Annotated in this window: 51 protein-coding genes, 1 tRNA gene and 2 pseudogenes (1 of these 54 running past the window's edge); 25 read left to right on the top strand and 29 right to left on the bottom strand. The window is 60.0% G+C overall.

The window, feature by feature from the left end:
* Positions 1-1,031, top strand: a 1,031-nt coding sequence (locus WM40_RS08690) for a replication-associated recombination protein A (RefSeq protein ID WP_046152692.1), incomplete at its 5' end; no start/stop codon positions are given.
* 303 nt (positions 1,032-1,334) lie between these two features.
* Here WM40_RS08690 and WM40_RS08695 read toward each other — a convergent pair.
* The 13 genes from WM40_RS08695 to WM40_RS08760 all read right to left on the bottom strand — a co-directional run bounded on the left by WM40_RS08695 (position 1,335) and on the right by WM40_RS08760 (position 15,636).
* Positions 1,335-1,649, bottom strand: a complete 315-nt coding sequence (locus WM40_RS08695) for a hypothetical protein (RefSeq protein WP_024902737.1) — start codon at positions 1,647-1,649, stop codon at positions 1,335-1,337.
* A gap of 656 nt (positions 1,650-2,305) precedes the next feature.
* A complete protein-coding gene (locus WM40_RS08705; RefSeq protein ID WP_046152693.1) occupies positions 2,306-3,907 on the bottom strand; it encodes a class I adenylate-forming enzyme family protein in 1,602 nt (533 codons plus the stop codon).
* The gene (locus tag WM40_RS08710; RefSeq protein ID WP_046152694.1) at positions 3,904-4,833 is read right to left on the bottom strand and encodes a VOC family protein; all 930 of its coding nucleotides are present in this window, start codon (positions 4,831-4,833) and stop codon (positions 3,904-3,906) included. The genes WM40_RS08705 and WM40_RS08710 overlap by 4 nt, the downstream gene beginning before the upstream one ends.
* Before the next feature lie 50 nt (positions 4,834-4,883).
* Positions 4,884-5,321: a PaaI family thioesterase gene (locus WM40_RS08715; RefSeq protein WP_024902741.1), complete on the bottom strand. Its 438-nt coding sequence runs from the start codon at positions 5,319-5,321 to the stop codon at positions 4,884-4,886.
* Between the two features lie 124 nt (positions 5,322-5,445).
* Positions 5,446-6,447 (bottom strand): quinone oxidoreductase family protein, encoded by a 1,002-nt coding sequence (locus tag WM40_RS08720; protein ID WP_176025953.1) that lies wholly within the window; start codon positions 6,445-6,447, stop codon positions 5,446-5,448.
* A gap of 20 nt (positions 6,448-6,467) precedes the next feature.
* Positions 6,468-7,529: an ABC transporter substrate-binding protein gene (locus WM40_RS08725; protein WP_082102546.1), complete on the bottom strand. Its 1,062-nt coding sequence runs from the start codon at positions 7,527-7,529 to the stop codon at positions 6,468-6,470.
* A gap of 82 nt (positions 7,530-7,611) precedes the next feature.
* Positions 7,612-8,574, bottom strand: a complete 963-nt coding sequence (locus WM40_RS08730; RefSeq protein ID WP_236693441.1) for an ABC transporter permease — start codon at positions 8,572-8,574, stop codon at positions 7,612-7,614.
* Positions 8,575-8,576: 2 nt separating this feature from the next.
* Positions 8,577-9,416, bottom strand: coding sequence for an ABC transporter ATP-binding protein (locus WM40_RS08735; RefSeq protein WP_024902745.1), 840 nt, complete (start codon positions 9,414-9,416; stop codon positions 8,577-8,579).
* Positions 9,413-10,360 carry a GntR family transcriptional regulator gene (locus WM40_RS08740; RefSeq protein ID WP_236693442.1) on the bottom strand — a complete coding sequence of 316 codons (948 nt, stop codon included), beginning with the start codon at positions 10,358-10,360 and terminating at the stop codon, positions 9,413-9,415. Before WM40_RS08740 ends, WM40_RS08735 begins: the two co-directional genes overlap by 4 nt.
* Positions 10,361-10,654: 294 nt before the next feature.
* Positions 10,655-11,113 carry an Lrp/AsnC family transcriptional regulator gene (locus WM40_RS08745; RefSeq protein ID WP_024902747.1) on the bottom strand — a complete coding sequence of 153 codons (459 nt, stop codon included), beginning with the start codon at positions 11,111-11,113 and terminating at the stop codon, positions 10,655-10,657.
* 83 nt (positions 11,114-11,196) lie between these two features.
* Positions 11,197-12,729 carry an efflux transporter outer membrane subunit gene (locus WM40_RS08750; RefSeq protein WP_082102547.1) on the bottom strand — a complete coding sequence of 511 codons (1,533 nt, stop codon included), beginning with the start codon at positions 12,727-12,729 and terminating at the stop codon, positions 11,197-11,199.
* 32 nt (positions 12,730-12,761) lie between these two features.
* The gene (locus WM40_RS08755; RefSeq protein WP_046152696.1) at positions 12,762-14,360 is read right to left on the bottom strand and encodes a DHA2 family efflux MFS transporter permease subunit; all 1,599 of its coding nucleotides are present in this window, start codon (positions 14,358-14,360) and stop codon (positions 12,762-12,764) included.
* Positions 14,353-15,636 (bottom strand): HlyD family secretion protein, encoded by a 1,284-nt coding sequence (locus tag WM40_RS08760; RefSeq protein WP_082102528.1) that lies wholly within the window; start codon positions 15,634-15,636, stop codon positions 14,353-14,355. The genes WM40_RS08755 and WM40_RS08760 overlap by 8 nt, the downstream gene beginning before the upstream one ends.
* Before the next feature lie 138 nt (positions 15,637-15,774).
* Here WM40_RS08760 and WM40_RS08765 point away from each other — a divergent pair, with 138 nt between their 5' ends.
* The 3 genes from WM40_RS08765 to WM40_RS08775 all read left to right on the top strand — a co-directional run bounded on the left by WM40_RS08765 (position 15,775) and on the right by WM40_RS08775 (position 18,351).
* On the top strand, positions 15,775-16,602 hold the full coding sequence (locus WM40_RS08765; RefSeq protein ID WP_162199054.1) for a CerR family C-terminal domain-containing protein: 828 nt from the start codon (positions 15,775-15,777) through the stop codon (positions 16,600-16,602).
* A 205-nt stretch (positions 16,603-16,807) separates the two neighbouring features.
* Positions 16,808-18,100, top strand: a complete 1,293-nt coding sequence (gene serS, locus WM40_RS08770; protein ID WP_024902752.1) for a serine--tRNA ligase — start codon at positions 16,808-16,810, stop codon at positions 18,098-18,100.
* A gap of 161 nt (positions 18,101-18,261) precedes the next feature.
* Positions 18,262-18,351: transfer RNA gene (locus WM40_RS08775), tRNA-Ser, on the top strand.
* A 389-nt stretch (positions 18,352-18,740) separates the two neighbouring features.
* On the opposite strand, the gene WM40_RS28695 is transcribed toward WM40_RS08775, so the two are convergent.
* The gene (locus WM40_RS28695) at positions 18,741-19,421 is read right to left on the bottom strand and encodes a DUF2290 domain-containing protein (protein ID WP_082102530.1); all 681 of its coding nucleotides are present in this window, start codon (positions 19,419-19,421) and stop codon (positions 18,741-18,743) included.
* Positions 19,421-21,586 carry a DEAD/DEAH box helicase gene (locus tag WM40_RS08780; protein WP_046152697.1) on the bottom strand — a complete coding sequence of 722 codons (2,166 nt, stop codon included), beginning with the start codon at positions 21,584-21,586 and terminating at the stop codon, positions 19,421-19,423. Before WM40_RS08780 ends, WM40_RS28695 begins: the two co-directional genes overlap by 1 nt.
* Positions 21,587-21,757: 171 nt before the next feature.
* On the opposite strand from WM40_RS08780, the pseudogene WM40_RS28700 reads away from it, so the two are divergent.
* Positions 21,758-22,024: pseudogene (locus tag WM40_RS28700) on the top strand (helix-turn-helix domain-containing protein); the annotation flags it as partial.
* A 69-nt stretch (positions 22,025-22,093) separates the two neighbouring features.
* On the opposite strand, the gene WM40_RS08790 reads toward WM40_RS28700, so the two are convergent.
* From WM40_RS08790 to WM40_RS08805, 3 genes are all read right to left on the bottom strand, one after another.
* On the bottom strand, positions 22,094-23,128 hold the full coding sequence (locus WM40_RS08790) for an endo alpha-1,4 polygalactosaminidase (RefSeq protein ID WP_236693443.1): 1,035 nt from the start codon (positions 23,126-23,128) through the stop codon (positions 22,094-22,096).
* 370 nt (positions 23,129-23,498) lie between these two features.
* Positions 23,499-24,707 carry a GAF domain-containing sensor histidine kinase gene (locus WM40_RS08800; RefSeq protein WP_024902755.1) on the bottom strand — a complete coding sequence of 403 codons (1,209 nt, stop codon included), beginning with the start codon at positions 24,705-24,707 and terminating at the stop codon, positions 23,499-23,501.
* A 191-nt stretch (positions 24,708-24,898) separates the two neighbouring features.
* A complete protein-coding gene (locus WM40_RS08805) occupies positions 24,899-25,801 on the bottom strand; it encodes a LysR substrate-binding domain-containing protein (RefSeq protein WP_046152699.1) in 903 nt (300 codons plus the stop codon).
* A gap of 237 nt (positions 25,802-26,038) precedes the next feature.
* Here WM40_RS08805 and WM40_RS08810 point away from each other — a divergent pair, with 237 nt between their 5' ends.
* The 6 genes from WM40_RS08810 (at position 26,039) to WM40_RS08835 (ending at position 31,283) form a co-directional block, all read left to right on the top strand.
* Entirely contained in the window at positions 26,039-26,935 is an 897-nt protein-coding gene (locus WM40_RS08810; protein ID WP_096335538.1) for an ABC transporter permease, read from the top strand.
* 21 nt (positions 26,936-26,956) lie between these two features.
* Entirely contained in the window at positions 26,957-28,138 is a 1,182-nt protein-coding gene (locus WM40_RS08815) for an ABC transporter ATP-binding protein (protein WP_082102548.1), read from the top strand.
* Between the two features lie 200 nt (positions 28,139-28,338).
* The gene (locus tag WM40_RS08820) at positions 28,339-29,376 is read left to right on the top strand and encodes an extracellular solute-binding protein (protein WP_236693451.1); all 1,038 of its coding nucleotides are present in this window, start codon (positions 28,339-28,341) and stop codon (positions 29,374-29,376) included.
* A 14-nt stretch (positions 29,377-29,390) separates the two neighbouring features.
* Positions 29,391-30,224: an ABC transporter permease gene (locus WM40_RS08825; RefSeq protein ID WP_046152700.1), complete on the top strand. Its 834-nt coding sequence runs from the start codon at positions 29,391-29,393 to the stop codon at positions 30,222-30,224.
* A gap of 70 nt (positions 30,225-30,294) precedes the next feature.
* The gene (locus WM40_RS08830) at positions 30,295-30,858 is read left to right on the top strand and encodes an SLOG cluster 4 domain-containing protein (RefSeq protein WP_036008858.1); all 564 of its coding nucleotides are present in this window, start codon (positions 30,295-30,297) and stop codon (positions 30,856-30,858) included.
* A 218-nt stretch (positions 30,859-31,076) separates the two neighbouring features.
* Positions 31,077-31,283: a hypothetical protein gene (locus tag WM40_RS08835; protein ID WP_157684960.1), complete on the top strand. Its 207-nt coding sequence runs from the start codon at positions 31,077-31,079 to the stop codon at positions 31,281-31,283.
* 5 nt (positions 31,284-31,288) lie between these two features.
* Here the strand turns inward: WM40_RS08835 and WM40_RS08840 are convergent, their stop codons facing one another.
* The gene (locus WM40_RS08840; protein ID WP_024902763.1) at positions 31,289-32,182 is read right to left on the bottom strand and encodes a YihY/virulence factor BrkB family protein; all 894 of its coding nucleotides are present in this window, start codon (positions 32,180-32,182) and stop codon (positions 31,289-31,291) included.
* A gap of 156 nt (positions 32,183-32,338) precedes the next feature.
* Between WM40_RS08840 and WM40_RS08845 the strand changes: the two genes are divergently transcribed.
* The 7 genes from WM40_RS08845 (at position 32,339) to WM40_RS08875 (ending at position 40,548) form a co-directional block, all read left to right on the top strand.
* A complete protein-coding gene (locus WM40_RS08845) occupies positions 32,339-33,034 on the top strand; it encodes a GntR family transcriptional regulator (RefSeq protein WP_024902764.1) in 696 nt (231 codons plus the stop codon).
* Between the two features lie 241 nt (positions 33,035-33,275).
* Positions 33,276-34,574 carry an MFS transporter gene (locus tag WM40_RS08850; RefSeq protein WP_046152750.1) on the top strand — a complete coding sequence of 433 codons (1,299 nt, stop codon included), beginning with the start codon at positions 33,276-33,278 and terminating at the stop codon, positions 34,572-34,574.
* Positions 34,575-34,701: 127 nt separating this feature from the next.
* On the top strand, positions 34,702-35,097 hold the full coding sequence (locus WM40_RS08855) for an RcnB family protein (protein WP_024902766.1): 396 nt from the start codon (positions 34,702-34,704) through the stop codon (positions 35,095-35,097).
* A gap of 52 nt (positions 35,098-35,149) precedes the next feature.
* Positions 35,150-36,559 (top strand): arsenic transporter, encoded by a 1,410-nt coding sequence (locus tag WM40_RS08860; protein ID WP_046152701.1) that lies wholly within the window; start codon positions 35,150-35,152, stop codon positions 36,557-36,559.
* A 367-nt stretch (positions 36,560-36,926) separates the two neighbouring features.
* Entirely contained in the window at positions 36,927-37,790 is an 864-nt protein-coding gene (gene motA / locus WM40_RS08865; protein WP_024902767.1) for a flagellar motor stator protein MotA, read from the top strand.
* Entirely contained in the window at positions 37,787-38,872 is a 1,086-nt protein-coding gene (motB, locus tag WM40_RS08870) for a flagellar motor protein MotB (RefSeq protein WP_024902768.1), read from the top strand. Before motA ends, motB begins: the two co-directional genes overlap by 4 nt.
* A 173-nt stretch (positions 38,873-39,045) precedes the next feature.
* Positions 39,046-40,548, top strand: a complete 1,503-nt coding sequence (locus WM40_RS08875; RefSeq protein ID WP_046152702.1) for a YihY/virulence factor BrkB family protein — start codon at positions 39,046-39,048, stop codon at positions 40,546-40,548.
* 117 nt (positions 40,549-40,665) lie between these two features.
* On the opposite strand, the gene WM40_RS08880 is transcribed toward WM40_RS08875, so the two are convergent.
* Positions 40,666-40,962, bottom strand: a complete 297-nt coding sequence (locus WM40_RS08880; RefSeq protein ID WP_046152703.1) for a hypothetical protein — start codon at positions 40,960-40,962, stop codon at positions 40,666-40,668.
* 400 nt (positions 40,963-41,362) lie between these two features.
* Here WM40_RS08880 and minC point away from each other — a divergent pair, with 400 nt between their 5' ends.
* From minC to minE, 3 genes are read left to right on the top strand one after another with little or no spacing between them, the layout of a single operon-like run.
* Positions 41,363-42,199 carry a septum site-determining protein MinC gene (minC, locus tag WM40_RS08885; RefSeq protein WP_046152704.1) on the top strand — a complete coding sequence of 279 codons (837 nt, stop codon included), beginning with the start codon at positions 41,363-41,365 and terminating at the stop codon, positions 42,197-42,199.
* 43 nt (positions 42,200-42,242) lie between these two features.
* Positions 42,243-43,058, top strand: a complete 816-nt coding sequence (minD, locus tag WM40_RS08890) for a septum site-determining protein MinD (RefSeq protein WP_024902772.1) — start codon at positions 42,243-42,245, stop codon at positions 43,056-43,058.
* 9 nt (positions 43,059-43,067) lie between these two features.
* The gene (minE, locus tag WM40_RS08895) at positions 43,068-43,322 is read left to right on the top strand and encodes a cell division topological specificity factor MinE (RefSeq protein WP_024902773.1); all 255 of its coding nucleotides are present in this window, start codon (positions 43,068-43,070) and stop codon (positions 43,320-43,322) included.
* On the opposite strand, the gene WM40_RS08900 is transcribed toward minE, so the two are convergent.
* From WM40_RS08900 to WM40_RS08940, 9 genes and pseudogenes are all read right to left on the bottom strand, one after another.
* Complete coding sequence (locus tag WM40_RS08900) at positions 43,313-44,740, bottom strand: chloride channel protein (RefSeq protein WP_046152705.1); 1,428 nt, start codon at positions 44,738-44,740, stop codon at positions 43,313-43,315. The genes minE and WM40_RS08900 overlap by 10 nt on opposite strands.
* Before the next feature lie 65 nt (positions 44,741-44,805).
* Positions 44,806-46,734 (bottom strand): PglL family O-oligosaccharyltransferase, encoded by a 1,929-nt coding sequence (locus WM40_RS08905; RefSeq protein WP_046152706.1) that lies wholly within the window; start codon positions 46,732-46,734, stop codon positions 44,806-44,808.
* 182 nt (positions 46,735-46,916) lie between these two features.
* Complete coding sequence (locus WM40_RS08910) at positions 46,917-48,134, bottom strand: OpgC domain-containing protein (protein WP_157684961.1); 1,218 nt, start codon at positions 48,132-48,134, stop codon at positions 46,917-46,919.
* Positions 48,135-48,539: 405 nt separating this feature from the next.
* Positions 48,540-49,118, bottom strand: a complete 579-nt coding sequence (moaC, locus tag WM40_RS08915; protein WP_269083082.1) for a cyclic pyranopterin monophosphate synthase MoaC — start codon at positions 49,116-49,118, stop codon at positions 48,540-48,542.
* 61 nt (positions 49,119-49,179) lie between these two features.
* Positions 49,180-49,938, bottom strand: coding sequence for a DUF2946 family protein (locus tag WM40_RS08920; RefSeq protein WP_046152707.1), 759 nt, complete (start codon positions 49,936-49,938; stop codon positions 49,180-49,182).
* A gap of 1 nt (position 49,939) precedes the next feature.
* Positions 49,940-51,081 (bottom strand): annotated as a pseudogene (locus WM40_RS08925) (YheT family hydrolase).
* Positions 50,999-51,439, bottom strand: a complete 441-nt coding sequence (locus WM40_RS08930) for a nuclear transport factor 2 family protein (protein ID WP_024902779.1) — start codon at positions 51,437-51,439, stop codon at positions 50,999-51,001. The pseudogene WM40_RS08925 and the gene WM40_RS08930 overlap by 83 nt, the downstream one beginning before the upstream one ends.
* 57 nt (positions 51,440-51,496) lie before the next feature.
* Positions 51,497-52,522, bottom strand: a complete 1,026-nt coding sequence (gene waaF, locus WM40_RS08935) for a lipopolysaccharide heptosyltransferase II (protein ID WP_024902780.1) — start codon at positions 52,520-52,522, stop codon at positions 51,497-51,499.
* A 139-nt stretch (positions 52,523-52,661) separates the two neighbouring features.
* On the bottom strand, positions 52,662-52,856 hold the full coding sequence (locus tag WM40_RS08940) for a zinc-finger domain-containing protein (RefSeq protein WP_024902781.1): 195 nt from the start codon (positions 52,854-52,856) through the stop codon (positions 52,662-52,664).
* A 313-nt stretch (positions 52,857-53,169) separates the two neighbouring features.
* Between WM40_RS08940 and WM40_RS08945 the strand changes: the two genes are divergently transcribed.
* From WM40_RS08945 to WM40_RS08960, 4 genes are all read left to right on the top strand, one after another.
* Complete coding sequence (locus tag WM40_RS08945) at positions 53,170-54,399, top strand: phosphoglycerate kinase (protein WP_024902782.1); 1,230 nt, start codon at positions 53,170-53,172, stop codon at positions 54,397-54,399.
* A 126-nt stretch (positions 54,400-54,525) separates the two neighbouring features.
* The gene (gene pyk / locus WM40_RS08950; RefSeq protein WP_390173995.1) at positions 54,526-55,974 is read left to right on the top strand and encodes a pyruvate kinase; all 1,449 of its coding nucleotides are present in this window, start codon (positions 54,526-54,528) and stop codon (positions 55,972-55,974) included.
* 122 nt (positions 55,975-56,096) lie between these two features.
* Positions 56,097-57,161 (top strand): class II fructose-bisphosphate aldolase, encoded by a 1,065-nt coding sequence (gene fba, locus WM40_RS08955; RefSeq protein WP_024902784.1) that lies wholly within the window; start codon positions 56,097-56,099, stop codon positions 57,159-57,161.
* Positions 57,162-57,475: 314 nt separating this feature from the next.
* Positions 57,476-57,671, top strand: the 5' end (the start) of a protein-coding gene (locus WM40_RS08960) for a phosphoribosylaminoimidazolesuccinocarboxamide synthase (RefSeq protein ID WP_024902785.1). It continues 698 nt past the right edge of the window; only the first 196 of its 894 coding nucleotides appear in the window; it begins with the start codon at positions 57,476-57,478; its stop codon lies beyond the right edge, outside the window.

Here is a 57,671-nt window from a genome sequence, read left to right on the forward strand (position 1 = left end):
AGACGCTCGACCGTAGCAGTCGACATACGATCCTGTTCGTTGACGAAATCCATCGTTTCAATAAGGCACAGCAGGATGCGCTATTGCCGTTCGTCGAGTCGGGCCTGGTCACGTTTATCGGCGCGACGACGGAGAATCCCAGTTTCGAAGTGAATTCGGCGCTGCTGTCCCGAGCGCAGGTCTATGTGCTCAAGTCACTGGACGAAGACGAGCTGCGCGAACTATTGCGCCGTGCACAGGGTATCGCGTTGCAGGACCTGACCTTCGACGACAAGGCGATCGAGACATTGATCGGGTACGCCGATGGCGATGCGCGCCGGTTTCTGAACCTGCTGGAGCAGGCGCAGACCGCGGCGCTGTCGACGAAGCGGCAGCATATCGATGCGGCATTCGTGTCCAGCGCGATGACGCTGAACACGCGACGCTTCGACAAGGGCGGCGAGAATTTCTATGACCAGATATCGGCGCTGCATAAATCGGTGCGTGGGTCGCATCCGGACGCGGCCTTGTATTGGTTCTGCCGGATGATCGACGGTGGTGCCGATCCTAAATATCTCGCGCGCCGGATTATCCGGATGGCGTGGGAAGATATTGGCCTTGCCGACCCGCGCGCGGTGCAACTGGCCAATGATGCCGCGGAGACGTTCGAGCGACTGGGATCGCCGGAAGGCGAGCTGGCGCTGGGGCAGGCGGTGATGTATCTCGCCTGCGCCGCGAAGAGTAATGCGGGCTACAACGCGTTCAATCAAGCGATGGCATTCGTCAAGCAGGACAAGACGCGAGAGGTGCCGATCCACCTGCGCAACGCGCCAACCAAGCTGATGAAGGAACTAGGGTACGGGCACGCCTACCGTTACGCACATGATGAACCCCACGCGTACGCTGCCGGGGAAACCTACTTGCCCGAAGACATGCCCGAGCCGGGTTGGTACCAACCGGTACCGCGGGGTCTGGAGACCAAGATCATCGATAAGCTGGCCTGGTTGCGCAGCCTGGATGACGCTGCCAGGGATGACGGCGAGACGTCGTGATCTGGTGGCGGACATGTTGGAGGCTGCACGGCTTCTGTTACAGCCGATGGCGGCATGGTATTTATTCATAGCGCCTGTATGCCGTCATAGGCAATCAGTGGGAGCATGATCGGATCTGCCGTTTGGTCGCCTCGGCCATTCTGTACGAAAGTTCATCGACCAAGTGACGGTCGCCGACCGATACAGATACGGCTGGTGCGCATACCGTGGGGCGATATCGCTCAAGTAAGTCCAATGCGTGGCGGAACGCAAACGCATCGCACGGATGTGATGCGTTTGCATTCTTCGGATTGCTTCAGAAATTCAATTGACCCACGTATTATCGCGTCGCGATGTGCGCCAGGAGGCCGTGCTCACGCCTTCATGGTGACGTAGCGTCTCGGCTAACGCCTGCAATTGCGCGTCTTGGCTCGGGCGGCAGCGGATCAAGGCGGCCAGTGACGCGCATGCGTCCGCCGTACCGCGGTTGACGATGACCTGATTGGCATCCAGACCGATTTCGCGCAACGCGTTGAACAAGTGCTTGCGCACGATGTTCAGCGCGTCGATGGAACATACCAGGCTCAGTTCATGAGCATGGCGGCGAGCATGCAACGGACGTTCAATGGCGATTTGCATGTTTCAACTCCTTCCGGCACGCCGCTAGGACGTGTCGTGATGCTGCCCATACCGGCTTACACGGACCTTCCGTGAACCTGCATGACGTTGGCGTCCACGCAAAAGCAGCCTCGGTATCATCCGTCACGGCGATCGTTGGGATGGCGTGTCAGCCTGATCGGCGTTACCGCATCGCAAAATCACGCCACAACGGCCGAACCGTTTGCGCGAATACCCCGGCGCACGCAGCGTACGGGCATCGATTCAAATAAAGGGAGCGAGTCGTACAGCCGCACACCAGGACGCTGTCCGGGCATCGCTGCCTGTCATCACAAGAAAATGCGATGCGGCAAAACGAACGAAGCCGAGGAGCGAAGCGGTAACACCATGGTGACGCGGCTGTGGCGCGCTGACCCGTCTAAACGACGAATCAGCTCTGGCCGACAAGGAGAGGCGGCGGTAGCGCTGATTCGTCAGTGTTTGCCGGCCGATGCCGGCGTGTGACTATGAGAGTCACTGTCCACTGAGAATCTCCAAGAATGAAAGTACCGCTATGGTAGCGAAAAAACATCAGTCCTGTCAATGTGATAGGACCACCGATGTAAGTAAATGTACGGTTTGCGAGACAACGATCTCCCGCCCGCGACGCAGCATATCGACTGCGTCGTCGGCGCGGGTCAGGAAGCAGGTGCGAGCGCTTGTTTGCGGGCTTCATCGAGCAGCGCGCGACGATCGATTTTGTTGGTGGAGGCAAGCGGCAAGGCATCCACGAATACGACCTGACGCGGGTGCTGATAGGCGGGGGCATGGGCCAGCGCATGTTGCTTGACCGCTTCGGCGGTCAGCGCCGGGTCCGCGCGAACGATAAACGCGACCGGTTTCGTGCCCTTGATCTCGTCATCCACCGGCACCACGGCAGCTTGCTGGACGCCAGGGTGGGTTTCCAGCATGCGCTCGACTTCACTAGGGAAGATGTTTTCGCCTCCGGAGACGAACATGTCGTCAGCGCGCCCTACGAACAGATGAAAGCCGTCCCGGTCGCGCTGGAAGACATCACCGGTAATGTAGTACCCATCCGCGGTGAAGGGGGGCGCCAAGTCGGGGCGCTGGTGATATCCCTGCATGATGCCCGGGCTGGCTATTTGCAGCACGCCCTCCGTGATGGCGGGATCACTGTCGCTGGTCATGCCATCGGCCGTGGCAAGCCGGACCTTGACGGCCGGATGCGGGACGCCGACGGCGAGAGGCGGGGTGCGCAGTCCGTCTGGATGCGGGCCGAAGACGACGGGGCCGCCTTCCGTGGTGCCATAGGCGTTGATGATGCGCGCGTTCGGCAACAATTCGGCCGTGCGTGCCAGAAGGCTCGCGCTGACCGGCGCGGAACCCATCCGGATCACGCGTACCGATGACAGGTCTGCCTGCGCCAAAGCGTCATGTTCACGTAGCATCATGGCGATCATCGGTGGCACCGCCGTAAGCCAGGTGCAGCGATAGCGGGTGATCGCGGCAATGTAGCGCGTGGCCTTGAATTGTGGCATCAACACCGCCGTCGCCCCTGCCGCCACTGTCAGCATGGCCAGCGCCAGGGCGTTCATGTGATACAGCGGTGCGGCAATCAACACGCGGTCGCCCGTCAGCGGGTCCGCGGCAAGTCGCGTGCGCACCACCCACGCATGACTTGCATGCGTGAGTTTTACCCCCTTCGGTTTGCCGCTGGAACCCGATGTGTACAACAACATCGCCACGTCGTCCTCGCGCTGCGTGACGCGCGGCGGCATGGCGGCGAAGGCCTGCCCGGCGTTCGATGTATCGATCGCAGAGGGGGCCGTAGCGGTGTTTTGCTTTAACCATCCGCCGAAGGCGGCTGGATGGTCGTCGGGCGCATCCAGCACGACGACCGGGAGAGCGGCGGGCACGGATGCCACGTGGGCGCTGTCGCAGAATACGCGCACGGCCCCGGCGTCCTGCAACACATAGGCGATCAATGCGTCCGGGAATTTGAAGTTCACCGGCACCGCCACGCCACCGGCGCGCATGGTGCCCAGTAGCGTGGCCACATAGTCGATCGAGTTCGCCGCAACCACGGCAACCCGCTCGCCATGCCGCAGTCCGTCCGCCAATAATCGCTGCGCGATGCACTCGGTGAGGGTCTCGAAGTCGGCGAACGTGATCTCCCGCGCCTGCATGTGCGCATCCAGGCCGATGAACGCAATGTCGTCGGGCTTCCATGCGGCATGACCGCGCAAGAAAGCGACGTTGCCGAGATTGTCCGTGGTCATTTTTGAAACTCCAGCAACGTCGAGAAAGCCGGTAAGGCGACCACTACCCGGCATGCGGCGTCGGCGTGTGCGCTGTGTAAATCTTCTATGGACAAGCCATCGATAAAAAAAGGCAGGCCGGCCGCCTGCGCGCGCCGGGCCAGCGTGATGGGCGCCTCGGCGTGAAACGTGATGGCACCGAAGAAACCGGGACGCAAGGCGCTCGGGTCCTCGGGCAGGTGCCGCGCCGCGCCGGGCATCGGCGCCAACGTGGGCGCGTATTGCGCGACATCACCAAAGCGCATGGCGAAGCTTCCAGGATCGGTCACACGGATCAGAAAGGCGGCATCCGAGGTCATCGACCGGGATGATGCTGAATCGGCATGGACGCGCGTCTCGATATTCCCGCCAAGCTGCGTATATTGTCGACGCAGGGCGGCCGGGTCGTGACCGACCACCGTCAGTGCGATGATGCGTTGCACGCCATTTTCGTGCGTGAGCCACTGTGACCGCCAGACCAGTTCCGGGGTCAGATGCTGGCAATAATAGACCCGTCCCGCATCTACCTGTCCGGGCTGAAGACGCACCGTCACGAAGGTCGCGTCACGGTGCAGCCCATCAATCTCAACCGGCCGTGAAAACCGCTGAACAGGCCCGAGCGTGAAGCCGTGGGCGGCGACATCGCTCGCGGTACGTTCCGGCGCATCGGTCTGGAACACCAGTCCATCGATGCCGAACGGACTCGACAGCACTTCGTCCCGCAAGTTACCGCCGTCGGTCGGCAGGCCTATCAATTCGAGGTAATGATTGTCGAACATCACCAGATGATTGATCGAACCCAATGTATGGCGTCCGCGCGGGGTGAGCGTAAAGCCCAATGCTGCGCATTGGGCCGCTGCGTCATCGGTGTGGAAGCGCGTGTTGATGACAAGATGGTCGAGTTGCATCGCGATCTCGCTTCGTGCGGTGAGAGGAGGAGCAGGTTGAAGGTGGTGAATCAGGTCGCGGGCTTGGCGGCCGGAGCGGATGCGGTCGAATACACGCCCCGGCCGCTGGCGCAGAGCTTGCCGTCGGTGTCGAAGATTTGCGCCTCGGCAACGGACAGCGTGGCACCGAATTTGATCACCTTGCCGCGGGCGATCAGATCACCGGGCATCGCTGCGCGATGATAATCGACACGCAGGTCGACGGTGGGCACGCCCCGGCCGGTTTTGGAGACAAGCGCCCAGTCGGCCGTCAGGTCGACCAACGTCGCCAAAATGCCGCCATGCGTGTAGCGCTTGTCGGGGTTCACCACCCATTCCTCACGCCATTGCGCCTTGATTTCGATTTCGCCGTCGGCGACGGACAGCACTTCCAGGCCGAGCCATTGGTGAAACGGACCACGACGGAGCTTTTCCGTGATGGCTTCCTTCGACAGAATCGTGTCGCTCATGATGATGGTTTCCGGTTACGCTGACTGAAACGTCGTCCCCGCGTGACCGCGCTCGAAAAGCGCGTCAAATAGGGTTGCGGGGGCGTGAGGAGAATGAAAAGGCGGGAGGGTCCGATGCGCCAGCTTACGGGGCGATCACGACCTTGCCGAGCACTTCACGGTCGCGGATCAGCCGCAGGCCTTCCGCCGCCTCTTCCAGCGGCAGCACGCGATCAATGGCCGGCTTTAACGTGCCCGCGGCAATCATGTCCATCAGTGCCGACAGGTTGTCGTCGTAGAAGCTATTGGATCCGATCACTTTCAGCTCGAAACTCCAGATGTAGCGCAGGTCTTCCTTCGGGTCGTAGCCGGCGGTCGCGCCGCAGACCAGCAATGTGCCGCCACGCTTGATGCACTTGAGCGACGGCACCCAGGTATCGCCACCGGTAAAATTGATCACCACGTCCACGCCGCCTTCATTACTTCGGCGCTGTGGCTTGCCGAACTGGCTGATGGCCCATTTCGAGAAATCGGTGTCGCGGTAGTTGAGCACATGATCGGCACCCATCGCCTTAAGCGCCGCGGCCTTTTCGTCGCTGCCGGCACAGGCGATCACTTCGGCGCCTAGTTGCTTCGCAAGCATGACGCAGGCACTTCCCACGCCACCACTTGCACCCAGGACCAGCACTTTGTCACCCGCCTTCACGGTATTGTGTGTGATCAGCATCCGGTGCGCGGTGCCGTAGGCCACCGGCAGCGATGCCGCGTCTTCGAACGACACGCCATCCGGCATTGCGATCAACTGCGGCACCGACACCAGGCAGTATTCCGCCATGCCGCCGTCGAGCATCTCGCCCATCAGACCTTTGCCCGGATAGAGCGGATTGACGAGCACGCGTTGTCCGACTTTCCAGCCTTGCACATCGCTTCCTAGCGCGACGATCTCGCCTGCCATGTCCAGGCCGATGACAACCGGAAACGGCACCTTGATGCCAGGCATGCCTTGTACCGTGAACACGTCGTGATAGTTGAAAGACGACGCCTTCACGCGGATCACGACATGCCCGTCGGTGGCGCGAGGGGTGGCGATTGTCTGGACGGCCAGGGTGTCAAGGTCACCGTGTCCGTGCAACACCAGCGCGCGCATCGTGTCTTGTGGGGGAGCGGTCATTGTGCGATCTCCTTGATCGATTTCGATTGTTCATAAGGGCCGGTCACGAACAGGTTGTCCGGCAACGTTCCCTTGATGATGCCGCTGCTGACAAACAGCGCATTTTCGCGTTTCAGTGTTTCGATGTCCGATGGCTCGAACGCCGCGCGGTTCATATTGCGCCATTGCGCGGCGTAGACCTTGGCGTCTTCGGGTGGCAGGTTCGCGGTCTTCTGCAGGATCAGCGCGACGTCATCCGGATGCGTGGCGCCCCAGGCCAATGTGTCGCGCATTGCGGCGATGATCTTCGCGACCTGGTCCGGGCGTTGTGCGATCAAGTCGCCGCGCACCGCGCCGACGCCGATATACGGCACTGCATCGGTCTTCGTGTACTTGCGCCACTCCCCGGAGAAGGTGCCCAATTGGCGCACCTTCAATTCATGCAACTGTGCAATGGTCACCGAGCGCAGCGCGGCGCCATCGACTTGTTTCTGTACGAGGAATTGCGCGAGCCGTGATTCATTGCCGCCTACTAGCGAGAAGTCCGTCGGCCGGATACCGTAGTTGCCGGCGAGTACGGCTTGTGCGATCGAGGCAACCGAACTGCCTGCAGGTGACATACCGATCTTCTTGCCCCTGAATTCGGACAGCGACTTGATCGGAGAATCCTCGGGGACGACGAATTGCACGTCGGCAGGTTGCGTGGCCAGGAAAATCTTTACCGGCACGCCTTCGGAGGCCGTGGCGAAGACGCTCGCGGCCGCGGCGCCGAAAGCCAAGTCTATGGCGTCGGCGGCCAGCGCACGCGTTGGCGCGTTGACGTCCGAGAAGCGAACGAACGTTGCATCCACGCCATGCGCCTTCAGGTAGCCCTTGGCTTCCAATACCGCGCCAAAACCAAGGCTGACGCCACTGGTCCAATAGCCGATCCGTACCGGGGCGGCATGTGCCTGCATCGGCGCGGCGAGCATCGTCAATACCGTGGCGCATACGCCCACCAGCACTGCGGCACGACGGCCGATACGAAGACGAAGAGGAGAAGTGGGGTGGCCTTTGCGGCGCGGCAGGATCGATCGCATGACGGTGACCTTTATGTGATGGAGGGGTGAGCGCGTGGTACCGACAATACGTGCACCGTGGCGCTGCGGGGTGCCTCCGGGTTCAGGCAACTTTCTTCCAGCGGAACAGATAGCGTTCGAGTGGCTTGAGGATGCCGCTTTCCAGCAGCAGCATCAGGACGACCAGCGTGATGGTCCAGGCAAAGACCTGATCGGTCTGGACCAGGTCGGCGGCTTGCTTGAGCCGATAGCCGATGCCGTCCGACGCCCCCAGCGTTTCAGCGACGAGCGACACGCGCCAGCCGAAGCCGAATGCCAGGCGCGCGCCGGAGAAAAAGTAGGGCAGGATCGACGGCAGGTATACCTTGTACAGAATGGCGATGCGAGACATCCGGAAGCTGCGCGCCAGTTCGACGTAATCGGATTGCACCGTCTGCGCGCCTTGCCAGACGTTGGTGAGTATCAAGGGCATCGCCGTCATGAAGACGACGAAGATCGTCGTGCCGTTCGAGATGCCGAACCAGATAATGGCGAAGATGGCCCAGATCGCCGATGAAACCGTGTTCATCACGGCGAGAATCGGTTCGAAGAAACGTGCGAGCGCACGGCTGGCACCCAAGGCAATGCCGATGGGTGTCCCGAGTGCCGTTGCCAGCAGGAAGCCGCCGCACACGCGATATAGCGTGATCGCGAGGTCATGACCGAATGTGTCGGTGTGCCACAGTGTGAGCATCGCCGCCCCCACGCGCAAAGGCGACGGCAGGACGAAGGAAGGCATGCGTAGCGATGCACACCACCAGAGCGCCAGCAGTATCGCGACGAACGCCATTCGTTGCAGCACCAGCCCTTGCCAACTGCCGTGGCGACGGGCGTCCGCGCGGGCGCGCCGACGGGAGGTCGTCGACTGTGCCGAGGTGGTGGCAGGGCCTGCGTTTACCCATTGCGCTCGCTTGTCATCCGCTTCGTTGACGGTGAGATGGGGATCATCACGGCTATCGGATGTCGGGGACGATAATAGTAAGGATGCCGAATCAGAATTATCGGGGCGTAACGGAGGTAGTCCCATGCTCAAATCTCCAGACGCAATGCACGGATGACTTCGGCAACCACGGGCGAGGTGGCGTTTCGCGGGGCCGATAGTGTGTTGTGGTGGATTGCCTTGATGCGACCCGGATGCGCGGTCAGAACGACGATACGGTTTGCCAGGACAACTGCTTCCTCCACATCGTGCGTGACGAAAAGCACGGTCGTACCCTGCATCGCTTGAATACGCAGCACTTCCTGATGCATCGAGGTCCGCGTTTGCGGATCGAGTTTTGAAAACGGCTCGTCCATCAACAGGATCGAGGGGGCGACCACAAGGCTGCGCGCCAACGCTGCACGGCTACGCATGCCACCGGACATCTCGTGCGGATAGGCATCGCCGGCGTGCTGCAGACCGACGAGGGTTAACGCCGCCTCGGCGCGAGCACGTCGGGAGGCCTTGTCGAGGCGCTGTGCTTCCAAGCCGAACGCGACGTTATCGCGGGCGGTGCGCCATGGCAGCAGGCGGTCGTCCTGGAACATATAGGCGATTTCGCGCCATCGATCGACGCGTGCGGATGCGATGCCGTCATAGGCCAGCGTCCCGCCATCCGGCGCCAGCAAACCCGCGACGATGTTCAGCAACGTGCTTTTGCCGCTGCCCGACGCGCCCAGCAAGGCGACGATCTCGCCCTTGCCAACATCCAGATCGATGTCCGACAGAACCGTCATATCCCCGAACCGCTTACCCACGCGGCGCAGTGACAAAGCCGGTGTGGCATCGGATGACTTCCCGATCTCAGAAGGCACTGGCGTCGCATCGACCGGGCGCGTCGTGGCGCGCCCGGTCGATGCGATCGGCGCGATGCCGCCCGTGACGCTCATGCCCGGGCTCTGGCGAACGGCGTGACGTCGTGGGTCGGCACGGGATGCGGCGCGTGGGGCGCGGCATCGTTTGCCGCGTGCTGCGCCGGTTGCGTCAGCTCGACCTCGGCAACCTTGGCGTGTGCAGCTTGCGTGGCGCGGCGATTGCCGCCGCGTGGCGTCGGCACCGTGGCGCCTGCCTGTGACAAGCTGGCGTAGACCTTTTCCATCGTCATCGCCCGGAACGTCTCGATGTGTCGCCGTGCGATCAATTCCGCACGTTTGCCATCGCCCGCGATAAAAGCATCGATCATTGCATTGTGATCGTGCTTGATCTCAGGTTTGGTCTGTTGTACCCCAAAGCCCAGCGCCACCAGCCGCGACATTTCATCCATCAGCCCCGACAGGGTCCTCAGCAGGCGCTGGTTGCCACTTGCGGCGGCGATGGCGAGATGGAATTCCTTGTTGGCATCGAGAAATACATCTATTTGCTCGGGTAACGGCACCGGATGCTTTACGCGGCATGCCGCCTCCAGGCGGCGCAGCAGATCGATGTCCACTCGACCGACGGCCAGGCGTGCGGCCAGCGGTTCCAGCTCCTCGCGAATCGAGAAGACTTCCTCGACATCCTTCAGCGTGATAGGGGCGACGCGATAGCCCTGGCGCGGCAGCGATTTGACGAATCCCTCATGGACGAGACGCACCAGGGCGATTCGGCAACTGTTCTTGCCGATGTTATAGACCTGCATCAACTCCGGCTCCGTGATGGTGCTGGAGGGCATCAGTCGGCACGCGATGATGTCGGCGCGCAAACGCGCATAGGCATCGTCGCCACGGCTTAGCGAGGCATCCGGCACGCTGGCGCCGAACGGACGCGGCAGTGAGTGCGCTGCGGCGTCCATCGTATCCGGCGACGCAGGGGTCTGTGGCGAATGGGAGTCTATTGCGGCGTCTGCATGAGGCATGGCTGTCTCCGTGAGCGGCTTACAAGTCCGTCTTGCGAGGCGTTGGGAAACGCTATTAAGACGCACAAAATTAGCGTCGGCAACAAATAAAAAAAGATATCAATTGCCGTGATGCGTTATATACGCCAATAGTTGTAAGCTGCTCAGAAGCTCAGTTTAGAGAGATCACGACGCAAGCGTGCCCTGAAAATGCCATGGGATAAGGGGAGCAGCCGGTACCGTGACACCGGCTGCAAGCTGACAGGCGAGTAGGCAAACGCGCCCCGCGGAGAATGGGAGGGGGCGCCGTATGTCTCAGAGGCCGGGGAGCGGCAATTCGGTGGTGTACTTCAGTTGCTCCATCGCGAAACTCGCGGTGACGTCCGACAGCGGAATCTGGGCGATAAGCCTTTGGTAGACCCGGTCATAACCGGTGATGTCGGGAACGACGACGCGCAACATGTAATCGTACGCACCGCTCATCCGATAAAACTCCACCACTTCGGGGATGGCCTGTACGACCGCCTTGAAGTGATGAAACCATTCTTTGGAGTGGTTGCTGGTCTTCACTTGAACGAAGACCGTCACGCCCACCCCGAGCTTCACGGCATTCAGCAAGGCGACGCGTTTGAGGATATAGCCTTCTTTTTCCAGACGTTGCACGCGGCGCCAGCAAGGCGTGGTCGTCAGGTTCACCGCTTCGGCCAGCTCATTGACAGGTGTGGTGGCATCCTGCTGCAATCGCGCCAGCAATTTGCGATCTATTGCGTCCAGCGTGGTGGTGTCTTCCATGGCAAGTCCAAGATCGGGCCGTTGCGGCCCTATCCGCAGATGGTAGAGCGTTCGCTTGTCGCCGTCTAATGGGCGTTCCAGCCCAGGCCGAGGCTTTTCTGGATTGTGACGAAGTCCTGTACCAGTTGGGCCTTGCCGGACACGGTGTCACGCTCCGCCGACAGACGGGTGCGTTCGGCGTCAAGCAAGTCGATCATGCTTGCGGCGCCTGCGCGATAACGTTGTTCCACCAAGGTGGCGGACCGCGTGGCGGACGCCTGTACCGCCATCAACTGCACGACATTTTCGCGTTGGTGACCGTAGCGGGACAGGGCGGTATCCGCGTCGCGCAATGCCTCGAGGACGGCCTTGCGGTAATCGGCCTCGGCGGCATCACGTTGCGCTTCAGCCGAATGCACGGACGCCGCGGTCCGTCCGAAATCGAGGACGTTCCACGAGAGGTAGGGCACGCCAAGCCAAGCGGCATTGCTCTTGCGGAACAAATGCGCCGGCTGTGTCCCGCTGAAGCCGAGGTCGCCATACAGGGTCAGCTTGGGAAAGAATGCTGCCTTCTGTTGTCCAATCTGCGCGGTGGCTTCGGCCAATTTCCGCTCTGCGGCGCGGATATCGGGACGCCGCTGCAGCATCGCCGTGGGATCGCCGATCGCGACTTCCGCAGGGACAGCGGGCAGGGGGGCTGACGGTGATAATTCGGCATCCAACGCGCCGGGCTCCATCCCGCATAGCACCGCAAGGCGATCGAGGGACTCACCCAGGTCGGCGTTGATCGGTGCGATGGAGGCGCGGGTAGTGTCCACTTGCGTGCGCGTGCGTTCGACATCCACGTCGCCCGCCGTGCCCCGGTCGCGGCGCTGCTGGGTGAGATCGAGGATTTTCTGTTCCGCCGTTGCCGATTGATTCGCGAGCATGATCCGCTGTTGCTGTGCTCGCAGATCGATATATGCTTGTGCCACTTCAGCGGCCAGCGATACATGGGCGTCGGCCAGGTTGGCCTCGCTTACCTGTGCATCGGCGCCGGCCGCCTCGATGGCTCGGCGCGTTCCGCCGAACAGATCGATTTCCCAGCTGGCAAGGAAGGACGCGGAGAAATTCTGTATAGGACCGCTCCCCCCCAGCAGGTTGCCGAGGCTATCGGGGCGGCGCGCCCGGATCACGGTGCCGCTACCGCTGACTTTCGGCAGTTCGTTGGCCTGTTCTTTCGACAACGCGGCACGCGAGGCGCGCAAGCGGGCTTCCGCTGCCTGAATGTCAGGGTTGTGAGCCAGCGCCCGCTCGATGAGGCTGTTCAGTTCGGCATCGTTCAGCATGGTCCACCATTGAGAGATGCCCGGAGAGGTGGCAATACCCTTGTCTGGCGTGCGGCGGAATGCGTTCGCCTTCAGCGTATCGGGGGCGGCATTGGGTGCGCCTTTGTAGTCCGGTCCGACCGTGCAGCCGGTCAATCCCAGCGCGGTAAGCACAGCGACGGTCACCAAGGCGCCGGCAAACCGGCGGGATGGCTGTGGCCGCCGCGCGATGAACGCGGTTTGCGATATACGCAGCAGCGATGACGGGTTGGTCGGCGTCGCTGTGGCGGAAGAGGAGCGGGTGGAAGTCATGCGGCCGATATCAAATAAAGCGTTCACGGTGATCAATGCCCACCCGAGGAAGCACCGCCGAAGCCGCGCGGAGACCGAAGGAATAAGGCCAGGGGGATGCAGATCAACAGCGCGATTGCCAGCAGGAAGAAGGTTTCCGCATACGTCATCACGGTAGCCTGCACATGAATCTGCTGCGCGAATTGGCTGAGCGCCTGCATGTGCGCATGCGCGGCGTCACTGCCTTGGGCCATGAAACTGGCGGCGTTGCCGTCGATGCGCGCATTGGCCAGCACTGAATTGTTCGTCACGGCTTCGCGCAGGATGTTGTCATGCAGCACGGTGCGGCGATCCAGGAAGATGCCGATCAATGCAAGGCCCACCGAGCCGCCGAGGTTGCGCGCCATGTTGTACATGCCGGACGCTTCGCCGGCCTGTTCTCTCGTCACCGCTGCCATCGCCGCCTGATTCAAGGGCATCAGTGCCAGCATCTGCCCGAAACCGCGCATCAACTGCGAGTAGGTAAAGTCATGGCCCACGCTTTGCGCTGTCAACGACGTATCCAGCAGGCAACTGATGCCGAACAATATGACGCCCGTCATGACGAGCCAACGGGCGTCGATGGCACCGAGTATCCGGGGCAATACGGGCATGAGGAGGAAGGCCGGCAGTCCCGAGACCAACAATACGACCCCGGACTGTTCCGCGTTGTACCCTGCCACACCGGATAGAAACTGCGGCAGCAGATAGGCGACGCAATACAGACCCATGCCGACGGCGAACACGATCAGGATGACGCTGGCGTAGCGGAGATTGCGAAACAACGACAGACGCAACATCGGTTCCCGCGCGACGAATTGCGAGATGGCGATCAGGATCATGCCCACCACCGTGACGATCGTCAGCGTCGTGATCATCTGTGATTCGAACCAGCGATTACGCTGGCCCTCCTCCAGCACCACGGTCAGTGAACTTAAGCCGATGGACAGGCCGACGATGCCCAGCCAATCCGCGCTGAAGAAACGCGACCATTGTGGTTTCTCCGGCGGCAGGCCGACCCATAGCAGTACCAGCAACGCGATGCAGACGGGGATGTTGATGTAGAAGCACCATGCCCAGTTGATGTTCTCCGCCAACCAACCGCCCGCCACCGGCCCGAGCAAGGGGCCCAGCAGCACGATGAGGCCGAAGATGGACATGCCGACAGGCATCTGCTTCGGTGGCAGGCGCATCCGGATGATCATCTGCGCGGTGGGAATCAAGGCCCCGCCGGCGAAGCCCTGGCCGAGCCGTCCAACGATGATCTGCGGCAAGTTTTGCGAAAGGCCGCAGAAGATCGAGAACACGGTAAACAACGCGGCCGTGCCGAGCAGGAAATTACGCAGACCGAAGACGCGGGTGAGCCAGGCAGCCAGCGGAATCATCACGATTTCCGACATCAGATAGGCGGTCGAAATCCAGGTGCCTTCAGTGCCGGTGGCGCCAATTTCGCCTTGGATCTGCGGCAACGCCGAGTTCGTGATCGAGATATCCAGCGTGGCCATCAACGCCCCCAACGCGCCGGCGAACACGGCGACCCAGTCCGCGGTGGAGGCGCGACGGTTGTCGTCGTCGATCGACGCGGTGGGGCGCGAGGAGAGGGTTTCAGCCATGATTCGCCGCCGGGGAGGCCGCTGGTGCGGATGCGGCGTTCGCGGACGAGCTGACGCGCGATGTCGCGACGCCGGATGCAACGCCAGACGTCGCCGGCGACGAGCTGGCGACGTCGCCCACGGCGTCGCTGGAGGATTGCGCGCCTTGCGATTGCGATTGTTGTGGCGTGACGCTGGTGTCCACATCGACGGTCACGGACATGCCGGGCAACAGCAGGCTGCGCGTCTGCTTGTCGGTATCCAGGCGGATACGTACCGGCACACGTTGCACGATCTTCGTGAAGTTGCCCGTTGCATTTTCTGGCGGCAGCAGGGCGAACTCGGATCCGGTGCCCGGCGCGAAACTGTCCACCACACCGCGCAGGTCGACGCCAGGCATGGCATCCACGTGCAGTTTTGCCGGCTGTCCAACGCGCATGTCGCTCAGTTGCGTTTCCTTGTAGTTCGCCACCAGGTAGATCTGCTCGACAGGCACGACAGTCATCGTCTTCGTTCCTGGCTGCAAGTATTGTCCAACGCGCACGGTGCGGTCGCCAATCCGGCCGTCGATCGGGCTGCGAACGATCGTGTCATCCAGGTTCAAGGCCGAATCGCGTGCGCTTGCCTGACTTGCTTCCATCTGCGCCTTGGCTTGCGCGATCTGGGCGCGCATCGAGGCGATTTGCGCCTCGGCGGCTTTCACCGCCGCAAGGTTCGCGCGGTAAGTCGCCCGGGCCTGGTCGCGGGTATTGCGCAGATCGGCGACGCGCTCGCTGGTTTCGGCACCCGTCGCGGCCAGCGGTGCGTAGCGGTCATATTCGCGCGCCGCGTGGTCATAATTGATTCGCGATGCCTCGGCTTGCGCCCTGGCTTGTTCGATGCTCGCTTCCTGCTGCGTGATATCGGCTTGTGCCCTGACGATATCCGCCTGGCGCGCATCGATCGTCGCCTTGGCCTGGTCCAGCGAGGCCTGGTACTGGCGTGTGTCGAGTTTCAACAGGGCTTGCCCTGCCTTGACGGTGGCGTTGTCTGGAACATACACCTGCAGGACGTAGCCGGAAACCTTCGGCGAGATGGTGACGCTGTCCGCGCGCAGATAGGCGTCATCGGTTGATTCGATAAAACGACCCACCAGCCACCAATGCGCGCCCCACGCCACGCCGACCAGTACCGCGACGATCAGCAGTCCCAGCAGGACACGGGTCCGGCGCTTATTGTTTTTCGGCTCGGTCGTGTTGCCGGGTGCAGATTGTCCGTTCGGACCGCCGCTCGACTGCGGCGTAGTGCTTGTCGCCACGCTTGGCTCCAAATTATTCCAGTAGGCATAATTATTCCGTTTGGAAGAATTGTGTCAAGTGGTATTATTTGAATCGGTCCAACAAACGACATGCATAGAGTGGTCACCAAGGTCCCTCGCAAATCGACACCCCGCGGCTTGGCGAAGCAACCCGCGCTGTCCGCCGCGTCCTCGACGAAAGTCGCGCGTACCGCGGCGGCGGCGTCGCGCGCCATGCCGTCAAAAGCCACACGCACGGCAGAGGTGGCGGAAGATAAGCGGCTGAGGCATCCGCCTGGTGGCGGATACGCGCGGGGCGAGGAGACGCGATTGCGGATCATCGAGGCGGCCATCGGCGTATTTGGCGAGCGCGGATTCGATGCCGCCACGACACGTGAGATTGCGCAACGAGCGGGCGTCAATCCGCCTGCGTTGCAGTACTACTTCGAGAACAAGGACGGTGTTTATCGGGCTTGCGCGGAGCACATGGCCTCCACGTCGCGCGCACGTTTCGACCCTGTGCTGGCGCGCGTGGAGGCGGCGTTGAAGGCCGGTATCACGGAAGAGGAGGCGATTGATCTGTTTTGCGATCTGCTCGACGTGTTGGTCGAGCATTTACTCAACTCGACCGATTATCGCAGTCGTCACCTGTTCATGGCGCGCGTGCAAAGCGGCCATGCGCCCGACGAAGGCATCGAGGCCCTGCGCAGGAAGGTCAGCCATCCGATCAATCGCGCCGCCACCGCGTTGCTTTCCCGGCTTAGCGGCCTGTCATCGGACGATGTCGCGTTGCGGATGAAATCGTTGATGCTGTTTGGTCAGGTGTTCGTCTTTCACGTTGCCAGGCCAATGGCGTTGCATCTGATGAAATGGAACGATTTCGATGCCGACAGCATCGCCGCCGTGAAAAAGATGGTGCGCGAGCAGACCGCCACCACGTTGCGCGGCTGGTTGACCGAATTGCGCGATACGCCGGCAAAGAAATAGGTCTTTCGTGGGCGCATTCCACTACGTTGGGTGGGACTTCGCCATATTGCCGCGCTTTGTCACGCCCTCGGCAACGCCGCTGCGGTAAAATCGCGGCTTACGCGATGCCGATCAGCCCGTGCTGACACGCAGGTGGCATGGACATCGACCTCCTGGCGCTGGCGGCATCGTAACCGAATCACGTACTTGCGTCTCAGACAGCCTCATGCTCGACATCCAACAGTTTCGCAAAGACATCGATGGTGTGGCCAAACGCCTTGCCGATCGCGGATACACCCTGGACGTTGCCGCGTTCAACGCCGTGGAGGCGGAGCGCCGCACGATCCAGACCCGTACCGAAGAGCTGCAGGCGCGCCGAAATACCGCGTCGAAGCAGATTGGCATCATGAAGCGCAATGGCGAGGACACCAGTGCGCTGATGGACGAGATGGGCGGCATTGGCGAAGCGCTGAAAGCCTCTGAAGTGAAGCTGGAAGACATTCGTACGCGGATGGAAGCGCTGCTGATGGAGGTACCGAATCTGGCTGCGGCGGATGTGCCGGTGGGGACGGATGAAACGCAAAACGTGGAAGTGCGGCGCGTGGGTACGGTGCCGCGCTTTGATTTTGCGGTCAAGGATCATGTCGACGTTGGCGGGCCGTTGGGTCTGGATTTCGAGACCGGGGCGAAGCTATCCGGCGCGCGCTTCACTGTCCTGCGTGGTCAGATCGCGCGCCTGCATCGCGCGCTGGCCCAGTTCATGTTGAACACGCACACTGGCGCGCACGGTTACGAAGAGGCATACACGCCCTACATCGTCAATGACGACGTGCTGCGTGGCACTGGTCAGTTGCCCAAGTTCGCCGACGACATGTTCAAGGTACAGAAGGGGGGCGACGAAACGAAAGCGACGCAGTACCTGATCTCCACGTCGGAAATCACGCTGACGAACACGGTGCGTGAGAGCATCGTCGAGCTGGCCCGGTTGCCGATCAAGATGACGGCGCACTCGCCGTGTTTTCGTTCGGAAGCGGGTGCGTACGGCCGCGATACACGGGGCATGATCCGCCAGCACCAGTTCGACAAGGTGGAGATGGTCCAAATCGTCGAGCCGTCAACGTCTTATGCGGCGTTGGACGAAATGGTGGGACACGCCGAGACGATTCTGCAGAAGCTGGGTCTTGCGTACCGCGTGGTATTGCTGTGCACGGGCGACATGGGGTTCTCGGCGGCGAAAACGTATGACCTGGAAGTGTGGCTGCCGGCGCAGAACACGTATCGCGAAATCTCGAGTTGCTCGAACACCGAGGCCTTCCAGGCGCGCAGGATGCAGGCACGTTTCCGGAATGCGGACAAGAAAGTCGAGTTGTTGCACACGTTGAACGGCTCCGGCCTGGCCGTGGGCCGGACGCTGGTAGCGGTGTTGGAAAACTACCAGAATGCCGATGGCAGCGTGACGGTGCCGGAGGTGCTGCGTCCGTATATGGGCGGTGTGGAAGTGCTGCGCCCGGGCACGTGATCGGTGCCCGTGACGAGACGTCGACGCTGATAAAAAGCTTGGCAAGCCTGAAAACCTCACCTATAATCTTTCTTCTTCGCGATTCGACCCGCGGAGCGCTGGCGGAAAAGCAAAGCATCACCATCGATGGGGTGTGGCGCAACCGGCAGAGGTAGCAAGTAGGAGAGGTGGCAGAGTGGTCGAATGTACCTGACTCGAAATCAGGCGTACGTGCAAACGTACCGTGGGTTCGAATCCCACCCTCTCCGCCATATGTATAGCCAGTCTGAATTTCGGGCTGGTTTCAAGCAGATCGGGTTTTACCCCGAAACGCTTGAAATTAAAGGGGCTTCGGCCCCTTTTTTCGTTTACGGTGCCTCTTTTCGGCGTCGTTCAGAGCGCTATAATCCCCCCGCTCGAATCGTACAAAAATTCGTATAAGGGGACAAAGCGGTGACGATCACGTATAAGAATAGGCCGAATCTGCTTGCCGTCATGCATTTAGCATGAATACACGTTCTCGACAAATTCGGAAGTAGGCCCATCAACACCGTAGGCACCGAGCTGGTTCTTTTGGCATTGGCGTTGATTTGGATTTGAAAAAAAACGAAACGGCCACGCGAATGCACTGTTCGGGCTACCGCGCGCACGAGCTAAGCGATTAGATGAAGCGATGTTTCGGTATCGCTATATGTACAATCTTTTGCTCTGCGTCACTTGCCGTCACAGAAAAGGTTTCATGAAATTGCGGTAAAGATGACGCATAATCTAAATAAGCTGTGTGGTAAAAATGTCGAAGTACGAAGTCGACGAAATGGAATGGCGTAAGGGCGGATGTTGCCGGTATGCGGCAGTTCTTATATTGCCCAAGAGTTAGATGTGACTTTGGATGGTGAAGATTTCTATAGACTCCCTCCCGAGAATCAAAATCAAAGCGTACAGGAAATGGAACTACGCTTTTGGCCACTATATCTGCGAATATCACATCTTCCAGGTAAAGCTCAGGATTATTTTGAAATTCGGATAAGTGCGGGGAAGGAAGAAACGCAAGTCGATGTCGCTCCAAATTTTCGCCACTAAAAAGATAGCTCATTTGAAGCATCGCACCATCAGGAAGCAGAACATTGAATGCCCGTTCCGTACGAAGGGCATCATATAACTCATGGTAGTGGGTGTCTTTCAACGCCAATGCGAGATGTTCAGCGCCCGAAAAAGTTATCTCAGATCTGCCGTCGACCAGTTGGCGCCGTATAGCAAAATTTTGATCGCTTGATAGGCCAATTTCGACTAAATGGCTAACAAGCGAGTCAAGTTGCGACTTCAGAGCATCCGGTGTAACCATTATTGTTTGCGAGCCCAAAGGTTTTGTAATTGAGCTTGCACTGCGGGATCAAGGTCGTCGAAGTGCAGTCGTCCTTGGTCCATATCATTGAGTGCGTCGGCGAGTGCTCGTTGTCGAGCCTCGAAACGCTTCTGATCTGCCGGGGTGACATCTCTGTGGACGATCTTAAGCTTCTCTCGTTGATCTTTTGTTGGGTAAACAAAGCTCAATTCGAAGTTGTGTTGCTTAACGCGTTCGAATTCGTCAATAAGTTGTTGCATTCCTGGTCCGTACCCCAGGACCCGTACCCAGGCTTTGCTGCGTGTGATAGCAGTAAATAATCGGTTTCGTATGGTCGACAAATTCCACGCTGATGAGTTACAGTCTTGAGCATTTATAATGTACACCATTCCGGCTTCATTGCCTTTGGCTCTGAAAATTCCAGTGAACGTAATGGAGTCGTTGTCACTTTGGAAAAATATATCCGGGTCGGTGTCAACGCCGGCTGTATGAGTTTGTATCCCCATGTCCAAGAGGCGACGCCGAATAGGGCCGACCTCTCTCCGAGTGGACGTTGGATCGGGGTTGATAACGACAATATCGTCATGCCTTAATTCGTCTTGTTCAAGATTATTTTTTATTGCTTGCGCAAGCCACTCTGCCTGTTCACCGACATTGTCTACTTTTATAAATTGTACTAGATCGTCCGGGGGAGAATGATTTTCAAGAAATGCCGGGCTTGATTCCTCTGTTCGCGATAGTGTTACATGCGCGCCGTCGTGCAGATCACCGTCACGACGTCTATATCCAATCTCCTCCCAAAGATGCGGCTGATCAAACATCTGAACGAGTCCAGTGTCTCCATCTTTCGCTGGCGTCCGATAAATTCCAAACCCTAATGCGTGTGCCGTGACCAGGACGGGTCTCGAGTTTCGATAGCATTTATTCAGAATAATGTCGCGACGTGAAGAAGTGTCGTTTCCATTTTCAAAACGAACTCTCGGCGACCCATCTGCTGTTCTTCCAAATATTTCTTCAGGTGGGGGGAGCGATTCGGATGAAAGGCTTTGTAATTCGTCGTATGCATATACGAGGCGCTTCTCGTCTCCTAGCGCCTCGTAGCAGAGGCGAAGAAATGACGAAGGAAAGTCTTGAGCCTCATCTATTAAAATTACATCGTACAGTGGCTTTCTATCGCGAACTTGTGCAAGCGCGTGCTCACAGGCACCTGCAAATACTTTCTCCATTCCAAAGGTATTTTTTGCAGAACTGAAGTCGTAATAATCGATACTGTGAGACCGACAGAAGTCGTGATAAATACCATCCCGCTCATCTCCGCCGGGCGCCCCCCACGCATTTAATATCCTTAACTGACCCCAGTTCGGCTCTTCCCCCTGTTCAATACAGAAATTATTGATTAAGCGCCGAAATTGCCCTTTCAGTGAGCGGGTATTAAAGGTAACAGCTATACGCCAATCAGGATGTTGGGCATGCAGGTACGCAGCCTTTAGTGCAAGGACAATTGTTTTACCGGAACCGGCAAGACCTCGAATTCTCTGCACGCCCTCGACTGTTTCAAGGACAGCTTTCCCTTGACGGTTGTCTAACGTAGCGATCGAATCCTCAAGCCGTTTTAGCCGTGCTCCACGGGAGTCGTCGCGAACAATGACGCGTTTAGTACGGCTCGCGCGTATCGACGATATGCTCTGGATCGCGGAGACGGCAATTTCATATACACGTTGGTCCGCCGTAGGCCACTCGAGTCTGTCGAGTTCAGCTTGGAGGGATTCTCTGTTTACAAGTGAATATCCTGGTATTGCGAACCGTCCCACGTCATGTACGCCGGGAGCATAGCTAATCGTGTGTATCGGGATTAACATGTCACGACGGCGCATTAAATCGCGATATGTCTTAAGGCGTGCCTCCAGCCTGTTGGCCGCATCATCTTGTCGTGCATCGTAGTCTCCGGGGTCACCGCCTTCAATCAGATCGATGGCGACAATTCCCTTCTGTGGCGTCACCAAGATTGCGTCTATCGCATGCCGGCCGTCTGGCGTGCCAATGATTGGGTAGCCAATCATCAACTGCCCATCGATTCCTTGCGGATGAGAGAAGTAGTTGGCTAAGTCCAGGCTGGCAACTGGCTTGTCGTTAGTCCCGATGACTACTGAAACGGTAGGAGGCATGGCTGACTATGAAAATTGGGACGATAAAGCGTAAGTGTATTACGCGTCGGCTCAGATGATACATTTTACCGGTTTCCGGGACGAAATTTGGCGGATTGGCTGACAGCTAGGCCGGTATGCCCAGGCATGACTCGGGGATGCGTGCCTTGCTTTGCTTAACGAAAATCGCTCGCTGATTCGCGTGATTTGGAGTCCTGGGCAGCGTGGGCTGCCGTCAGTTCTCGCACGCTCAGTCGCCGTTTTGTAGCCGAGACTGGATTTAATTTCACCGCCTGGTGCCAACAAGCAAAAATGCTGCGATCTTTGGAAATGTTGGCATCTGGCATGTCGGTGACGACGATTGCACTCGATCTTGGCTATACCACGGCAAGTGCCTTCACCGGATTGTTCCGGCGGACATTTGGCACGACTCCCGCCTTATATCGGATCAGCCTTTAAGCGCCGAGGCGTAATGTGCCGGCTGGCCTATCGCCGAAGTCTTGATCTAATATTTTTTGTGTCCTGCCATCAAAAACCCCAGTAGCACACGACATTCAGCCCGGAGCTTTTATCCGATGCATACGGCACGAATCCCTTTGCGCGGCTTCGCGCGTAATCCGTCTGTGCGCTAGCGGTTTGTGAGCAACTGCCGACGTAGTCCAATGTGGCGATCCAGAAGGGATGCCCGCGTGGCGTCAATTGCATCGCCTGCCATGCGAGTAGTTGTGATTCGGCGCTTGCGTCATAGGACGGGGCATACACCGATTCGTGTGACACCCCGTCGAGCAAGCTCGCAAACGACACACCACCGGTTGTCCCCAATCGGGTCGTCGTGCTGGTGGCGTTCTGCATCACAATAACTAGCGAGGGATACTTCTCACGTAATTTTCTTACAAGGTCCAGGCCGCCTTGCGCGCATGTTGCATCGCACGGGCCGTTTTGCGTAGCCGTACCATGCTCGACAATTTCCATGTTATCCAGGAAGAAGCCATCCGCACCCTGTGCCACCAGTCTTGGAGCAACATAATTGACGATCAGGTTTTGATAATCCGTGTTGGACGGATTCATCCATGTTTCATTGGCATAGCCCGAATACGGACCGATTTGCGCCGCGGTGTTGTTGCCGCACCCGATGAAACCTGACGGGTTTGTTGACCAGTAGCTACGGAACGATTCACAGGAACCAACGTTCAAATAGCTTAAAACGAGATTCGTGCCGCCGTTCTTTAGCGTTGCCACATCTGTTGTGGAGAAGTTGGCCAAATCGGGATCAAGATCGAGATCCATGATGTGGAAGGTAGCGGCAACCGTCGCCAAGCTCCCCATCGTGCTTGCCTGTCCGTAGTATGACAACCAGGGGGATCCTGCCACCGTCGCACTCAGGGTTCCGGGTAACGCGGCGTTGCTTGATGTTGCGCTGTTGGCGGACGTGTCGTTATCCGTGTTATTACTGCCACCGCCGCACGCCGTAACCATCAGCGTGGTGCAGGCCGCGATCCACGTGACTATCGCAGCGCGCCATCGCGTGCCTGTCGGCGTAGACACGGTGTCACGGGGTTTCACTGCTGATATTGCTTGCTCTCCCGGGTGGTACCGTTTCCGCGTATTTGCCCGCGGTTTTAGCGCAACCCCGTGCGACTGCCATTTTCCTGAAAATAATTGCATGGTGCGGTTCGCGGTTTCGGTCTTGCGGTGAGATAAATGAACCCTTTAATCACGCAAGAATCATACCGTTGCTTTCAGGACGCAGGCGATAACGTGCGCACCAAATGCCAAATTATATTGACGAACGCAACATCTTGGATTGAAGCGGCTGTATGAATCGTGCGTTGGAATGTGTCGTTCCGTAAAGTACGATGACTGCCCGATATGGCGTCGGCGACAATGCCCGACGTGTCGATGCAAGACAAGATGGCAAACGAGACAACCATTATTATCGCGGCGTCGTGGGAATCCGCGCGGTAAAGCACGTTCCATCCACCACACTCGATGTCACATCGAGTATGCCGCCATGCGCTTCAACGATCTGCTTGCAAATGAACAGGCCGAGACCCAGTCCACCACCCGGCGCGCTTGATGCGGGTCGCCAATACGGTTCGAATACCCTGGCCAGCGTATCAGGTGAAATTGGCGTGCCATGATTGGTGACGCGAATAACGATATCCGTGGCAAGACGGCATACCTGTACCGTGATCGGATGTTCCGTTGCGCCGTGCGTCAACGCATTGCCAAGCAGGTTGGACAATAATTGTTGCAGGCGCCCAAGGTCGGCGCGGACTGCCGTGATGCTCTCGATATCGCATACGACGTTACGCCCCGGGTTCGCATCGCGCAATTCATCGATTGCGGACTGCAGATGGCCGCCGAGGTCGTCGACCGTCTGCAGCGACAACGATAAACCGCCACCCAAACGACCGCGCGCGAAATCCATGACGTCATCAATCAGGCGGGCCATCCGCGTGACCGTACGCTTTAATCGTTGCCCCGCGGTGACCAATTCCGGATCCGGCCGAATTAACAACATCTGCGCGGTGGCGTTCACAGCAGATAACGGGTTGCGCAGATCGTGGCCGAGCACGGCAATGAATTGCTCTCGCAGCGCCGCCGTTTCCCGTTCGCTGCTAAGCAGCGCCTCGGTCGATATCTGGCGTCGTTCATTGTCCAACTGCATGGCAAGCAAGCTTGCAAACACTTCGAACATCCGAATGACACGTGGCGAAGAAACCTGTGCCGGTCTGGCGTCGATCGCGCATAGATTGCCGAAGTATTCGCCGTTCGGCAATATGATCGGCACAGAGATATAGCTCTCTAGCCCATAGATCGCCGAGGTGTGGTGATCGCGGTAGATCAGGTCTTCGCTAAAACGGTCGACAACGATTGGCGCGCGCGCCGCGCGTGATTCGTAGCAGAGCGTGGTCTGCAGTTCGAGCTGGCCGCCCGCCTTCAAACCGAAGTTGATCTTGTCGTGGACCGCACATGCGGTCCAGCTGCTGTCACTGACACGGGCAATCGCGGCGAAACCCATGCCCGTTTCGTCGCAGATGATTTTCAGAATCGACGGTACGGCGCTGATGCGGCCTACCGCTGCCATATCTCTCGCCAGTTTATCCGGTGAGTCCGCAGTTACTGAAATATCATGCATCGCGTCCCTGTCTGGTTGCCCCTGCTTGTCCGTGCGCGATCAGGCGGGCACTGTAATCGGACCTGCCCGGCATTGGCAGCATTTGCCCTCCGACGCCGCATCGCTCCATGTAATAAACATGACGTCACCCCCCGCTGGCATAAGCATGCATCCGCGCAATGATACTGCAACGCCGGGATGGCTCATTCATTTCATGCCGCCGAGGTGGTTCGTGCCTCGGCGATCAGCCAGTCACGGAAACGCCGAAGGCCCGGACGCCAGGACAGACGGTCCGGCGGGTAACACAGATAGTGCCCGTCGTCGGCATCGATTCCCACGTCAAACGGTTCGATCAGGGACCCGCCAGCCAGATTATCCCGAATTAAAAATGCCGGGATCAATGCCAGACCCAAGCCGGCCTGCGCCGCCTGGATCAGAATCGCATACTGTTCAAATCGCGGCCCGGTCATCGCACGCATCTGATGCAAATCGTATTGTCGCGCCCATTTGCCCCAGGCGGTTTCGGCCTGGCTATGAATCAGCCGTGGGGCCGCCGCCACGTCGCCAACGTGGCGTAACCGGAATCGATCTCGAAAATCTGGCGCGCAGACGACGATAAAGCGGCGTCCATCGATATATTCGCTTGTCACCCCTTCCCATTTGCCGTTGCCGTATCGAATCGCGGCGTCCAGGTCTTGCCCAAATGGATCGCCATGCGCGAGATGCCTGGCGAAACTCAACGTCACACCGGGCGCGCAGGCGAGAAAGGCTGGCAAGCGCGGCGCCAGCCATTTGCTTGTGAATGTGGGAACGCTGGCGATCGTCAACAGTTCGCCTTCGCCTCGCGCGGCCAATAGCTCGACCGATGCGTTGCCGATGTTTCGTAACGGCTCCGATACACGGGCGAGATACAGTGCACCGGACCGTGTCAAAGTCAGTTGACGGCCGTTGCGGATAAACAGGTTCGCGCCGAAAAACGATTCCAGATTCGCAATTTGCCGGCTGATCGCACTGGGCGTATGGCCCAGTTCACGCGCCGCATGGCTGAAGTTCAAGTGCTTGGCGGATATGGTAAAAGCCAGTAATTCGGCCATGTTCGGATAGTGATGTTTCATCGTCGATCCGCGTTGTCGAAGGGTGGTGCTGTGCGAAACACGCACAGCACCGTGCCTGCTTTGTAGGTTATTTTCATGACGATGTCATGTCGATTGCCGACACTGCACGGGTTGATTCTTCAAACGACCTGCCCCCCCGCCATGGCCCCAACTCCCATCATCACCGCTGCTCGGCAACACCGGCATGCGTCTTTGCGAATGGGCAAGTCCGCAATTGGTTCAAGCGACGCGGTTTCGATGGCACCGAACTGCAAGGCTCATGCGCGACCGGGCCGGGGCGCGCCGTCGCGCATTTTCCTAGCGCTGTTTCTGCTCTATTTGCTGTTGCCGATGGTGCTGGTGCTCATCGGCGCGTTCGGCAGGAGTTGGACAAACACCTTATTGCCTTCAGGCATCACGTTGGACGGATTTCGCGCACTGCTCGATGACACAAGCTTTCGTCGTGCATTCAATGTCAGTTTGATCGTGGCGTTAAGTTGTTGTGTGGTCACCGCATTGATCGGTGTACCGCTGGCTTATGCATTGCATCATGGCGCGCAGGCGGGACATCGTCTGGTATCGCTGTTGGTGCGCATGATTAGCCTGCTGCCCATCGGTGTTCCAGCACTGACGCTAGGCTTCGGTTATGTCGCGGTGTTCAGCGATGACCCGATGCCATGGATTGGTTCATTGCCGCTGCTAGTGGCGGCACATGTGGTGTTGACGCTGCCGTACCTGACACAAACGTTGCTCGGCGACTTGCGCCATCTCGGCATCGAAACGCTTGAGACCTGCGCGGCCACCTTGGGGGCAACGCCGTGGCGCCAATTCACGTCCGTCACGTTGCCGTGCCTGCGTCATAGCATCGTTTCCGGACTGGTCATGGTGGCCGCGCTATCGATTGGCGAATTTCAAATATCAAACCTGATTGCAGGGTTTCGGTATCGCAATTATCCCGTCGTGCTGCTGCAAGCCTTCTACGGCGCGACCGGACTCGCGTGCGCGGCCACCGTCGTGCTGTTGTGTCTCGCCGTGGCGGCGACATTGCTTTCGACCGTCGCCGCCGGACGGGAGCGTGCCGCCAATCGGGTCGACCAGGTGAACGACGAGGCGCCGGGTGCATTGCACGATGCCGGCTCAGGCGCCGTACGTTGAACAGGATTTATGGAAACCATCATGTCATCTCAAGCCGTCTCGCCGTCGCTTAATAGCGCTGTCGCGGACAACGTATCGTCGGGCCTCGCGTTCGAGGCGGTCAGCTATCACTATCCCGACAGCGAGCACGGTATCGAGGAGGTGTCATTCCATGTGCCCCAGGGTGAGCTGCTAGCGGTCATTGGTCGCAGTGGTTCCGGCAAGTCGACCATCCTGCGATTGACCGCCGGTTTGCTGACGGGACAACAGGGGGTAATCACCATCGCAGGCCGGGACATCGGTCAGACGCCAGTGTGGCAGCGGGAAGTGGGGATGGTATTTCAGCAGTACGCCTTGTTTCCCCATCTGAACGTGCTGGATAACGTGGCCTATGGTTTGAAGATGCGCGGTGTCGGTGCCGCGGCACGTTGCACACAGGCCCTGGCAATGCTGGAACGCGTTGGCCTGGAAGCGTATGCGCGGCAGCGTCCGGTTGCATTGTCGGGTGGTCAGCAGCAACGCGTTGCGCTGGCACGTGCACTCGTTATCGCGCCGCGGGTCCTGCTGCTCGATGAACCGCTTGGCGCGTTGGATGCGGGCATTCGTCACCAACTACGAGATGAAATTCGAGGTTTGCAGCGCGCGGTGGGTGCTACCACGTTGCTGGTGACGCACGACCAGGAGGAAGCGCTCAGCATGGCCGATCGTATTGCCGTGGTGGATGGCGGACGTATCTTGCAGGTGGATACGCCGCACGCGCTTTACACCCGCCCGTCGAGCGCCGCGGTTGCCCGCTTCGTCGGTCAGGCAAGTGTGCTGAGCGGCCGTGTCCATGTGCATGGGCAAGTGGATGTCGGGTTCGGATTCTGGTTTGCCGATACGGGTCGGTTCCCGCCCGGTGCGCTGGTCGACGTGGTTGTCCGGCCCGAGCACGTCCTGCCGGATCCGCGTCGGCAGGGCATCAACGTGGTCGATGGGTGTTGTACCAATATGCGCTACCTCGGGGCCGCATGCCGGTACGACTTTATTCCGGAGCAGGGCATGCAAGTATTGTTGTGCGAAGCGAGTGCCGCCAGCATGCCGTTCGATCGGCTACCGAATGGTGTCAGCGATTCACGCCTGCCGCAGTCCGTGTCGATCGCGCCAGAGGCCATTCGCGTGCTGCCGCGCGCTGTTGCGGGCAGGGCCGTACCGTCCGCCTCCATGTCGACGTTTGCAACATGAGGTCAACGCGCGCGTGTCGTGTCGTCGCCGTTTCATCGATCTGCTAGTGCGCTCACTCCCCCATTTTTCCTCTTTTTTAAAATTAAGACATGAACAAGGCAACGACTTCCGATTCGTATTCCTATGTAAATCGTCGTCCATTCCTGCGTCGCGCCGCCGGTGCATTGGCGATGTCGCTTGCCGGCGTGGCGTGGTGGTCGATGGCCGCGCATGCGGCCGTTGCGGCACCCACCGCGCCGGCGACGGAACTGTATCCGGGCGAGGCCACCCTCTATTCAAAGGCCGCTGAGGAAGGCATGGTGGTGTCATTCGATACGGGGCCGGAGTGGGCAAATTGGAAGGCGCTGTTCGCGGAGTTCAAGCGCCGATATCCGAAGGTCGAGATCACGTACAACGATATCGGTTCAGCCAACACCGTGGTGGCGTTGGACAAGGCGCGCCGCCGTCCGCAGGCGGATACCGCGTATTACTTCGCCGCGTCCGCCCTGGATGCGGTAAAGGCGGATGTGGTCGCGCCATTCAAGCCAGTCAACTTCGACAAGCTGCCAGATGTGTTTCGTGATCCCCAGGGCAGGTGGTTCGCGATTCATTCGCTGAATGTTGCATTGCTTGTCAATCGTAAGCTGGTCAAGGACGTTCCGCGAGGTTGGAATGACTTATTGAAGCCGGAGTACAAGAATGCGGTCGTCTACCTGGATCCGCGCTCGACGGGGCAGGGGCAGGTTGCCGTGTTCGCTGCCGCGTACGCATATGGCGGCAGCGTCGATAATCCGAAACCGGGCACTGACTACTTCGGCAAATTGAAGCAAGCGGGGAATGTCTTGCGTGTGGAGGGCACCACACCCTATGCAAAATTCCTGAAAGGCGAGATCCCGATCCTGATCGGATACGAGAATGACGGCCTGAAAGCGAAGTACACCGATGGCATGGGTGATGCCGTGGAGGTGGTGATTCCGAAAGAGGCGTCCGTATCGGCGCCTTATGCGATCAGTTTGGTAAAGAACGCGCCGGACCCTTACGCTGCGCGGTTGTGGATGAATCTGATCATGAGCAATGTCGGACAGGCCTTGTTTGCGCAAGGCTATGTGCGACCCTCGGTTCCCAATGTCGCGCTGTCGGACGATATCCGCGCGAAAATGCCCGATGCACCGCAAGTGCATCCCCTGGATGTGTCGAAGGCGGCGGCGCAGAAGGCCAATGTCGATAAGTGGTGGGCGCAGGCCGCGCTCGCGAATTGAGCCCGGGTGCATCGATGAAGACTACGGGCCTCGGCACCACGGGTATCGTTCGACGATGGGGCGTCGTGCCTGCTGCCTTGATGTTGCTTGTATTCCTGATCCTGCCGATCGGGTCGCTGGTCTTGGCTGCCACGCAAGGGCACGGTGCCGCGTTTGTCGATGTGTTCCGCGATCCGCTTGTGCTTCTTGCGCTGGGTCAGTCTTTGCTGCTGGCTACGGCTGCAGGGACGGTATCGGTCGCGGTAGGTTTGCCATTGGCCGCCTGCCTTGCATCGATGTCCGTAAATCGTCGTCGTCTGCTGATGGCCGTTCTCGGCGTGCCCTTGGCGTTCTCCGGGTTGGTGGTCGCCTACGGTTTTATCTTGTCCTTCGGACGCGCTGGTTTTGTGACCTCCTTGCTGGCGATGGCCGGTGCCGACCCGGCCCGCGTGGGTGCCTGGATCTATAGTGCCGCCGGACTTGTCGTCGCGTACGCCTATTACCTCATACCCCGGGTGGCGTTGTTGCTTTACCCAACGGTGGCGAATCTGGATCGTCGCCCTTTGGATGCCGCGATGACGTTAGGCGCGCCGCCATGGCGCGCGTTGCTGGATGTGGTATTGCGCGAGCTGTGGCCGTCAATCCTGGGTGCATGGTGTCTGGTGACATCGATCGCGGTGGGAACGTATGGCACCGCACTCGCGTTAGCGGGTACGCAGATCACGATTCTGCCGTTGCTGATGTATATGAAACTTTCGGATGGACAGACGGATTTCTCTCAGGTCGCGGCGTTGTCCCTGGTGCTGATGGCGGTCTGCATGTGCGTCCTTGCTATTGGAGAAAGCGTTGCGAGACGACCCCACGCCTGAAAAGGTCAAGGACGCGGTGCAGTCTGGTGAAGCGCCAGGCGCATTCATCGAGGTGCCGCTACCGGCGCCGCTGCGGCATTTGAGCGAAGCGGCGCGGCATGCGCTCCATGCGTTGCGCGCCCGGCAGCAAGGTCTCGGCGTGGCGCTGCCGCACACGATGCCCTTGGCGCTGATCGGTCCGCGCGAGGCGAGCGATTCGCATAGAGCGCATGCGACATTGCTCGGTGCCGCGTGCGGGTTTGCTGGGTTGCCGGTACTGTGTGGTGGCAAGTCCGGCGTGATGGAAGCGGGCGCCGCCGGGGTGCGTTCGGCGGATGGCATTGTGGTGGGATTGCTGCCGGAGGACACTGCCGACGCCGCCAATCCGTATCTTAGTGTCGCGTTGCCCACCGGACTTGGCATCACCCGGAATGCATTGATCGCGCGGGCCGCATTGTGCCTGGTCGCGGTGGGGGGAGGCTTGGGGACGCTGTCCGAGATGGCGCTCGGTCTGCAATGGGGCAAGCGCGTATGCACGCTCGACGGGGCACCCCAGATAGAGGGAGTCGAGCGCTTTGATAAAGCGGACGCATTGATCGCGCGTTTGATGATGGATCTCGCGAACGCGCCCCGCAATGTGGCCGTACTGGATTAACCGACGATTTTTCTTCCTCGTTCGCTTCTTTTCATACGGGAGACTGAGCCGAAGTGAATGCCCCTCGCTTCCAAAGAAGCCGAGATGTTGCCTTTGACATACGCATGTCATCTGAAACAACTACTTACAGGGTTTTCACTGGCTAACTTGACACTTCAATTTTGTTACGATTGGTACGGTCAAAGATAGGGTCGCGTGTCGGCCAATAGGATCTCACCATGAACGACTCAATGTTCTCACGTCTGATGAAGCGCGTTTTCGCGGGCGAGTACGCTGCTATGCAGCGCGAACATGACATCGATATCACGGCGTTTCCGCTACAGCCTACGTCCGTGCCGATGGTCTCCACCCTGTCCGCGCCCCTGGTTCAGCGTGCCGCGGTTGGGCAGGTGCACCCGTCACAGCGCGCCACCACCGCGCATTGACACAATTAGCGCGATAACGCCGGTTCGCCGGCGAATCGTCCGTCGAGTCGTTCGAACTCGGCAATGATCTGCGCGCCGAATAGCAGCAAGGTGGCGAGCGCTTCCAGGCTAAACAAGACGACAATCGAAGTCGTCAGCGAGCCATATACGACGCTGACCTGCGACAACGTCGCGAAATACCACACCAGAAAGTGCCGGGTGATTTCCCACAAGATGGCCGCGATGATCGCGCCTAGCAGGGCGTCGTTGAAGAAAGGCCTTCGCGCGGGCAGTACAAGGTAGATCGCTGTCAGCACACATACTTCCCCGCCCAGCCCCAGCAGGTAGAGTGTGGTGCGCGTCGCCCCACCCAGCGGGATGTGATACCCCAACAGTTCCACGCCATTCGCGCCAATTGCTTCCAGGCCACTGGAAACAAACGTAATGATCAAGACACCTGCCCCCAGGCAAATACTGCAGAAATAGGGCAGCAATGCCGACATTACGGCATGACGACGCTGCACCGTGACACGGTGTGTGAAGATCACTGCCATCGCTTTTTCCAAGACGGTGAAGGCGAGTGAACTGAAGAAAATCATCGTTGCAAGCAGCAGCCAGCCTAGCACCCCCCGATGCTGTACAAAGGCGTCCAGTTCGCGGACGACCGCGCGCGCCTGGCCCGGCACCAGCCATTCCAGCAAATGCCGCAGCGTATCGAGCAGCATCGCGCGCGGGACAAAGTGCGACAGGCCGATAACGATCAGGATCATCAGCGGCACGATCGACAGCAGTGCGTAGTAGGCGACCGCGCCTGCCAGCAGCAGCCCCTGGTTATCCTTGAAATGCCTTGCGGCGTCCCAGGCGAACCGCACCGGATGCCGACCGACTCGTCGCAAATTGGTTCCCAGGCGCGTAAGCATCGCTGCCTCCGATGGGGATGGGGTGAGGCCACCAGCGCAATACGCGTGCCTGCGCACGCGCGACGAGAACGCGAGGAGAAATGGCGTTGCATAACAAGAATGCAATCACACTAATGTGGTATTCTATTCTGGTATACCAATGTGGAATGCAATGTGATGCACCAGTCGGATCTTATTTTTGAGAAATTGCGCGAGATGATCCTGACGCTTGCGTTGCGGCCCGGGGAGCAACTCTCCGAGCGCACGCTTGAGGCGCAGCTCGATGGATCGCGAACGCCCATTCGTGCCGCGTTGATGCGTCTCGAAAATGAGGATCTGGTCCAACGAGACACGCGGGGGTGGCGCGTGACGCCCATCGATACCGGTGAGCTGACGTTGCTATCCGAATATCGCGAAGCCATCGAAGTGACTGGTGTACGTGCAGCGTGCGAACGCGCGACGGATCAGGACGTCGCCGCGGTCATCGTGCGTCTCGACCGGGTCCGCGATATCTGCAATGCGATCGAACCGGCTGAACAGTGGCGTGATCAATGGCATCGCGCAGGCACGGACTTTCACATCGAACTGGCCCGTTTGAGTGGCAATCCTTTTATCGTGAAATCCATCGAGCGAGTCATGACCCGTCTGGCGCGGGTGCGATGGCTCGAAGTATCCACCCCGGCACGTCGTGAACAAAGCTGGCAGGAGCACAAGGCCATTGTTACTTTGATTCAGGCCCGACGTGCGGATGACGCGGCACAGGCCGCTTCGCGGCACATCCGTGATACGCATGACCGATTATTGCGGTCGCTGCGTGAAGATCGTCAGTATCTGCGTGCACAAGGCCTTGCTGTCGACGACACGCTACGCTGAAGCAAAAATTGCATCGCGGTTCGGCATGACCTGTCGCAACTGATCACGCCGTTCCGGATCTCTCTCACTTGCTGATTATGGCGTCCGCATCGCGGATGTCCTCGAACAGGATAAATACATCGTGTCCCGCAACACTCCCTTGTCCCAGGGATCTTCTGCTTTACCGCCAGCCGATAGCGCCGCGTCGACGAACCTTTCCGTCAATGGTCGGTGCGTATCGGTCGATGCTCCGACCGGTTCGATAGCGCATACACCGGTCGAGCCTCCGGGAGAGACTTTCAATCCGGCATGGCGCCGCAATCTGGCGGTCTGCGTGTTCGGCTCGTTCACGACGCTGATCGCAATGACGTTGCTGCTGCCGTTCCTGCCATTGTATGTCCAGGAGCTCGGCGTGCAGGAACCTGCGGCCATTGCTCGGTGGTCGGGCCTGGCGTTTGGCGCGACCTTCTTTGGTGCTGCGGTGTTGTCGCCGGTGTGGGGGCATTTGGCTGACAAATACGGCCGCAAGCTGATGATGATCCGCGCCAGCCTCGGGATGGCGATCACCATGTCCTTGCTTGGCATGGTGCACGACGTCTGGCAACTGACGGGCCTGCGGCTGCTGGCCGGCATTCTTGGAGGCTATGCCTCCGGCTCGATGATCCTGGTGGCAACCCAAACGCCGAAGGCGCGCGTGGGGTGGGCTCTCGGTACGCTTTCGTCGGGCATCATGTTTGGCAATCTGGTCGGGCCGCTGATTGGAGGGGTGCTGCCAAAATGGATTGGCATCCGTTGGACGTTTATTGCCGCGGGTGGCGTCATCTTTATCGCGTTCCTCGCCACCACTTTTCTGATCAAGGAAGATCCACAGCGACGAAAGCCGAAGGCGGGTAAGGAAACGGTGGCGTCTGGCGATCAGACACGACTGGCGCACCGCAAGGAGGGATGGGCGGCCATCCCGCAAAAGGGGCCCGTGGTGGCAATGCTTGTAACCGGGATGTTGCTGATGTTCGCGAATATGTCGATTGAACCGATCATCACGTTATTCGTCGCGCAACTGGTGGATACGTCACAGGTGACGGTCGTGTCCGGGCTGACGATGTCCGCCGCGGCGTTGGGCAGCGTCCTGTCGGCGTCGCGCCTTGGCAAGCTCGCGGACCGCGTTGGCCACTGGCGCGTGATCATCGGTTGCATGACCGCCGCTGCGATCCTGCTCGTACCGCAGGCTTTCGTGCAGACGGCGTGGCAACTGGTACTGCTGCGCTTCATGATGGGCTTGGCGCTTGGAGGCTTGCTGCCGTGCGTCGCCAGCGTGATTCGACATCGTGTGCCCGCGCATGTGGCAGGCAGCATGCTGGGCTATTCGACATCGTCGCAATACGCCGGGCAAGTCACCGGGCCGCTGGCGGGAGGCCTGATCGGCGGAGCATTGGGCATGCGTTCCGTGTTCCTGGGAACCGCCGCACTGATGGCAGTGAGCGCCGCCATGAATGTGTTCTTGTCAAAACGCTATGCATTGCCGGTGCCCGCATCGGCGCGAGAAGACGTCGCATCGCCATGACGCGGGACCGTCTTCGGTGAGGCCAGGCGCAATGCGTCGCTGTTACATCTGTGACCGCCACTGTAAGGCAAGTCATCCCGAAATAGGCGATCATGTTCACACATGAACAAGATGCAAGGAGCGGAACATGAAATCGAAAGCCATCGCGTTGTTGCTGGCATCGGCTCTCGCGGGTACGTCGGTGGGCGCCTTCGCGCAAAGTGGTCCGGGACCGGACGATCATCGCGGACCGGACCAACATGGTGGCCCGGGACACGCCGGTCCTCAAGGCGGCCCGGATGGTGGCCCGAGAATGCACGCGGATGATCACGGTGGCCGGGGTCCGGTGCCGCACAGCGATTGGCGTCGCGGCCAACGTTTGCCGGACGATTACCGGGGCGATCGCTATGTTATCAACGACTGGCATGCGCACGGTCTGCGCCAGCCACCGCGTGGCTATCAATGGCGTCAGATCAATGGTGACTATGTACTCGTCGCCGTGGCGACGGGCGTTATCTCCAGCATTATTCTCTCGACGCACTAACCCGGGAACACCGCGTGATGCGATTGGCGACATGGTTTCATAAGGGAGTTGCATGCCGACCAGTGTGATCTGGTGTGTGATCGTATTGTCGATCGTTGGTGTGATGACGAGACCGCTGCGTTTGCCCGAGGCCGTATTTGCGTTGGGCGGCGCGGCGGTTTTGTGCTTGGGCGGCGCGCTTTCCTGGCCGATGGCGGGACAGGCCGTGCTAAAAGGCATGGACGTGTACCTGTTCCTGACAGGCATGATGCTGGTTTCCGAGATAGCGCGACAGACCGGTGTGTTCGACTTCGTTGCCGAGCACGCGGCGCGACGCGCGCGCGGTAGCGCTTACCGTCTGCTATGGCTGGTGTACGCCGTGGGGGTTGTGGTCACGGCACTAATGTCGAACGATGCGACCGCCGTCGTATTGACGCCTGCCGTGCTTGCCGCCACGCGCGCGTCAAAGGTCCGCGAGCCGCTGCCCTATCTGTACGCCTGCGCCTTTGTCGCCAATGCGGCGAGTTTCGTCTTGCCCATCGCCAATCCGGCGAACCTCGTTGTCTTTCAAAATCACATGCCGCCGCTGGGAGCCTGGCTGGTACGCTTTGCCTTGCCGTCGCTGCTGTCGATTGGTCTGACCTATGGCGCATTGCGCTTCACGCAACGCGTGGCATTGCGTAATGCATTCAGCGATAACGCGGAACGACCCGGGCGAGACAGCAAGAGAAATCGGTCGCAGGGCGTAATGGCAGGCAATGACGCCAGCAAGCCGGATACCGGGGCGCGGGATGCGCCAGGACAGACCCTGTCCGTGACTGGCCGCTGGGCCGTGGCCGGCATTGCCGCCCTGGTTGTCGTCATGCTGACGGCTTCGGCGTGCGACGTCGAACTTGGCGCCCCCACGGCAGCCTGCGGTTGCCTCGTGCTGGCAATCGTGACGCTCGCGGCACGAAAGCGTCGCCCTGGCGGCGACGCCGATCCATTCCGTGTCACCGACGTACTGCGAGGTGTGTCCTGGGGCGTGTTGCCGTTAGTGGCAGGGCTTTTTGTGCTGGTGGAAGCATTGGCGCAGACCGGTGTATTGCACGTTGCGGGAACGTGGCTGAAACAGCGGGTACAAGACGGATCGCTGTCAAATCAGGCGGTGGTGGCGGCCGGTGTGGGTATCGTCACGGCATTGCTCGGCAATGTCGTCAATAATCTCCCGGCCGGTCTCGTCGCCGGAACCGTTCTGGGTCAGGCGCACGCGCCAACCCTGATCGCAAGCGCGGTGGCAATCGGTATCGATCTGGGGCCGAACCTATCGGTCACAGGCTCGCTCGCGACGTTGCTCTGGCTGACTGCGTTGCGACGCGAAGGATTGCATGTGAGCGCCTGGTCTTTTCTGCGCGTCGGGGCGGTCGTGATGATCCCCGCGTTACTGGCCGCGCTGGCCGGTCTCGTGCTGCAGGACATTCTAGTTAGCATGCTGACGGCCTGAGTTTTTCTCTCCTGACTGTGTCCGTCTTTGCATCCACAGTGCGAACCCGAGGCCCCATACCAGGCAGGTGCCCATCGGGCGGGTGTGGCGTTTGCATGTGAGGCTCTCATCGGGAGTACGCCCAGGCAATATGATTGTCTAGGCATTTCGCACCCATTGCGAAAAACCTGTGAATTATTAAAAGCAGGAGTCATTTTTGCAACCATTTAAAAATGCCGGGATTTAAAAAAATACATTAAATTCAGTGCATTAGTGATTGCTTTGGCAGCATGGCACGGCAGCGGTCGCACTCAAGTTTTGCCCTTTCTGGTCGTAATCCGAGTATCAAGGCGTTGCCTGAATCCTTTTTGCTTTGGAAGGTGCATGAATGTTTGTGATCATTGGAATGGTCCTTGTCGTCGGCTGCGTAGTTGGCAGTTTCATCGGTGCGGGTGGGCACATCGCTGCACTGATCCAGCCGCTGGAGCTGCTCTGCATCCTGGGCGCGGCGAGCGGTGCTTTCGTCATCTCCAATCCAGGCAAGACGATCAAGGCGACGCTGGGTGCGCTGCCAAAAGCATTCAAGGGCAATGCGTTTACGAAGGAACGTTATGTTCAGTTGATTTCCTTGCTGTATGAATTGCTGCAGAAGGCACGTAAGGACGGCATGATCGCGCTTGAAGCGGATGTCGAATCACCCGACACCAGCCCGATCTTTCAGAAATATTCAGACGTGGTGGCAGATCACCATTTGCTCGATTTCATCATCGACTATCTACGCATGATGTCATCGGGAAACCTGACCGTGCACGAGATCCAGGACTTGATGGACGCGGAAATGGAGACGCACCACAACGAAGCCGCCGTGCCCGGTGGCGCGTTGCAGGGCATGGCTGACGGCTTGCCGGCCTTCGGCATCGTCGCGGCGGTGATGGGCGTGGTCCACACGATGGGTTCGGTTGGTGCGCCGCCCGCCGTATTGGGAGAGTTGATCGCCGGCGCGTTGGTGGGCACGTTCCTCGGGATTTTGATGGCGTATGGTTTTATCGGACCGCTGGCGACCCTGATCAATACGAAAGCAAAGGAAGAGGGCAAGCCGTACGAGTGCGTGAAGTGCGTGCTGCTGGCTTCGCTCGGTGGCTACGCGCCCAGCATCGCGGTGGAATTTGGTCGCAAGGTGCTGTTCACGCACGACCGCCCGTCTTTCAATGAACTGGAAGAAGCGGTCAAGGCGACCAAGGGGCCGCGATGAGCGACGATAAGGATCGGGTCTCGCTCACCATTATTCGTCGCAAGTCGAAGGGACATCACGGTGGTCATCACGGCGGTGCCTGGAAAATCGCCTACGCCGACTTCGTGACGGCGATGATGGCCTTCTTCCTGCTGATGTGGCTGCTCGGCTCCACGACGAAGGGCGAAAAGGCCGGGATCGCAGACTATTTCAATACGCCGCTGCGCGTGGCGTTGACCGGAGGATCCTACTCGGGAGGCGCCACGTCGATCCTGAACGGCGGTGGTGCGGACATGACGAAGAGCAACATCGGCGACGTCAAGCATGAGGATCCCGTGAAATCGAAAGCCAAGCCCTCATCGCCGCTCGATGAGAAGAAACAGCAGACGAAGGCCGACGACTTGCGCAAGCTGAGCGCATTGAAGCAGAAGATCGAGCAGCTGATTGATCAGAACATCAAGCTCAAGCCATTCAAGAACCAGATTCGACTCGACATCACCAGTGAAGGCCTCCGCATTCAGATCACCGATGCACAGAATCGTCCGATGTTTGCGTCGGGCAGCTCGGTGCTGGCACCGTACACGAAGTCGATTCTCGATGAGATTGGTGTGGCGCTAAACGACGTGGAAAATCGCGTATCGGTTGCCGGGCATACCGATTCAGCGCCGTATAGTGGTGGCGAAAAAGGCTATTCGAACTGGGAGCTGTCCAGCGAGCGTGCCAACGCCGCCCGGCGCGAGCTGATTGCCGGCGGAATGAACGAACGCAAGGTCATCCAGGTGCGAGGGCTGGCGGATGCGTTGCCGCTGGATTTGAAGGACCCGGCCGCACCGATGAACCGGCGAATCAGTATTCTTGTGCTGAACCACGAAAGCCTGGCCGCGTTCCTGCGCGATGGCGGACGGATGGATGTCGGTAACGGCGAAGAAGCGGCCGATATGATCGGTGCATCGGGTACGCCGTCACCGAATACGAAGTCGGCCATGACACCCGGCGAGGAAGCGTCGGTAACCCCCGCGCAGGAGATGCATGCCGTGACCACGATGCCCCCGGCTGGCAGTGCGCCGGCTGCGCCGCATGCCGGGTCGTCGGTTTCTCACTAAGCACTGACGAGCGTCGGCGCGCCGCCAGCACCGATTCTTGCAACCGATCCCGCCCGGGAACGAGAAATGCTCACTGCTCCAGCGAACTTTTTTGTTTCGCAGGGCCGGATCGATTTGCGACATGGGCACGCTCCCGCGTCTGACGGCCCGGTTTGTTTCCAGGGGCCGTCGCCATGTCCGCAGTTGATACCACATCCATCACGCAAGCATTGAAAAAGGACGGTTCCAGGACCATTTCGGTCTCCATGCGTGCCGCCAAGCGCTTCGGTGCCGATAAATGTCCGACGCTGGCCGCCGGAATCGCATTCTACTCGGCCTTTTCGCTTGCACCGATGTTGCTGATGGTCATCGCCGTTGCCGGATGGTTCTATGGCGCGGATGCGGCGCGCGGGCAACTGTTTTCCAGGGTGCAGGGTTTTCTGGGGGCGGACGCCGCCGCCGCTATTCAGTCCATTGTCGAACACGCGCATCGTCAGGGCGGCGGCGGCTTCGCCGCCATCTTGTCGGTGCTCCTGTTGATCGTTGGCGCCTCGGCCACCTTCTCGTCGCTGAATACGGCTTTCGATATCGTTTTGCCAATGCCGGTCAATACTTCTCGTTCCACCGTCGTGCAGATGGTGCGCACGCGGCTGGTGTCGTTCAGCCTGGTGCTCGGCGTGGCTTTCTTGCTGATCGTGTCGCTGGTCCTGGATACCGCGATCACATATATCGGCTCGGTCCTATGGCAGAACACCCCTTTCGTGTTTTTCGGCAATCTGGTGCAGACGCTCGTCAGCTTCGTGATCCTGGTGGCGGCGTTCGGCGCGCTGATCAAGTTCCTGCCCGATGCGTCGTCCCTCGTGGCCTGGCGGGATGCGGCATGGGGTGGTGCCGTTTCCGCAGTGCTGTTTAGCATCGGCAAGAAGTTGTTCGCGCTGTATTTGGCGCATGCAGGCACGGCGAGTGCGTTTGGCGCCGCGGGATCACTGGCGGTGTTATTGATGTGGCTTTATTTTTCCGCGGCGGTTTTGCTATTGGGCGCGGAGATCGCAGCGGTGCGAGGCGGATTCGATCGGGGTGAGGCAGAGGCTGACGAGCAGGCTTCTGGCGGAGCCGTATCCCCCGTGGCACGCATCAAGGCGAAGGGCACACGCCAGAATGTGACAGCGCGTGCGCGCCAGGTCATGGGCATGGCACCGTCGCGTGACATCCTTGATCGATCCATGTCGCCGCCTGTCGACGCGCCTGCGTCAGCTCGCACGGCTTCCCGGCCACGCTCCTGCACTCGGGGCGAGGTCCGCGCGGCCGTCGATCGGGCAATCGCTCGCTCGCGCCATCCGGTCTTACTACGCGTCGCCGTGCAATCAGCACCATGGGTGTTACAAGCGATAACGCTTCTGTTGCCGACGCGCCGCCGCGTGGATGAGTTGGCGCGATCTTCTTCGGAGACGATACCGATAGGGCGCGGGTCTGCAGCGACGCCTCGCGCCAAGCGTGCGCAGCGGCTTGGCGCGCTGTTCATGCGCCGGCCAAGGCCAGTGCCAGTACCAGTGAAGCGTGGCGTCACGCGTGTGACAGGACCGGGCTCCCCGTATGGTCGGGTGGCATCTCGTACCCGCCATCCGATTGCCGCGGCCTTATTTGCTGCAGTGACAGGCTTGGCAATCGCGGCGTTGGCGAATCGCGAAAAAAAATAATAGGAAACGACTGCGCGATCGGCAGGCACCGATCGCGATCCCAACGTCGACAAAGCGAAGTGGGCGTCGTTCGACGATGATCGCCGGTCACGCCGCAGCGCATCTCGAACGGCTCGTTCAGTAAGCGATTAGGTTACCCAAAATCAGCGCCGCGAGCACGAGCCAGATGATGCCACCAATAAAGCTGCGGGCGAGCAACGACCGCACTCCGGCGACAAGGAACAGCACCCCTACCACCAGAAACAGAATATTGACGGCGGACGCATGGATACCCAATGCATCCGCGAAGCCGTGGGTGAATTCATGCAGGGCGTGCCCGAGCCCGCCAACCGTGGCGGTCAGCAGATGGACAATCGTCCGCAAGATGCTGCCGAGCAGGTTGCCCAGCCATTCAAAGAAGTTTCCGGATTGCATCGGGATACCGTAGGCGCCGGCCAGCGAGTCATGTGGCGACGCGCTATTCGACTGAGTTTTTTTATCTATCTTACCCGTATCAGACGCGGAAGCTGCAACCTCGTGTAAAAGCAAGCGCGAACAGGGATTGCCTTCGGTGACGGCTTGGCCTGGGACGTTCCCCCGTTTACCGCGCCCGGCCCTTGCACGCCGGGGTTTGCTGATTTTCCTGAAACGGCCCTGTGGTGCGCCTTTCAGGGTCTTCCTGCGCTATGGTAAGTCTCGAATGACGGAACTTTACGCCAAGTGTGCTCTATTAAAATGAAAAGAAATCGTTACAACGCTCGACCGACGGGGACATGCCTGTAAAATACGCGAAACTTTTGTCACAAACCCGTGACTGCAGCTTCGTCAGTAATCTATGTCGCTCAAAAAAACGCCGTTTTTCGAATTGCGAAGCGGTACCGTCGATCTGTTGCATTTCGTGATGAAGACCGCCGATGTTGGGGCGCTGCGTGCCGAATTGGCGCGTCGCTTCGAATCGACGCCTGCATTTTTTGCCGGTGAGTCGGTCGCGGTGGACGTCCGGCGCCTTGAGACGCCGGTATCCGGCCTTGATCTGGCGCAGATTGAAGCGCTGTTGACCGAATTCCGCATGCGCACGGCCGGTGTCGTGATCGACACGCAAGACAGCCTGCAGCGTGCCTGGGCCGAGCGCCAACAGGCGCCGGTCCTGGAGTCGCGGGACCGCGGTCGCAGCGGTGACGCCATTGACGATGCGTCGAGCGCGTCATCGGCGGCGGTGACGCACGCTACGGAAACGCCGGCAACGGCCGGCAAGGGCGGGGCGGCAGGCATCGAATCCGGTCTTGATGCCGCGGCGGTGACAAGCCCTGCGTCAGGTAGCGTGCCGCCTAAGGCTGCCCCTACATTGATTATCGATCGGCCACTGCGTTCTGGCCAACGTATCTACGCCGAAGGCGATCTGGTCATTCTTGGGCAGGTCAGCAACGGTGCGGAAGTGATTGCCGAGGGCAATATCCATGTGTATGCACCGTTGCGTGGTCGGGCCTTGGCCGGCGTGCACGGCAACCATGCGGCGCGGATCTTCTGTACCTGCCTGGAACCGGAGCTGATTTCGATCGCCGGTATTTATCGGACCACCGAGAATCCGTTGGCGGTGGACGTGCAAGGCAAGCCGGTGCAAGTTCGCCTGGACGACGAAAAATTGATCTTCGAACCCTTGCGGCTGACCTGACGGCGCAACCGGTTCATCTCTTTACATTAGGTGGCGAAAGCGTATGGCAAAAATTATCGTGGTGACTTCGGGCAAAGGGGGCGTGGGTAAGACCACGACCAGCGCGAGCTTTGCATCAGGCCTGGCGTTGCGGGGTCATAAGACCGCCGTCATCGACTTCGATGTCGGCCTGCGAAACCTGGATTTGATCATGGGTTGCGAGCGCCGCGTGGTGTACGACCTGATCAATGTGATCCAGGGTGAAGCCAATCTGAATCAAGCGCTGATCAAGGACAAGAAGTGCGAGAACTTGTTCATCCTGCCTGCGTCGCAAACGCGTGACAAGGACGCACTGACGCAGGAAGGCGTGGAAAAGGTCATCAATGACCTGATCGACATGAAGTTCGACTACATCGTCTGCGATTCGCCTGCCGGTATCGAATCGGGCGCACTGATGGCGATGTACTTCGCCGACGAAGCGCTGATCGTGACGAATCCCGAAGTGTCGTCGGTGCGGGATTCGGATCGCATCCTTGGCATTCTGTCCTCGAAGACGCGTCGTGCCAAAGAAGGCAAGGAGCCGATCAAGGAGCACTTGTTGATCACGCGTTACAACCCGAAACGCGTCAATGAAGGTGAAATGCTGTCACTGACCGATATCCAGGAAATCCTGCGCATTCCGTTGATCGGCGTGGTGCCGGAGTCTGAATCCGTGTTGCAAGCGTCGAATCAGGGTTTGCCGGCCGTGCATATCGAAGGCAGTGATGTCTCCGAGGCATACAAGGACGTGATCAGCCGCTTCCTGGGCGAGACAAAGGAGCTGCGCTTCACGGAGTACACGAAGCCGGGAATTTTACAACGCCTTTTCGGCAACAAGTAAGGAGACGATATGTCGTTTCTTTCTTTTTTGCTGGGCGAAAAGAAAAAAACCGCAGCCGTTGCAAAAGAGCGGCTGCAACTGATCATTGCGCATGAGCGCGGCAGCGACAAGCCACCGGCGGATTATCTCCCGGCACTGCAGAAGGAGCTTGTCGAGGTAATCCGCAAATACGTGAAGATTGGCGACGACGATATCAAGCTGCACGTCGAGCATCAGGGCAACCTGGAAGTGCTCGAAGTGAAGATTGAAATTCCTCAGACCTGAGGCGTCGACGGTTTTTCTGCCTGACCGGCGCCATCGGTACGATCGACGTGCCCGGACGGCGGTACGTCATGGACGGCGGCCGCAGTCGCACTTTCCGCGGTCGGCGGCGGTGCGGACAAGGCCGGGGTTGCAGCATACCGGTGCGCCAGTGTTTCATAGAACGGTGGTGCGAACAGCTTGGACACGCGGCTGGCCAGCAGGGACGTCACCATCAACGAAATCACCAACGCATGGCCGTTGATCATTTCCATCACGATCACAAACGCCGTGATCGGGGCCTGCGTCACTGCCGCGAGATAGCCCACCATGCCGAGCGCAATCAGCAACGGGATCGACAGGCTATGGAAAACCTCATGCAGCACCGTGCCGAAACCGGCGCCGATGGCGAGCGACGGCGCGAAAATGCCACCCGGAATGCCGGGCAGGTAGGACGCCACCATCGATGCGATCTTCAGGAACGGATACAGCGGCGACAGCGACTGTCGACCATCCAACGCCGCATGCGCTTCCGCATAGCCGCTACCGAAGCTGGCACCAACCGACACCAACCCTAATACCGCGACGACAAGACCGCATAATGCGCCGAACAGCACCGGTCGCTCAGCACGCATACGCGCGATCGGTGCTGGAATCCAGCGCGCGCTGTTGATGATCAACCAGCAGAATGCGCCGCCGGCAATACCGGTGAGTATGGCAACGGCGATGCAAGCCAGGATCATGATCTTCGGAAAGTCGGTGCGGACCTCGATCGTGCCAAAGTACGTGTAGTTGCCGTTGATGCCAAGCGCGACGATACCGGCAAAGATGATGGCCGTTATGACCACGCCGCTCGCGCGCTGTTCGAAATTCCGCGCCAATTCCTCAATGGCGAAGACGATGCCGGCGAGTGGCGTATTGAAGGCCGCGGACAGACCCGCGGCGGCACCGGCCAGTGCAAGCTGCCGCTCCAGTGCAATCGACGATTCCTTATAGAAACGGCGTAACTGGTACATCAACGCCGCCCCCACCTGTACCGTGGGTCCTTCTCGCCCGATCGTAAAGCCGCCGAGGATGGCGATGAAGGAAACCCCGATTTTGCCGATGATGATTCGTGGCGTAAGTAAGGACTTACCAAGTGATGCATCCATATGCAACATCGCGATCACCTGCGGGATGCCGCTGCCTTCAGACCCCTTGAAGAAAGTACGCGTGATCCAGACGCAGGCCGCCCCCACTGCAGGCGTGACGATAAGCGGCGCCCAGAAAAACGACTCGCGCACATTGCTGAAGAGCGAGAAACCGTAGTCGATCAGCTTGGCATAGCCAACGGCGATCAGGCCTGCGACGATGGCCCCCATCCAGATAATGCCGTAGTCGTGCCAGAGCCGACGCGCGCGATGCGCGGTGCGGGAGGGGAGTGAGGAAAAGGTGGGTGGCATCGGTGACGATTCAAGTGCGCAACCCAAAGTATAGCGCGCGCCTATCATGGCGCGCCTATGAGGGCTTATTCGTCCTCGTCGTCGGGCGTGGCGGCGGCGCCTTCAGGGACGCCGTACAAGGCGTGTAATTGCGCGCTGAATCCCGCCAGTTCGTTTGGCCGCTGTGCGCAAAGGCCGTAGAGCAATTTCAATTGGGCAGGCCAGTCGTGCAGTGATTCGGCGAAGATTTTCAGGCGTACGACCTGATCCAGCGCGGCGTTGTTGTCGCCGGCGAGAGCGAGCAGGATCGCATAGCGCCGCAATACCACTTCGCCGGGCAATAGGGCGATTGCTTTACGATGGGCGTCGAGCTTCGCATCGATGGCGGCCCGGTCCAGTGGCAGGAGGGTGCTAAGGCCGAATTGCCCCCATGCGCCGAAGATCCACGCCGGATCACTGCGATATTGCTGTTCCGGTGCGTTGCCGTAATACAGCGTCTCGGCGCGATGATAATCCGCCAGGACCGGATAGATCATTGCGGCACCGGCGGCGGTGACTACGGCATAGCTGGCAACACTGGCAGGCACGGGGATGCGACGCAAGGCGCGTGTCTCCAGCAACCCGAACAGGAACGCCGCAGGCAGCAAAAAGAACAGATATTGCTGTGGATACTCGACGAGTGCGTGCATGCCCAGGACGCCAAGCATCGCTAGGCCGAACAGCCGCGATTGCACGTCGCCACGATCTGTGAACAGCGCGCCGAGGTTGCGCCATAACCAGCATACGAAACCGAGCGCCACGATCAGGCCGCCGATCAGACCTGTCTTGGCCAGGAGGTCGATGGCGATGTCATGGGAGTTGTTGGCGATTTCGACATGACCAAGCTGTTCGACGTACTCGTATTGGAATCGCGGAAATTCCCCCCAGCCCACCCCCAGTAGCGGATGTGTGCGGAACATCGTCCAGCCGTATTTCCACAGGGCGAGCCGCGGCGAGATCTGCCCGGCATCCTGAAAGCGCGACGAGGCCGACTCGTCCAGATGCCACCCATAGAACGTATTGAGCTTGCGCACCATGACGTTGACCACGGCAAAGACGAGCAAGGTCAGTACCGGCACGAGCCAGCGCCTTGCGCGCATCCACTTGCTATCGTCGCCCTTGCCGGTGGTATCGCGCAGAAAACCATCGCTGCCGAGCGTCACGCGCGACAAGGCGGCAGTGCGCGCCGCCGCGCAGGCCATCAGCACGGCCGCAAGCAATATCACGGCAACTTGCAGCCATGGTGTTCGTGACACGGTGAGTGCCAGCCCGAACGAATACACCGCTGCCAGTACGATCCAGACGGGCAGCGCCAGACGTCGGGTCTGCACGAGATAGACGGATGCCGCCAACGCAAACGAGATATAGGTCGCCAAATGATTGGCCTGCGCCATATTGCCGAACGGTCTGCGGTTCGTCGTCACGTTATAGGAGACGACGAACGGTGCGAAAGTACGCTCGGCATGGAACAGCTGCACACACTGACAGAACACCGCAAAGCAGCCACCCGCGAGCAGCGCCCAGGCAATCCAGGTTGCAATCTGCGTTCGCCACGCAAGACGTTCGGTCCAGTACCCCGCGTGCATGGCCAACGCCGCCAGCAGCAGGCTGCATGCACCCAGCACATTCATCGACGGCTGCGCGGTGGGCAGTACCATCGTCTGTATAAGCAGCACACAGGCGAGACCGATCGGGACGAGCGCGACGATCGGTGATCCGGGCCGTATCTCCGCCGCCGATGATTGGCGGCTGGCTTGCCACGTCATCAGGCCCACCATCGCGGCGAGGCCGACGTAGAGGCAATATGCCGCGTATTCGGCATAGAACGTCGGAATGGGGTAAGTGTGTCCGACGACCGCGTAGGGAACGAGCCAGGCGCACACCAGTACGACGAGGCAGGCGAACGGAAGCGTGGGCGCGGAGGTCCAGGAACGGGGGGAGAAGGCGGATCCGCTACGCGAAATCGAAATCGGCATCGAAATAAGAAATGGTCACGGCAACCGGCGACTATACACAAAGATAGTTGGCCTGTGACCGATGTACCCCTGTTTGGGGCATGCTTCGACGCAAAAGCCCCGTTTTTTGCGCCGCAACGGATAGATTGGGTGATAAGGGCCGACGCGAACGGGTGCCCGTGTGGGACCTGTCTCGGCTGGGGTCAGTTGCGCACTGCTGCCGACGTACGCTGTGGTCCGCCCGACGGCACCCTTGCGCCGGCAGTACGTGAAGCCGCCGGTTTGCGGCCGCGCTTCTTCAGTGATGCGGCGATCCAGGCCACGCTGAGCAGCAGTACGGTGGCGAGGATGTCGTCGCAGCTCCCCACCAGCCAGGGCTGTGCCGCGGCAAAGGGACGGGACAGGGCGTCCATCGAGACCGATATGCAGGCGCCCGCCACAAAGCATGGCAGGCTGTGCTGGCCAGTCCGCACTAGCGCCGGGAGGGCTGCCGCGGCGCGCCCTGCCCAGCCGCGAGCGGTGATCCAGCTCGCGCACCAGGCCAGGGCCGCAAAATTCAAAAGACGGCTCAATGCGAGGTTTTGCTTGTCATAGCCCGGAGTGGGCGCGGACAGAAGAAAAATGTGCCAGATCGCAAAACCGACGACGGCGACGACGGCAATCCGCGTCAGCATGCCGCCCCACGGTGTAGCCAACACTTCCGCATCAACGGGCTTCAGACGGAAGATAGCCCCTGAAACAAACATCAATTGCCAGGCAAACGGGTTAAACGGCCAGCCTTCCGGGTAGGCCGTGGGCAATCCGGCGGCCAATATCGGGGCCAGTGCCCAGATGCCAATACTGATCACCAACGTCAACCAGGGCGCGCGCCGCGCCAAGGCCAGTACGGCAGGGGCTGACAAGGCAAACAACAAATACATCGGCAAGACGGAAGACAAGAAAGGTTGCCTGCGCAAGCTCGCGATATCCAGCAACATCCCGAGCGGGCGCCTCATGAAAGTTCCGGCTTCGGTTGCCAGTACTTCGGGCGTATCGAGCTTGAGGCCGTGGAACAGCATGCCAAGCACGAGCATCATGGCAGCCAGCAACAGGAAGGCGCGATAGATTTCGACACCACGCTTTAAAAAGCGCTGCGCTGCGGCGCGCTCACCTTGCCGGTCCATGATCGCGGTATAGGCGGCTGCTACCGAATACCCGCCTACAAACACGAACATCTCGGCGGCATCGCAGAAGGCATAGTTATGCAACGTGACCTTCGACACCAGACTTTGCGGGATGTGGTCGAGCATGATGACGACCAAGGCAAGGCCACGAAAGAAATCGACTTCTATACTGCGCCGACTGCCGACCGCACGTGGCGCGGCCGGGCTCGTGGAGGAGGGGCTATTGGTCAACGCGGCGGCGTTGCTGCTGCTTGTCATGCTTGTCTCCGTTCCGCCGCCTCGACACACGCCCCGTGTTAAGAGACGTTCCACGATGACAAGCGAGATTCTGCGTGTGTCCGCGTAAGCCATGGTTGCGCCCATTTTGCGCTCGCGCTCACCCGAAATTATTTTTCCGTTTTACGCAAGGTTACGACCATGCTTTATTGGCGCCTTTACAAGGGTAGGAACGAACTGTATGGGGGTCAACCCGAATTTTCTCCGGGTAACAAAGGGTTACGATTTTCCAGGCTTTGCGCGCTTTTCGCGTGAGATATCAGTAATATCCATGCAAATGGCGAGCGTGTCATACCGTGGAATCGGTCTGGAGATCCGGTAAATCGTTCCCGTCATACACGGATGGCGCAGGGAGCGTGCCAGCGGCCGGGGAGGGCGTATCCCGGGTCAACCTGTCGAGGAGCCCCAGTCGCCGGACTTGCCGCCTTGCTTTTCCAGGAGCCGCACATCGGTGATCGTCATGCCCCGATCCACGGCCTTGCACATGTCGTAAATCGTCAGCAAGCCAACCTGAACCGCGGTCAGTGCTTCCATCTCCACGCCTGTGCGACCGGTTGTTTCCGCGCGGACCGTGCAATGCACGCCTGGGAGGGTGGCGTCGAGCACGAAGTCGGCGGCAACCCGGGTCAACGCGAGCGGGTGGCATAAGGGGATCAGGTCGGCGGTGCGTTTCGATCCCTGAATGGCGGCAATGCGCGCGATGCCGATGACGTCACCCTTGCCTGCCGCGCCTCGCGCGATCAAATCGAGTGTCTCCGGCAGCATTACGATGCTGCCGCGTGCGACCGCGATACGTCGGGTTTCCGCTTTTGCGCCGACGTCGACCATATGTGCCTGTCCGGCGGCGTCGAAGTGCGTAAGGGTCGACGTCCCGGACGTTTCGGAAGGCGCCGCGGCCGTGCGGTCAGACGTGGCGGCGGTTGCAATGACGGATACGCCTTTCTGGGTCATCGGTTCGGTAGGCATGCGAGGATGGGATATCGGTGGCTGGGAGGCGGTGCCAGATGGCGTGCCGTGCGCTGATCGGTCATATCACCGGACGGCGGCAGAAGGCGAAGCGCGCGGCAACGGCTTCGGTGGCGATGACATGGCATCGTAGCGGGGAGGCGATTCCCGGCCAACGTAGCGAGGTGCCTTCATTGGCACCGAACCGTGGATCATCTGGCGCCGGTATAGGCGTTTGCGTGGGTTCCATGGTTTCCAGCAATGCGGCTATCTGGTGCGCCGTCTCAGGAAACAACGTCAGGAAGAGATCTAGATCCTGATCGTACAGCAAGGCGACCGTATCGCTGACAATGTGACTGCGTGAAGCCTCGGTGGCATTTGTCGCATCACGCCACGATGCCGCATCCGTTGCGTTCGTCTCTCCACGTTGTCCTGAAAACAAAATACTCCCTTGATCATCGCACCAGCACGCATGAGGCATGAACGGCAGTGCGCATTGGTCGATCAGCACCGGCAGCCGGGCGCCATCCGCCGAGGCGTGCTCTATGCACCTGTCATTGGTGCCGTGGTGCAGTCTGACTACCAGTGGCGTGTAATCGAGGTCGACGAACACGCGCTGTGGGCCGTTTTGGAAGAACCACCGCCCCTCGGCATCGGACGTGTAGTTCCGAGCGATGAACGCGTTCAGGGCGGCATGGCGAATGGGCTCGCCGGGTTCACCGGCGGCTTGGCATGCTTCATCGCGCATCCGGAAGCGCCCGCGTCGGTCCAACGCCAGCCAGCCCGTGCAAGCGGGGACGTCTGGCCATTTCGCCATGGCTTCTTTCACGATCCGGTCCATATCAACGCTCCTCGTGTTTGCCCAGGAATCCCAGCACGCAGCGGGCCAGCCAGCTATCCGTGGTTGTGTCGCCGCGCGCGGTGAAGCCGACATGACCGCCGCGATCCGGCTGCATCAACGTCACGGCGCGCGAGACTTCCGCTGGACCGGGAAGCGCCCAACGCGGTAAAAAGGATCGTTGCGCGCGTTCAGGACCAGCGTAGGGACATGAATCGCCGACAGGACCGGCTTCGAAGAGGCGCGGTGCCAATAGTCGTCCGCATCGCGATAACCATGCAACGGCGCGGTGACGACGTTGTCGAATGCATGCAGGTTTTGCGCGGCTTGCATCTTTTCCAGCGCGAACAGACGTGGGAATTGCTGCCATTTCGTGGCCGACTTTTGCTTCAATGTCTGCAGGAAATGGCGGGTGTAGATCTGATTGAAACCCTGCGCGAGCGAATGTCCCCCTGCCGCCAGGTCCAAGGGGGCCGAGATCGCGGCTGCCGCGCGGACACGTCGATGTGCCGATTGTCCCTGCTCGCCGAGCCATCGCAGCAATGCATTGCCGCCCAACGACACACCGGCGGCATGCATCGGCACCCCCGGCGGCAAGACGCCCGCAAGCCGATCGAGAATCCAATCAATCTCGGCTGCGTCACCGGAGTGGTAGAAGCGGGGGGCAAGGTTCATCTCGCCGCTGCAACTGCGGAAGTGGGGAATTACCGCACGCCAGCCACGGCGTAATGCAGCGGAGGCCAGTGCACGGGCGTAATGGCTGTCCGAGCTGCCTTCCAGCCCATGAAACAGAACCAGAAGGGGACGCTTGTCCTGAAAGCGCGGCGCGGCGCGCGGCGAGCTATTCGGCATGGATGTGGCCAACGGGATGGGCGCGTCCCCATCGGCCCAGTCCAAGTCGATGAAATCGCCGTCTGGCGTGGTCCAGCGTTCGCGTCGATACGGTACCGCGGCTTTCGGTAGCCAGAGCGACGGTATGATCGTCTGCGCATGACCACCTAACAGCCAGGGAGGTGGGCGCGGCGCGGTGCGTGCGGTTGCGGCGTCCAACGCCGCGGTAGTGTCAGTGGAGCGGGCCACGCCGGCTGCGGGACTTGGCGGCAAACTGACGTGCGGTGTCTTCCGGCATGGTGCTGGCGTGGACATGCGCGATCTTCCATCGGCCATGCTCGTGGACCATCACATACGTCGTGAACACCATCGACTCGGCCTCGCCGGGGCCACGATGGACCTCCGCGGCAGCATAGACGACGGTTCCCACGCTGTCATAGACGCGGACATCGAGGGCTTCGATATTCTTGCGACCCTGGTTGAACTGCAACGCATAGCCGGAGCGGATTTTCTCCAGTCCGTGCAAGTGCGCGCCGTCAGCCTGGATGCAGGAGACGAATTCCTCGTCGATCCAAAGCTGCATCACCGCTTCGAGATTACGCTCGGCAACGGCGGCATAGTAGGCGTTCAGCGTGTCGGCGGCGGCTTCGAACAGTCTGGCGAATCGTGGCATCGTGGCTCGTCGGGATTGGAATCGAGAGAAACGCGTCGCTACGGCGCGTTGCGGCACTCAGCGATGCTGGGCGAGTTGCTGGCGTGCGCTTTCGAAAACCTGCTCGGGCGCGAGTTCCCGCAGGCAATGGAGATGGCCGAGCGGACATTCGCGCTGGAAGCAGGGACTGCATTCCAAATGGAGCCATTGTACCTGTGCCGTGTCGGACAGAGGCGGGGTGTGGCGCGGATCGGTCGATCCATACAGCGCCACCAAGGGTCGGCGCAGCGCCGCCGCCACATGCATCAGTCCGGAATCATTGCTGACGACCAGCGCCGCGCGGGCGATCAACGCCGCGGCTTCGCCCAACGCCGTCTGCCCGCACAAGTTCCGCACGAACGGTGCGCCGTCGGCAATGGCCTGTGCGACCGGCCCATCCTTGCGGGCACCCAGGGCGACAAACTGCGCATACGGAAACGATTGACGTAGCAATTGTGCCAATCGGGCAAAGTGTTCCGGGGGCCAGCGTTTGGCCGGACCGTACTCGGCGCCGGGACAGAAGGCGATCAATGGCACCCGGTTATCCAGCGTAAACCGATGCGAGACACGCGTGCTTTCGTTCAAGTCGCTTTCGAGTCGCGGTATTGGCAACGTGTCCGATAACGTCGCACCGGGGGCATACGCCAGCGCCACGTAATGCGGCACCATGGGTGGCCGTTCCCGCTTTGACGGCTGTGCGTGCATCACGTTCAGCAAACCATAGCGGTACTCGCCGCGATAGCCAATACGCAACCGGATGCCTGCCATCCATGGAATCAGCGCCGATTTCAATGAGTTCGGCAGGATGTAGGCGGCGTCATAGCCGATATCCCGTAGTTCCTGCGCCAGCGCCCGGCGTTGCCACAGTTGCAGCTTGCCATGCCCGAGTTCAGTGGTATGCACGGTCTGGATTTCCGGCATCCTTTCCAATACCGGCGCGACGCCGCCGGGCGCCACGGCATCGATCTGCAGCCGAGGGTGCAGACGCTTCAACACGGTGAACAAAGGTTGGGCCATCAACGCATCGCCTATCCAGTTCGGGGCGATGACGAGCGCGCGACGCATCAGCTAGCAATCCATCTCAAATAAAAAACCGCCACGCGGCGGGGTTCGCTTCGCGCAGCTCTTGTGGGGGCGACGGGATAAGACCGGCAGCGGGGTAAGCGTTGGATGAGTGTCACCATCGCGGTGTCGGCGCCGGGGCTCAATGCCCGTGTACGACCTCGCCGTCCCGCAACTTGTAGCGCGTGCTGCAGTACGGGCATTTGGTCTCGCCATGCGTGACATCGATGAAAACGCGCGGATGCGCATTCCAGCGTGTCATTTCCGGATTCGGGCAATACACGGGGAGGTCTTTTGCGCGGACCTCTATCAGCGGCATCTCTTTTACGTTCGACATCGTACGGCCAATCTGGAAGTTGCGGATAAGGGAAGCGTCCGGGCTATTGTAATTCACACGGCGTCCGAGCGGGGCGGCGCGGGGCCGCAGATGTGTCCGGTTGTATCGATCTGCCGCGTGCCGGACACATCGCGGTAGAATAATCGACGGTAAGCACCTCCAAGACGCGGTCCAACGCGCCGCGCGGCCTCGGCTGCCCCGGCGCGCGCACGGTAGCGGCGGTGCCGGCACGCTGTCGGCCGGTACCATCCGGCGACGTGGGATCGCCCGCAAAATCATATCGAGATTACATCGAGCACGCGAGACACCCTACATGACGTCCAACACTCCCGAAAACGCTTCCGCCGCCCACGCCACTGTCCACCGCCTCGACGACCTGATTGCCGCCAAGCAATTGGCCGGAAAGCGTGTATTCATCCGCGCCGACCTGAACGTGCCGCAGGATGATCACGGCAACATCACCGAGGACACGCGGATCAAGGCATCGGTGCCGGCGATCAAGGCAGCGCTGGAGGCGGGCGCCGCGGTGATGGTGACCTCGCATCTGGGCCGTCCGACCGAAGGACAGTTCAAGCCGGAAGACTCGCTGGCGCCGGTCGGCAAGCGGTTGGCGGAATTGCTCGGCTGTGACGTGCCGCTGGTGCAGAACTGGGTTGAAAAGGGCGTCGATGTGGCGCCTGGCCATGTCGTGCTGCTTGAAAACTGCCGCGTGAACGTGGGCGAGAAGAAGGATTCGGACGCGCTCTCCAAGCAAATCGCATCGATGATCGACGTCTATGTCAACGATGCATTCGGCACCGCCCACCGCGCGGAAGCCACCACGCATGGCGTGGCCAAATACGCGCCGGTGGCGGTGGCCGGTCCGTTGCTGGCGCAGGAACTGGATGCGTTGGGTAAGGCCTTGCATGCACCCAAGCGCCCGCTGGTAGCCATTGTGGCGGGCTCGAAGGTGTCGAGCAAATTGACGATTTTGAAATCACTGGCCGCGAAGGTCGATCAGTTGATCGTGGGTGGCGGCATTGCCAATACGTTCATGCTCGCGTCCGGTCTGCCGATCGGTAAATCGCTGGCCGAGCCGGATCTGGTCGACGAAGCGAAGCAAATTATCGAGATGATGCGGGAGCGCGGTGCCCAGGTGCCAATCCCGACGGACGTCGTGACCGCAACCGAATTCAGCGCATCCGCTAAGGCGACGGTCAAGGCCGCGGCCGATGTCGCGGCGGATGACATGATCCTGGACATCGGCCCCGATACGGCAAAGGCTCTGGCCGAGCAGTTGAAATCCGCTGGCACGATCGTCTGGAACGGTCCGGTGGGCGTTTTCGAATTCGACGCATTCGGGAATGGCACGAAAACGTTGGCGCAGGCGATTGCCGCGTCCGACGGTTTTTCGATTGCGGGCGGTGGTGACACCCTTGCCGCGATTGCCAAATATGGTATCGCCGACAAGGTTGGCTATATCTCGACCGGCGGCGGGGCTTTCCTTGAGTTCCTCGAAGGCAAGACCTTGCCGGCGGTGGCCGTTCTTGCATCGAGGGCTTGAGCCATGACGACGACGGGAAACAACGACCGCAAGCACGCTGCCTCCACGCCACAGCAGGGTACCGAGACCGCCGGAACGGGGCCAGGGCCGGCGCCGGCGCATTTCATCGCGCCGCCCGGGGTGCCGATGGAGCCAGTCCACACACTGAAGCGGGCGACGAAGATCGTCGCCACGCTCGGCCCGTCGTCGGACGACGAAGAAACGCTGACGCGGATGGTCCACGCCGGCATGAACGTCGCGCGTCTGAATTTTTCGCATGGCACCGCGGACGACCACCGGCATCGCGCGGACCGGGTCCGCGCCGCCGCCCGTGCCTGCGGCCGGGAAGTGGCGATCATGGCTGACCTGCAAGGGCCGAAGATCCGCGTGGGAAAGTTTGCAAATGGCAAGACGACGTTGCGCCCTGGGCAGTCATTCATCCTCGATGCCAATTGCAAGGTAGGAGACGATGAGCGCGTCGGCCTCGATTATCCCGATCTACCGCGGGATCTGTCGCCGAACGATGTCTTGCTATTGAACGACGGCTTGATCGTCCTGGTGGTCGAGAAGGTGGTGGGCGAGGAAATCCATACGCGCGTGCGCATTGGCGGCGACCTATCGAATAACAAGGGCATCAACCGGCAGGGTGGTGGCTTGTCCGCACCGGCGTTGACGGCGAAGGACATGGACGATATCCGCACCGCGATGGCCATTCAAGCCGACTATATCGCCGTGTCGTTCCCGAAAAGCGCGGCCGACATGACGATGGCCCGGCAACTGGCCACCGTTGCCGGCGCCGAGTACGGCATCAAGCCACGGATGATCGCGAAAATCGAGCGGGCCGAGGCGATTCCGGCGCTGGAAGAAATCCTGGAGGCATCCGACGGCATCATGGTGGCGCGCGGTGACCTGGCGGTGGAAGTGGGCAATGCCGCGGTACCGGCGTTGCAAAAGCGGATGATTCGCATGGCGCGCGACGCGAACCGCGTCGTCATTACCGCCACGCAAATGATGGAGTCGATGATCAACGCGCCGGTACCCACGCGCGCCGAGGTTTCCGATGTTGCCAATGCGGTCCTGGACGGTACCGATGCGGTGATGTTGTCAGCCGAAACGGCGGCGGGGCGCTATCCGGTGGAGACGATCGAAACGATGGCCGCCATCTGCTGTGAGGCGGAGAAGACACAGGAAGTGGCTTTTGATCGTGATATCGTAGACCGCACATTTACGCGGATCGACCAGTCGATCGCGATTGGCGCCATGTTCACGGCCTACCATCTTGAGGCAAAGGCGATCGTCGCGCTGACCGAATCCGGTGCCACCGCCCTCTGGATGAGCCGGCATTGGACGCAAGTACCGATTTATGCGCTGACGCCGCGGATCAGGGCGGAGCGCGCGATGGCGCTGTACCGCAACGTGACGCCGCTGGCGATGGAGACGGGGGACAATCGCGACGAGGTTCTTGCTGATGCAATTAAAACCTTGGTCGATCACGGTCATGCCAGTGCTGGAGACCGGGTGGTGTTGACGATCGGTTCGCCGATGGGACAGCCCGGCGGCACGAACGCATTGAAGATCGTCACGGTGGGCGAATAGCGCCGCGTTGCAGGCGATTCGCCGTACGGGGGACGCTGTCGGTCAGGGGTGGCCGCTTGCGTCTCAAACCGGCATGCCCTTAGTCCCCACGCAAAGATTTTATATAAAGAAAGGAGAAAACCATGCCCATCGTTTCGATGCGCCAACTTCTGGACCACGCCGCTGAAAACGGTTACGGCCTGCCGGCTTTCAACGTGAACAATCTGGAACAGGTCCAGGCGATCATGGAAGCGGCCAATGCCGTGAATGCCCCGGTGATCATGCAAGCGTCAGCGGGTGCGCGGAAATACGCTGGCGAAGCGTTCCTGCGTCATTTGATCGAAGCGGCGGTGGAAGCTTATCCGCATCTGCCGGTGGTGATGCACCAGGACCACGGCCAATCGCCGGCGGTCTGCATGGCGGCCATTCGCAGCGGCTTTTCCAGCGTCATGATGGACGGTTCCCTGGAAGCTGACGGCAAGACGGTCGCGTCCTACGAGTACAACGTGGAAACCTCGCGCAAGGTGGTCGAACTGGCGCACTCGATCGGCGTAACGGTGGAAGCGGAGCTGGGCGTGCTCGGTTCGTTGGAAACGATGAAGGGGGACAAGGAAGACGGTCACGGTGCAGAAGGCACGATGACGCGCGAGCAGTTGCTGACTGATCCGGAGCAGGCCGCGGACTTCGTGCGCCAGACCGGTTGCGACGCGCTGGCAATCGCCATTGGTACGTCGCACGGTGCATATAAGTTCACGAAGAAGCCCACGGGCGATATTTTGTCGATCTCGCGCATCAAGGAAATTCATCGCCGGATTCCGAATACGCATTTGGTCATGCATGGTTCGTCGTCGGTGCCTCAGGAGTTGCTCGCGGAAATTCGCGAATTCGGCGGCGATATGAAGGAAACGTACGGCGTGCCGGTCGAGGAAATCCAGGAAGGCATCAAGAACGGCGTGCGCAAGATCAATATCGATACGGACCTGCGCCTGGCGATCACCGGTGCACTGCGTCGGTTCTTCGTGGAAAACCCGTCGAAGTTCGACCCGCGCGATTACCTGAAGCCGGCACGGAATGCGGCGATGCAAGTTTGTAAAGACCGCTTTATCGCATTTGGTTGCGAAGGACAGGCCGGCAAGATTAAGCCGATCTCGCTGGAGAAGATGGCCGAGCGGTATAAGGCAGGTGAGTTGAATCAAGTGGTGAATTAAACAAGTCTGGATGCGGGACGCGGGGATCGTCTCGCGTCAAGGCCGGTGGCACGGCCTGTTCACGCGCTCACCGTTTCCACGTCGCCCCTTGCGGATTGGCTGCCAAGCCCATTGCGCCAGGGGCGTTTGCTTAATGATAAGAGAAGGGGGAGCGGCGACATCCCGACGTCGCCTGCCGCACTGTGGCGCACAGGTCGCAGTTTCCCCCCGGCCGCCACATTTTCATCCCCCCCTCCTCAAAAGTATTAAAATGCTGGGTTTTCTCCCTTGGGCAGCCCGTCAGGCGGCCCACGCCGCCTTCAGGAAGGACCCCCATGCCATCGACGCTCTACGAATCGACAATCCGCTCACTGCCGCTGTTAGGTCGTGGCAAGGTCCGCGAAAACTACGCGGTTGGCGACGACAAGCTGTTGATCGTCACGTCTGACCGGTTGTCGGCATTCGACGTCGTCATGGGTGAGCCAATCCCGGCCAAGGGCCGCGTGCTCAACCAATTGTCCGATTTCTGGT

Origin of the sequence: Robbsia andropogonis, assembly GCF_000970345.1 — a bacterium.
GTDB lineage: Bacteria > Pseudomonadota > Gammaproteobacteria > Burkholderiales > Burkholderiaceae > Robbsia > Robbsia andropogonis.

Coding starts and splice junctions, on each gene's coding strand:
- WM40_RS08945 (WP_024902782.1), top strand. CDS start 53,170: ATGACGTCCAACACTCCCGAAAACGCTTCCGCCGCCCACGCCACTGTC.
- WM40_RS08780 (WP_046152697.1), bottom strand. CDS start 21,586: ATGCCTCCTACCGTTTCAGTAGTCATCGGGACTAACGACAAGCCAGTT.
- WM40_RS08740 (WP_236693442.1), bottom strand. CDS start 10,360: ATGCCTCATGCAGACGCCGCAATAGACTCCCATTCGCCACAGACCCCT.
- WM40_RS08920 (WP_046152707.1), bottom strand. CDS start 49,938: ATGGACCGGATCGTGAAAGAAGCCATGGCGAAATGGCCAGACGTCCCC.
- WM40_RS08940 (WP_024902781.1), bottom strand. CDS start 52,856: ATGTCGAACGTAAAAGAGATGCCGCTGATAGAGGTCCGCGCAAAAGAC.
- WM40_RS08910 (WP_157684961.1), bottom strand. CDS start 48,134: ATGACAAGCAGCAGCAACGCCGCCGCGTTGACCAATAGCCCCTCCTCC.
- motA (WP_024902767.1), top strand. CDS start 36,927: ATGTTTGTGATCATTGGAATGGTCCTTGTCGTCGGCTGCGTAGTTGGC.
- WM40_RS08695 (WP_024902737.1), bottom strand. CDS start 1,649: ATGCAAATCGCCATTGAACGTCCGTTGCATGCTCGCCGCCATGCTCAT.
- WM40_RS08735 (WP_024902745.1), bottom strand. CDS start 9,416: ATGAGCGTCACGGGCGGCATCGCGCCGATCGCATCGACCGGGCGCGCC.
- WM40_RS08725 (WP_082102546.1), bottom strand. CDS start 7,529: ATGCGATCGATCCTGCCGCGCCGCAAAGGCCACCCCACTTCTCCTCTT.
- WM40_RS08845 (WP_024902764.1), top strand. CDS start 32,339: ATGCACCAGTCGGATCTTATTTTTGAGAAATTGCGCGAGATGATCCTG.
- WM40_RS08750 (WP_082102547.1), bottom strand. CDS start 12,729: ATGACTTCCACCCGCTCCTCTTCCGCCACAGCGACGCCGACCAACCCG.
- motB (WP_024902768.1), top strand. CDS start 37,787: ATGAGCGACGATAAGGATCGGGTCTCGCTCACCATTATTCGTCGCAAG.
- WM40_RS08835 (WP_157684960.1), top strand. CDS start 31,077: ATGAACGACTCAATGTTCTCACGTCTGATGAAGCGCGTTTTCGCGGGC.
- WM40_RS28695 (WP_082102530.1), bottom strand. CDS start 19,421: ATGGTTACACCGGATGCTCTGAAGTCGCAACTTGACTCGCTTGTTAGC.
- minD (WP_024902772.1), top strand. CDS start 42,243: ATGGCAAAAATTATCGTGGTGACTTCGGGCAAAGGGGGCGTGGGTAAG.
- WM40_RS08755 (WP_046152696.1), bottom strand. CDS start 14,360: ATGGCTGAAACCCTCTCCTCGCGCCCCACCGCGTCGATCGACGACGAC.
- WM40_RS08880 (WP_046152703.1), bottom strand. CDS start 40,962: ATGCAATCCGGAAACTTCTTTGAATGGCTGGGCAACCTGCTCGGCAGC.
- WM40_RS08705 (WP_046152693.1), bottom strand. CDS start 3,907: ATGACCACGGACAATCTCGGCAACGTCGCTTTCTTGCGCGGTCATGCC.
- waaF (WP_024902780.1), bottom strand. CDS start 52,522: ATGCGTCGCGCGCTCGTCATCGCCCCGAACTGGATAGGCGATGCGTTG.
- WM40_RS08900 (WP_046152705.1), bottom strand. CDS start 44,740: ATGCCACCCACCTTTTCCTCACTCCCCTCCCGCACCGCGCATCGCGCG.
- minE (WP_024902773.1), top strand. CDS start 43,068: ATGTCGTTTCTTTCTTTTTTGCTGGGCGAAAAGAAAAAAACCGCAGCC.
- WM40_RS08820 (WP_236693451.1), top strand. CDS start 28,339: ATGGCCGCGCATGCGGCCGTTGCGGCACCCACCGCGCCGGCGACGGAA.
- WM40_RS08875 (WP_046152702.1), top strand. CDS start 39,046: ATGTCCGCAGTTGATACCACATCCATCACGCAAGCATTGAAAAAGGAC.
- WM40_RS08930 (WP_024902779.1), bottom strand. CDS start 51,439: ATGCCACGATTCGCCAGACTGTTCGAAGCCGCCGCCGACACGCTGAAC.
- fba (WP_024902784.1), top strand. CDS start 56,097: ATGCCCATCGTTTCGATGCGCCAACTTCTGGACCACGCCGCTGAAAAC.
- WM40_RS08855 (WP_024902766.1), top strand. CDS start 34,702: ATGAAATCGAAAGCCATCGCGTTGTTGCTGGCATCGGCTCTCGCGGGT.
- WM40_RS08825 (WP_046152700.1), top strand. CDS start 29,391: ATGAAGACTACGGGCCTCGGCACCACGGGTATCGTTCGACGATGGGGC.
- WM40_RS08860 (WP_046152701.1), top strand. CDS start 35,150: ATGCCGACCAGTGTGATCTGGTGTGTGATCGTATTGTCGATCGTTGGT.
- minC (WP_046152704.1), top strand. CDS start 41,363: ATGTCGCTCAAAAAAACGCCGTTTTTCGAATTGCGAAGCGGTACCGTC.
- WM40_RS08805 (WP_046152699.1), bottom strand. CDS start 25,801: ATGAAACATCACTATCCGAACATGGCCGAATTACTGGCTTTTACCATA.
- WM40_RS08710 (WP_046152694.1), bottom strand. CDS start 4,833: ATGCAACTCGACCATCTTGTCATCAACACGCGCTTCCACACCGATGAC.
- serS (WP_024902752.1), top strand. CDS start 16,808: ATGCTCGACATCCAACAGTTTCGCAAAGACATCGATGGTGTGGCCAAA.
- WM40_RS08810 (WP_096335538.1), top strand. CDS start 26,039: ATGGCACCGAACTGCAAGGCTCATGCGCGACCGGGCCGGGGCGCGCCG.
- pyk (WP_390173995.1), top strand. CDS start 54,526: ATGGAGCCAGTCCACACACTGAAGCGGGCGACGAAGATCGTCGCCACG.
- WM40_RS08800 (WP_024902755.1), bottom strand. CDS start 24,707: ATGCATGATATTTCAGTAACTGCGGACTCACCGGATAAACTGGCGAGA.
- WM40_RS08730 (WP_236693441.1), bottom strand. CDS start 8,574: ATGGGACTACCTCCGTTACGCCCCGATAATTCTGATTCGGCATCCTTA.
- WM40_RS08720 (WP_176025953.1), bottom strand. CDS start 6,447: ATGCGCGCGCTGGTGTTGCACGGACACGGTGACCTTGACACCCTGGCC.
- WM40_RS08715 (WP_024902741.1), bottom strand. CDS start 5,321: ATGAGCGACACGATTCTGTCGAAGGAAGCCATCACGGAAAAGCTCCGT.
- WM40_RS08840 (WP_024902763.1), bottom strand. CDS start 32,182: ATGCTTACGCGCCTGGGAACCAATTTGCGACGAGTCGGTCGGCATCCG.
- WM40_RS08815 (WP_082102548.1), top strand. CDS start 26,957: ATGTCATCTCAAGCCGTCTCGCCGTCGCTTAATAGCGCTGTCGCGGAC.
- WM40_RS08905 (WP_046152706.1), bottom strand. CDS start 46,734: ATGCCGATTTCGATTTCGCGTAGCGGATCCGCCTTCTCCCCCCGTTCC.
- moaC (WP_269083082.1), bottom strand. CDS start 49,118: ATGCCTACCGAACCGATGACCCAGAAAGGCGTATCCGTCATTGCAACC.